Origin of the sequence: Eubacterium sp. 3_1_31, assembly GCF_964249515.1 — a bacterium.
In the GTDB taxonomy this organism is placed as follows: domain Bacteria; phylum Bacillota_I; class Bacilli_A; order Erysipelotrichales; family Erysipelotrichaceae; genus Longicatena; species Longicatena caecimuris.
Genome location: NZ_CAXUBY010000025.1, coordinates 1 through 43,019, shown reverse-complemented (window position 1 = coordinate 43,019; position 43,019 = coordinate 1). Strand labels below are relative to the sequence as shown.

General features: G+C 40.8%; 50 protein-coding genes and 2 pseudogenes. 39 read left to right on the top strand and 13 right to left on the bottom strand.

Annotated features, from left to right (window positions below):
* The 10 genes from ACESSZ_RS10665 to ACESSZ_RS10620 form a co-directional block, all read left to right on the top strand.
* Window positions 1-747: DNA-methyltransferase (locus ACESSZ_RS10665; protein ID WP_499842798.1), on the top strand; the 747-nt coding region annotated here is incomplete at its 5' end.
* Window positions 748-773: 26 nt separating this feature from the next.
* A complete protein-coding gene (locus tag ACESSZ_RS10660; RefSeq protein ID WP_069432102.1) occupies window positions 774-2,678 on the top strand; it encodes a CHAP domain-containing protein in 1,905 nt (634 codons plus the stop codon).
* A 31-nt stretch (window positions 2,679-2,709) separates the two neighbouring features.
* Window positions 2,710-2,979 carry a DUF4315 family protein gene (locus ACESSZ_RS10655; protein WP_069432103.1) on the top strand — a complete coding sequence of 90 codons (270 nt, stop codon included), beginning with the start codon at window positions 2,710-2,712 and terminating at the stop codon, window positions 2,977-2,979.
* Window positions 2,969-3,697 (top strand): DUF4366 domain-containing protein, encoded by a 729-nt coding sequence (locus ACESSZ_RS10650; RefSeq protein ID WP_035394374.1) that lies wholly within the window; start codon window positions 2,969-2,971, stop codon window positions 3,695-3,697. Before ACESSZ_RS10655 ends, ACESSZ_RS10650 begins: the two co-directional genes overlap by 11 nt.
* Window positions 3,694-3,876, top strand: coding sequence for a hypothetical protein (locus ACESSZ_RS10645; protein WP_005933783.1), 183 nt, complete (start codon window positions 3,694-3,696; stop codon window positions 3,874-3,876). The genes ACESSZ_RS10650 and ACESSZ_RS10645 overlap by 4 nt, the downstream gene beginning before the upstream one ends.
* A gap of 17 nt (window positions 3,877-3,893) precedes the next feature.
* Window positions 3,894-4,598, top strand: a complete 705-nt coding sequence (locus ACESSZ_RS10640; protein WP_022621592.1) for a VanZ family protein — start codon at window positions 3,894-3,896, stop codon at window positions 4,596-4,598.
* A gap of 117 nt (window positions 4,599-4,715) precedes the next feature.
* Entirely contained in the window at window positions 4,716-6,806 is a 2,091-nt protein-coding gene (locus tag ACESSZ_RS10635; protein ID WP_069432104.1) for a DNA topoisomerase 3, read from the top strand.
* Window positions 6,807-6,936: 130 nt separating this feature from the next.
* Window positions 6,937-10,950 carry an antirestriction protein ArdA gene (locus tag ACESSZ_RS10630; RefSeq protein WP_069432105.1) on the top strand — a complete coding sequence of 1,338 codons (4,014 nt, stop codon included), beginning with the start codon at window positions 6,937-6,939 and terminating at the stop codon, window positions 10,948-10,950.
* 2 nt (window positions 10,951-10,952) lie between these two features.
* Complete coding sequence (locus ACESSZ_RS10625) at window positions 10,953-11,159, top strand: transposon-transfer assisting family protein (RefSeq protein WP_069432106.1); 207 nt, start codon at window positions 10,953-10,955, stop codon at window positions 11,157-11,159.
* Window positions 11,156-11,521 carry a cysteine-rich VLP domain-containing protein gene (locus ACESSZ_RS10620; RefSeq protein WP_069432107.1) on the top strand — a complete coding sequence of 122 codons (366 nt, stop codon included), beginning with the start codon at window positions 11,156-11,158 and terminating at the stop codon, window positions 11,519-11,521. Before ACESSZ_RS10625 ends, ACESSZ_RS10620 begins: the two co-directional genes overlap by 4 nt.
* Before the next feature lie 177 nt (window positions 11,522-11,698).
* Here ACESSZ_RS10620 and ACESSZ_RS10615 read toward each other — a convergent pair whose 3' ends face one another.
* The 6 genes and pseudogenes from ACESSZ_RS10615 to ACESSZ_RS10590 form a co-directional block, all read right to left on the bottom strand.
* Entirely contained in the window at window positions 11,699-12,118 is a 420-nt protein-coding gene (locus ACESSZ_RS10615) for a nuclear transport factor 2 family protein (protein ID WP_011861104.1), read from the bottom strand.
* Window positions 12,111-12,497: pseudogene (locus ACESSZ_RS10610) on the bottom strand (DUF6050 family protein). The gene ACESSZ_RS10615 and the pseudogene ACESSZ_RS10610 overlap by 8 nt, the downstream one beginning before the upstream one ends.
* A 4-nt stretch (window positions 12,498-12,501) precedes the next feature.
* Window positions 12,502-12,732, bottom strand: coding sequence for a helix-turn-helix domain-containing protein (locus ACESSZ_RS10605; RefSeq protein WP_011861102.1), 231 nt, complete (start codon window positions 12,730-12,732; stop codon window positions 12,502-12,504).
* Window positions 12,733-12,824: 92 nt separating this feature from the next.
* A complete protein-coding gene (locus ACESSZ_RS10600) occupies window positions 12,825-14,174 on the bottom strand; it encodes a relaxase/mobilization nuclease domain-containing protein (RefSeq protein WP_069432108.1) in 1,350 nt (449 codons plus the stop codon).
* Window positions 14,135-14,464, bottom strand: a complete 330-nt coding sequence (locus ACESSZ_RS10595) for a plasmid mobilization protein (protein ID WP_009905253.1) — start codon at window positions 14,462-14,464, stop codon at window positions 14,135-14,137. The genes ACESSZ_RS10600 and ACESSZ_RS10595 overlap by 40 nt, the downstream gene beginning before the upstream one ends.
* Window positions 14,465-14,712: 248 nt before the next feature.
* The gene (locus tag ACESSZ_RS10590) at window positions 14,713-15,066 is read right to left on the bottom strand and encodes a helix-turn-helix domain-containing protein (RefSeq protein WP_016728880.1); all 354 of its coding nucleotides are present in this window, start codon (window positions 15,064-15,066) and stop codon (window positions 14,713-14,715) included.
* Between the two features lie 161 nt (window positions 15,067-15,227).
* On the opposite strand from ACESSZ_RS10590, the gene ACESSZ_RS10585 reads away from it, so the two are divergent.
* The gene (locus tag ACESSZ_RS10585) at window positions 15,228-15,431 is read left to right on the top strand and encodes a helix-turn-helix domain-containing protein (protein ID WP_499842795.1); all 204 of its coding nucleotides are present in this window, start codon (window positions 15,228-15,230) and stop codon (window positions 15,429-15,431) included.
* A gap of 101 nt (window positions 15,432-15,532) precedes the next feature.
* On the opposite strand, the gene ACESSZ_RS10580 is transcribed toward ACESSZ_RS10585, so the two are convergent.
* Window positions 15,533-16,702: an IS110 family RNA-guided transposase gene (locus tag ACESSZ_RS10580; protein WP_055196078.1), complete on the bottom strand. Its 1,170-nt coding sequence runs from the start codon at window positions 16,700-16,702 to the stop codon at window positions 15,533-15,535.
* A 278-nt stretch (window positions 16,703-16,980) separates the two neighbouring features.
* On the opposite strand from ACESSZ_RS10580, the gene ACESSZ_RS10575 reads away from it, so the two are divergent.
* The 14 genes from ACESSZ_RS10575 (at window position 16,981) to sigK (ending at window position 27,694) form a co-directional block, all read left to right on the top strand.
* On the top strand, window positions 16,981-17,673 hold the full coding sequence (locus tag ACESSZ_RS10575; RefSeq protein WP_021360404.1) for a response regulator transcription factor: 693 nt from the start codon (window positions 16,981-16,983) through the stop codon (window positions 17,671-17,673).
* Between the two features lie 6 nt (window positions 17,674-17,679).
* A complete protein-coding gene (locus ACESSZ_RS10570; RefSeq protein ID WP_069432109.1) occupies window positions 17,680-18,597 on the top strand; it encodes a sensor histidine kinase in 918 nt (305 codons plus the stop codon).
* A gap of 136 nt (window positions 18,598-18,733) precedes the next feature.
* Window positions 18,734-19,660 carry an ABC transporter ATP-binding protein gene (locus ACESSZ_RS10565; protein ID WP_016728878.1) on the top strand — a complete coding sequence of 309 codons (927 nt, stop codon included), beginning with the start codon at window positions 18,734-18,736 and terminating at the stop codon, window positions 19,658-19,660.
* On the top strand, window positions 19,653-20,462 hold the full coding sequence (locus ACESSZ_RS10560) for an ABC transporter permease (RefSeq protein WP_069432110.1): 810 nt from the start codon (window positions 19,653-19,655) through the stop codon (window positions 20,460-20,462). The genes ACESSZ_RS10565 and ACESSZ_RS10560 overlap by 8 nt, the downstream gene beginning before the upstream one ends.
* A 5-nt stretch (window positions 20,463-20,467) precedes the next feature.
* Window positions 20,468-21,241 carry an ABC transporter permease gene (locus tag ACESSZ_RS10555; RefSeq protein WP_016728876.1) on the top strand — a complete coding sequence of 258 codons (774 nt, stop codon included), beginning with the start codon at window positions 20,468-20,470 and terminating at the stop codon, window positions 21,239-21,241.
* 61 nt (window positions 21,242-21,302) lie between these two features.
* Window positions 21,303-21,479 carry a hypothetical protein gene (locus ACESSZ_RS10550; protein ID WP_166460160.1) on the top strand — a complete coding sequence of 59 codons (177 nt, stop codon included), beginning with the start codon at window positions 21,303-21,305 and terminating at the stop codon, window positions 21,477-21,479.
* 58 nt (window positions 21,480-21,537) lie between these two features.
* A complete protein-coding gene (locus ACESSZ_RS10545; protein ID WP_022621582.1) occupies window positions 21,538-21,795 on the top strand; it encodes a hypothetical protein in 258 nt (85 codons plus the stop codon).
* 542 nt (window positions 21,796-22,337) lie between these two features.
* Entirely contained in the window at window positions 22,338-22,778 is a 441-nt protein-coding gene (locus ACESSZ_RS10540) for an RNA polymerase sigma factor (RefSeq protein ID WP_018112814.1), read from the top strand.
* On the top strand, window positions 22,759-23,016 hold the full coding sequence (locus tag ACESSZ_RS10535; RefSeq protein WP_009905237.1) for a helix-turn-helix domain-containing protein: 258 nt from the start codon (window positions 22,759-22,761) through the stop codon (window positions 23,014-23,016). Before ACESSZ_RS10540 ends, ACESSZ_RS10535 begins: the two co-directional genes overlap by 20 nt.
* 420 nt (window positions 23,017-23,436) lie before the next feature.
* Complete coding sequence (locus ACESSZ_RS10530; RefSeq protein WP_009905235.1) at window positions 23,437-23,640, top strand: excisionase; 204 nt, start codon at window positions 23,437-23,439, stop codon at window positions 23,638-23,640.
* Between the two features lie 79 nt (window positions 23,641-23,719).
* Window positions 23,720-24,913, top strand: a complete 1,194-nt coding sequence (locus ACESSZ_RS10525) for a site-specific integrase (RefSeq protein ID WP_044477098.1) — start codon at window positions 23,720-23,722, stop codon at window positions 24,911-24,913.
* A 169-nt stretch (window positions 24,914-25,082) separates the two neighbouring features.
* A complete protein-coding gene (locus ACESSZ_RS10520) occupies window positions 25,083-25,316 on the top strand; it encodes a GNAT family N-acetyltransferase (protein WP_499842793.1) in 234 nt (77 codons plus the stop codon).
* A 3-nt stretch (window positions 25,317-25,319) separates the two neighbouring features.
* On the top strand, window positions 25,320-26,372 hold the full coding sequence (locus ACESSZ_RS10515; RefSeq protein ID WP_008978490.1) for a hypothetical protein: 1,053 nt from the start codon (window positions 25,320-25,322) through the stop codon (window positions 26,370-26,372).
* Between the two features lie 587 nt (window positions 26,373-26,959).
* Window positions 26,960-27,694, top strand: a complete 735-nt coding sequence (gene sigK / locus ACESSZ_RS10510; protein ID WP_008688178.1) for an RNA polymerase sporulation sigma factor SigK — start codon at window positions 26,960-26,962, stop codon at window positions 27,692-27,694.
* A 57-nt stretch (window positions 27,695-27,751) separates the two neighbouring features.
* Here the strand turns inward: sigK and ACESSZ_RS10505 are convergent, their stop codons facing one another.
* Entirely contained in the window at window positions 27,752-28,786 is a 1,035-nt protein-coding gene (locus tag ACESSZ_RS10505; RefSeq protein ID WP_117547535.1) for a M42 family metallopeptidase, read from the bottom strand.
* A gap of 513 nt (window positions 28,787-29,299) precedes the next feature.
* Between ACESSZ_RS10505 and ACESSZ_RS10500 the strand changes: the two genes are divergently transcribed.
* The 10 genes from ACESSZ_RS10500 to ACESSZ_RS10455 all read left to right on the top strand — a co-directional run bounded on the left by ACESSZ_RS10500 (window position 29,300) and on the right by ACESSZ_RS10455 (window position 37,021).
* On the top strand, window positions 29,300-29,791 hold the full coding sequence (locus tag ACESSZ_RS10500) for a PTS sugar transporter subunit IIA (protein WP_008688181.1): 492 nt from the start codon (window positions 29,300-29,302) through the stop codon (window positions 29,789-29,791).
* Between the two features lie 5 nt (window positions 29,792-29,796).
* Window positions 29,797-30,657: a PRD domain-containing protein gene (locus ACESSZ_RS10495; RefSeq protein WP_008688183.1), complete on the top strand. Its 861-nt coding sequence runs from the start codon at window positions 29,797-29,799 to the stop codon at window positions 30,655-30,657.
* A gap of 72 nt (window positions 30,658-30,729) precedes the next feature.
* Window positions 30,730-32,109, top strand: coding sequence for a PTS transporter subunit EIIC (locus tag ACESSZ_RS10490; protein ID WP_499842792.1), 1,380 nt, complete (start codon window positions 30,730-30,732; stop codon window positions 32,107-32,109).
* A 2-nt stretch (window positions 32,110-32,111) separates the two neighbouring features.
* Window positions 32,112-33,068 (top strand): eIF2B alpha/beta/delta subunit family protein, encoded by a 957-nt coding sequence (locus ACESSZ_RS10485; RefSeq protein ID WP_117547537.1) that lies wholly within the window; start codon window positions 32,112-32,114, stop codon window positions 33,066-33,068.
* A gap of 2 nt (window positions 33,069-33,070) precedes the next feature.
* Window positions 33,071-33,979, top strand: coding sequence for a pseudouridine-5'-phosphate glycosidase (locus ACESSZ_RS10480; protein WP_117547538.1), 909 nt, complete (start codon window positions 33,071-33,073; stop codon window positions 33,977-33,979).
* Window positions 33,980-34,120: 141 nt separating this feature from the next.
* Window positions 34,121-34,612 (top strand): MarR family winged helix-turn-helix transcriptional regulator, encoded by a 492-nt coding sequence (locus tag ACESSZ_RS10475; protein WP_008978483.1) that lies wholly within the window; start codon window positions 34,121-34,123, stop codon window positions 34,610-34,612.
* Complete coding sequence (locus tag ACESSZ_RS10470) at window positions 34,599-34,997, top strand: FMN-binding protein (RefSeq protein ID WP_008688193.1); 399 nt, start codon at window positions 34,599-34,601, stop codon at window positions 34,995-34,997. Before ACESSZ_RS10475 ends, ACESSZ_RS10470 begins: the two co-directional genes overlap by 14 nt.
* A 1-nt stretch (window position 34,998) precedes the next feature.
* The gene (locus tag ACESSZ_RS10465; RefSeq protein ID WP_117547540.1) at window positions 34,999-35,535 is read left to right on the top strand and encodes a flavodoxin family protein; all 537 of its coding nucleotides are present in this window, start codon (window positions 34,999-35,001) and stop codon (window positions 35,533-35,535) included.
* Window positions 35,536-35,813: 278 nt separating this feature from the next.
* On the top strand, window positions 35,814-36,449 hold the full coding sequence (locus tag ACESSZ_RS10460) for a TetR/AcrR family transcriptional regulator (protein WP_117547541.1): 636 nt from the start codon (window positions 35,814-35,816) through the stop codon (window positions 36,447-36,449).
* 2 nt (window positions 36,450-36,451) lie between these two features.
* Complete coding sequence (locus tag ACESSZ_RS10455; protein WP_008688200.1) at window positions 36,452-37,021, top strand: flavodoxin family protein; 570 nt, start codon at window positions 36,452-36,454, stop codon at window positions 37,019-37,021.
* A 351-nt stretch (window positions 37,022-37,372) separates the two neighbouring features.
* Here ACESSZ_RS10455 and ACESSZ_RS10450 read toward each other — a convergent pair whose 3' ends face one another.
* Window positions 37,373-38,008 (bottom strand): type 1 glutamine amidotransferase family protein, encoded by a 636-nt coding sequence (locus tag ACESSZ_RS10450; protein WP_117547542.1) that lies wholly within the window; start codon window positions 38,006-38,008, stop codon window positions 37,373-37,375.
* Window positions 38,009-38,385: 377 nt separating this feature from the next.
* Here ACESSZ_RS10450 and ACESSZ_RS10445 point away from each other — a divergent pair.
* Window positions 38,386-38,748, top strand: a pseudogene (locus ACESSZ_RS10445) (helix-turn-helix transcriptional regulator); the annotation flags it as partial.
* Between the two features lie 248 nt (window positions 38,749-38,996).
* Here the strand turns inward: ACESSZ_RS10445 and ACESSZ_RS10440 are convergent.
* From ACESSZ_RS10440 to ACESSZ_RS10425, 4 genes are all read right to left on the bottom strand, one after another.
* A complete protein-coding gene (locus ACESSZ_RS10440; RefSeq protein WP_055157184.1) occupies window positions 38,997-39,254 on the bottom strand; it encodes a hypothetical protein in 258 nt (85 codons plus the stop codon).
* A gap of 99 nt (window positions 39,255-39,353) precedes the next feature.
* Complete coding sequence (locus ACESSZ_RS10435; protein WP_015527881.1) at window positions 39,354-39,557, bottom strand: helix-turn-helix transcriptional regulator; 204 nt, start codon at window positions 39,555-39,557, stop codon at window positions 39,354-39,356.
* Window positions 39,558-39,560: 3 nt separating this feature from the next.
* Entirely contained in the window at window positions 39,561-40,202 is a 642-nt protein-coding gene (locus ACESSZ_RS10430) for a DUF2178 domain-containing protein (protein WP_015527882.1), read from the bottom strand.
* A 269-nt stretch (window positions 40,203-40,471) separates the two neighbouring features.
* Entirely contained in the window at window positions 40,472-41,107 is a 636-nt protein-coding gene (locus ACESSZ_RS10425) for a helix-turn-helix domain-containing protein (RefSeq protein ID WP_015527883.1), read from the bottom strand.
* Between the two features lie 495 nt (window positions 41,108-41,602).
* Here ACESSZ_RS10425 and ACESSZ_RS10420 point away from each other — a divergent pair, with 495 nt between their 5' ends.
* From ACESSZ_RS10420 to ACESSZ_RS10410, 3 genes are all read left to right on the top strand, one after another.
* Window positions 41,603-42,664 (top strand): replication initiation factor domain-containing protein, encoded by a 1,062-nt coding sequence (locus ACESSZ_RS10420; protein ID WP_173816749.1) that lies wholly within the window; start codon window positions 41,603-41,605, stop codon window positions 42,662-42,664.
* Entirely contained in the window at window positions 42,664-42,867 is a 204-nt protein-coding gene (locus ACESSZ_RS10415; protein ID WP_002610247.1) for an excisionase, read from the top strand. Before ACESSZ_RS10420 ends, ACESSZ_RS10415 begins: the two co-directional genes overlap by 1 nt.
* 78 nt (window positions 42,868-42,945) lie before the next feature.
* On the top strand, window positions 42,946-43,019 hold a 74-nt coding region (locus ACESSZ_RS10410; RefSeq protein WP_499842799.1), incomplete at its 3' end, for an integrase DNA-binding domain-containing protein.

Here is a 43,019-nt window from a genome sequence, read left to right as displayed (position 1 = left end):
ATGAAGCGAAAGTTTCATGTACGGTGTGAAGCGGGGGAAAACTTGGAGATAACATCAAAGAGTTACCTATCGCTATCAAAGGGACGCACCGGACAGCGGATTGCAAGGAACAGCCGCGTTACCGGCTGCAAACAAAAGGACTTAATCGGTATTCCCTGGCTCTTGGCGTTTTCCCTACGGGAACAGGGGTGGTATCTACGGAGCGATATTATATGGCAAAAACAAAATCCTATGCCGGAAAGCTGCAAAGACCGCCCGACCCGCTGCTATGAACATATCTTCCTGCTTTCAAAGGAAAAGAAATATTACTATGACGCTGCCGCCATTGCAGAACCCTTAGCACCTACTACCGCAGAACGGTATCGCAGAGCGCGCAGCACCAACAGCAAATACACACAGGAAATACCCGGACAAGGAAAGGTGCAGGGACTAAACCGACCGCGGGACGGTGGCTACTATGACGACGCGCTCATGCCGACCACGCGGAACAAGCGGGACGTGTGGCTGATTAACACTGTCCCATATAAAGGGGCGCATTTTGCAGCTTTTCCCCCGAAATTAGCGGAAACCTGTATCTTGGCGGGCTGTCCCAAAGGTGGGATTGTCATAGACCCGTTTTTCGGAAGCGGAACCACAGGATTTGCAGCAAAAAGCCTTGACCGCCATTATATCGGGATTGAATTAAATGCAGAATATTGCGCCCTTGCGAGGGCGCGGATTGGAGGTGCAGGACTATCAAGCAATTAAAACCACGCGATAAAATCACACAGAAAATGACCCGCGACGGGCTTATCGAGGTAAACGAAACACAGCAGACCGCCGAGCGTATCAGCAGCCGGGAAGCAGACAGCGACTTTTCACAGCCGGACAGTGCCGCAGCGGAACGCGTCATAGAACATCTTGACGCAGCACATACCCGAAAAGCAAACAAAAAGGAAGTCAAAAAAGAGCAGGAAGCTACTGCTTTGCGTACTTCCACTTCCCGCTTACAGTTTACCGAGGAAGAACGGGCAACGCCGGAACTGGAAACTTACATCAAAAAATCGGAAAAAGCCGCTGACCGACTGGACGCAGCAAAGGCAGCTATCCCAAAGCAAAAGAAACTGGTTAAGGAGCGCACCTTTGACGAAGCCGCAGGAAAGGCAAAGACCCGCCTGCACTTTGAGGAACAGGAAAAGCCGATACCCGGCGGCAAAGCCCACAGCAACCCGTTATCCCGCCCCGCGCAGGAAGCGGGTATTTTTGTTCACAACAAAATCCACAGCGTCGAGAAAGACAATTCCGGCGCGGAGGGCGCGCACAAATCGGAGGAACTTGCCGAGCGCGGCGCAAGGTACGGGACAAGGAAATTCAAACAGGGCTACCGCAGCCATAAGCTGAAACCCTACCGGGAAGCAGCAAAGGCAGAAAAGGCAGCGTTCAAGGCAAATGTGAACTTCCAGTATCACAAAGTCTTGCAGGAAAATCCTCAGCTTACAAGCAATCCCTTTTCCCGGTTTATGCAGAAACAAAAAATCAAACGCCAGTATGCAAAAACTGTAAAGAAAGGCGGTGCAGCCACCGCCAAAGCAACCGCCGGAGCGTCACAGACAGCAGCAAAGAAAGCGGCTGCCTTTGTAGGGCGACACCCGGCGGGCGTGATAATCGCTATCGCCGCGCTGCTTCTGTTCATCATGGTATCAGTAGGGCTTTCCTCTTGTGGGGCAATGTTTTCCGGCAGCATGAACAGCGTGTTAGGGACTTCCTACACGTCCGAGGACAGCGACCTTGTGGCAACGGAACAGAGCTATGCTGCAATGGAAAACGAACTGCAAAGTGAGATTGACAATATCGAAACCACCCACAGCGGCTATGATGAATACCGCTATGACCTTGACACTATCGGGCATAACCCACACGAACTTGCGTCTTATCTGACCGCCCTTTTACAGAGCTACACCCCACAGAGCGCACAGGCAGAGCTAAAACGGCTGTTCGGCTTACAGTACACCTTGACGCTGACGGAAGAAATCGAGATACGCACCACCACCGACGAGGAGGGCAACGAGGAAGAATACGAATACCGTATCTTGAACGTGAAGCTGACAAACAAGCCGATTGCTTCCCTTGCGGAAGAACTGCTGAACCCACAGCAGTTTGAAATGTTCAAAGTGTACTTACAGACACAGGGCAACAAACCGTTGATTTTTGGCGGCGGCTCTCCCGACGGCAGCCCCTCCGAGGATTTAAGCGGCGTGGAGTTTGTAAACGGCACACGTCCCGGAAACCCGGAGTTTATGGAGCTTGCAAAACAGCAAGTCGGAAACGTGGGCGGTTATCCCTATTGGAGTTGGTATGGCTTTAACAGCCGCGTGGAATGGTGCGCCTGCTTTGTGTCATGGTGCTACAATCAAGCCGGAAAAAGCGAACCCCGCTTTGCAGGCTGCGAATGGCAGGGCGTTCCTTGGTTCCAGTCAAGGGGACAATGGGGCGCGCGGGGCTATGAGAATATCGCACCGGGCGACGCTATCTTTTTCGATTGGGATTTAGACGGTGTTGCAGACCATGTGGGGCTTGTGCTTGGCAGGGACGGAAGCCGCGTCTATACCGTTGAGGGCAATTCCGGCGACGCCTGCAAGATAAAGAGCTATGACCTTAACTATCAATGTATCAAAGGCTATGGGCTGATGAACTGGTAAAGCAGCCCCAAAAAGAAAGGAGAAATGACCTATGGCAAACAATAAAATCGACCGTATCAATAAGGAAATCGCAAAGACCCGCGAGAAAATCACAGAGTATCAGAACAAGTTAAAAGGACTGGAAGCGCAGAAAACCGAAGCGGAAAACCTTGAAATCGTGCAGCTTGTACGAGCTATGCGTCTGACCCCGCAGGAACTGAACGCTATGCTGTCCGGCAGCGGTATTCCCGGCATGAACGCCGCACACGCTACCGAAGCGGCAGACTACGAAGAACAGGAGGAAAATGCAGATGAAGAATAAACTGAAAAAGACCATGACTGCCCTTTGTGCCGCCCTTATCCTTATGGGCGGTTTTTCTGTCCCTGCCTATGCACAGGGCGCAGCCACAGAGCCGCCCGCAGGGGACGCGACCAACGACAGCAACGTAGTTGTGGAGGAAAAAGAGGAAACGCCGCCCCTTACCCCAAAGGGAAACGCAACACTGGTTGACGATTACGGCGGCAATAAGCAGCTTATCACTGTTACCACCAAAGGCGGCAACTATTTCTATATCCTCATTGACCGCGCCGCCGAGGGCGAACAGACCGTACATTTCCTAAATCAAGTGGACGAAGCCGACCTTATGGCACTGACCGAAAACGGCGAAGCTGCCAAAAAGCCGGAAATCTGTAACTGTACGGAGAAATGCGAAGCCGGAAAGGTAAACACGTCCTGCCCGGTATGTGTTACCAGTATGACAGGCTGCACAGGCAAAGAACCTACCCCAACACCAACCGAGCAGCCGGAAGAACCGAAAGGAAAAGGCGGCAATCCCGGTGTGGTGCTTGCCTTAGTCCTCTTTGCCCTGCTTGGTGGCGGCGCAGCGTTCTACTACTTTAAGTTTCTAAAGCCGAAGCAGAATGTAAAGGGCGATACCGACCTTGAAGATTTTGAATTTGAGGACTACGACGAGGACGAGCCGGAAGCAGATACCGGGGAAACTCCCGAAGATGAAGAAACGGAGGAAGAAACCCTATGACCCTGTTTACCGACAATCCCTTTGAAAAGATGATGATACAGAAACCGAACGGGCGGCGTGATAATGCTCCGCCTGTTCCTTATCCCCCGGCTTGCGCTTCCTGCCCTTACAAGGGACAGTCCCCTTGTGTTGGGTATTGCATTAGAAAGATTGAAGCAAAACGACAGCCGGAACGATAAAAAGATGTACTTTCGAAATGGAATATGATATAATTGTTCCAACCATAGGAAATGATAGAGTTAAACAAATTTTTAGAGTAAGCAAAGGAGATAAAAATATGTTACCCATTTCTGATATTCTTATTCGCTCAATAAGTGGATATGTGTTTATAGTTCCAGTTTTTATATTGTATTTCTTATACCTTAAAAAATCAGGAAGAAAGCAAAGCCTTCTCCATATTACTGCTGTATTTTTATTCTATTATTATCTTTTCGGGATTTTGACCGTAACAGGTATTGGTTATACAAGCACAATATCATTTCGTCCGAGGATTTCTCTGATTCCGTTTCTCGGTATGATAAGTGGACCAATAGATACCATACTGAATGTTGTTTTATTTGTTCCTTTTGGATTTTTTCTGCCGTTGCTGTATAAGAAATATCATCACATAAAGACTGTTGTATTAACTGGTTTTCTGTTCTCTTTATCTGTTGAAATTGTTCAGATGTTTGGTTGGGGTTCAACAGATATAAATGACCTTATTACAAATACAGTTGGAGTCTGTTTAGGATATTTGGTTTATTATTTGCTATCAAAAGTCTTGCCTAATAATTTAAGAAAACAATTTCAATCTGAGAATGTCAATGATATGGTCGAAGTGCCTTTGTTTGCAATTTACACATTTATAATCATGGTTACAGTTCAACCTTGGGTAATCCATAGTTTACTCAATATTGGATAAATTTTAGTTTTGTCAAATCATTTTACTATTTCATATCGCACAATTTTATACAATCACTTGTAGGAGCAATCGAAAAATCGGTTGCTCTTTTCTTTTACCCGAAAGGAGGATTTTTATTTGATTTTAGTTATCGCAGAAAAGCCCAGTGTGGCGCAGACAATCGCTGCCGTACTTGGGGCAAAGGAAAAGAAAGACGGATTTCTCACAGGAAGCGGCTATATCGTTTCTTGGTGTGTGGGACATTTGGTAGGGCTTGCGGAAGCTGCCGCTTACGGGGAGCAGTATAAAAAGTGGAGCTATGACAGCTTACCGATTTTGCCGCAGGAATGGAAATACACCGTTTCCGCTGACAAGGAAAAGCAATTCAAAACCTTAAAGGAGCTTATGCACCGGGCAGACGTTTCCGAAGTCGTCAATGCCTGCGACGCAGGGCGCGAGGGAGAACTCATTTTCCGTTTTGTCTATGAAATGGCAGGCTGCAAGAAACCTATGCGCCGCCTTTGGATTTCTTCTATGGAGGACAGCGCAATCAAAGAGGGCTTTTCCTGTCTGAAGAACGGCAGGGATTATGACCCTCTCTTTGCTTCCGCATTATGCAGGGCAAAAGCAGACTGGCTAATCGGTATCAATGCCACCCGCCTTTTTTCTGTCCTTTACAATCATACCTTGAACGTGGGGCGCGTACAGACCCCGACCTTAAAAATGCTTGTTGACCGGGACGCAGCGATTACCACTTTCAAGAAAGAAAAATACTACCATGTACGCCTTGCATTATCCGGCGCGGAAGCTGCAAGTGAACGAATTTCAAATAAGGCAGAAGCCGACGCATTAAAAACGACTTGCGAAGCGTCGCGGGCAGTATGTACTTCCCTTGTGAAAGAGAAAAAGACCGCAGCTCCGCCGAAGCTCTTTGACCTTACTTCTTTACAGAGGGAAGCAAACCGCCTGTTCGGATATACGGCAAAACAGACCCTTGACCTTGCACAAGCCTTGTATGAAAAGCGTTTGCTTACTTATCCGAGAACAGACAGCGCATTTCTGACCGACGACATGGGCGACACAGCGGCGGGCATTATCAAGCTGCTTTGTGGGAAGTTTTCCTTTATGGCGGGAAAAGACTTCACGCCGGAACTTGGAAAGGTGCTGAACAGTAAAAAGGTATCAGACCACCATGCCATTATCCCAACTATGGAGCTTGCAAAGACCGACCTTGCCGCGCTGCCGGAAAGCGAAAGGAATATCCTTACCCTTTCCGGGGCGCGTCTACTTATGGCGACCGCTGCACCGCATACCTTTGAAGCGGTTACGGCAGTCTTTGAATGTGCCGGACAGTCCTTTACCGCAAGGGGAAAAACGGTGCTGTCCGACGGGTGGAAAGAGATTGACCGAAGATACAGGGCAGCCTTAAAGAACAAGCCCGAAACGGACGACGCAGACAGCGACACAGAAAAGACCCTGCCGCCGTTTACCGAGGGACAAACCTTTGACAATCCGGCTGCAACGGTAACGGAGCATGACACAACACCGCCAAAGCCCCACAACGAAGCGTCGCTCCTTTCTGCTATGGAACGCGCCGGAAGTGAGGACACCGACCCGGACGCAGAACGCAAAGGGCTTGGAACTCCCGCCACCCGCGCCGCTGTCATTGAAAAACTGGTAAAGGGCGGCTTTGTGGAACGAAAAGGCAAGCAGCTACTTCCCACAAAAGACGGTATCAACCTTGTGTGCGTCCTGCCGGACACCTTGACAAGCCCGCAGCTTACCGCAGAATGGGAAAACAATCTGACGCAGATTGCAAAAGGCAAGGCAGACCCCGCCGCATTTATGGAGGGTATCGAGAATATGGCGCGGGAACTGGTAAAGACCTATCCGTTTCTTTCTGATGATAAAGCGCAGATGTTCAAGCCGGAACGGGAAGCGTTGGGAAGCTGCCCCCGCTGCGGTTCTCCTGTCTATGAGGGAAAGAAAAACTACTATTGCAGCAACAAAGAATGTATCTTTACCATGTGGAAAAATGACCGTTTCTTTGAAGAACGAAAAGTAACCTTTACCCCGAAGATTGCCGCTGCACTCTTAAAATCCGGCAAGGTAAATGTGAAAAAGCTCTATTCCCCAAAGACAGGCAAAACCTACAACGGAACTATCGTATTGGCTGATACGGGCGGGAGATATGTCAACTACCGCATTGAACTGCCGAAGAAAAAATAACTGAATAGCAAGCATAGGAAAAGAGTACCCTTTTCCGTAAAATCCCTGCTTTCTCTACCGAGAACGGCGGGGATTTTTGCTTGTTGGGAAGTTTCCCAAACCCTCTGAAACCGAAGAAAGGAGGTTACACATGGCAAGTTTACGGGACACCGTAAAGGACTATCAAGAAGAATTAAGGGACGGTATCGCTTGGGTGGCGTTTTGGAAAACGGGACGCTCTTGGAACGCAGAATATTTCCACCTTGAAATGAGCGATATTCTCTACCCGGAGGACAGAAGCCGCATGGAAGAAATCAAACAGGCTGACCCTGCCGCCGTTGTGGTAAACGGCTATTACTCCGGCTATCTTGGCGAGGATAGGAACCTTGACGAGCTGACCGCCGGGGTGCGCCGCCACTACGAAAACGGATATAGCAATATCGGGGAATTTATCGAAGCCCACGACGACAGGCTGCCGCCGGAGCTTATCGAGGAAGCAAGAGCCGCCGCCCACGCTGCGGGGCTGCCTTTCTCTGAAAAAGCCTACCGGGACGGCGAAGAACCCGACCCCTATCTATTTGACGGGAGCATGAGCATGGAGGACTACGAGCTTATGCACCGCATGATTGAGAAAGAAAGGAGCGAACACATGGAACAACCGATTTTAAGCGGGTATCTTTCTAATCTTGGAAAGTACACCGAGGGCAGACCTGCGGGCGAATGGGTATCATTCCCCACGACTGCCGAGCATTTGAAAGAAGTCTTTGACCGTATCGGCATAGACGGCAAAAACTACGGGGAGCTGCATATCACAGAATACCAGTCCTCTATTGCGGGACTGGCAGGAAAATTGACCGAGCTTGAAAGCCTTGACGAGCTGAACTATTTGAGCGAACTTTTGAAAATGCAGTTTGACGACGACAGGGAAAAATTTGTTGCAGCTATGGCATACGGCGACCATACAAGGGACTTGCAGGACATTATCAACCTTGCACAAAACCTTGATTGTTACTGGCTTTATCCGTCCGTACAGAGTGAGGAAGATTACGGGCATTATCTGATTGAAGAACTGGACGAGTTGGAGCTGCCCGAAGAAGCAAAAAAATATTTCATGTATGAGGAATACGGGCGGGACGCTGCTATCAATGACGGGGGCAGATTTACCGAGCAGGGCTATATCTACAATAACCGTAATACCTTTACAGAATGGTATGACGGGCGCGACGTGCCGGAGGAATACCGGGTAACGCCGCAGCCGCCAGTACAGGAAAAGGAACAGGCAGACCTTGACGCTTCCGCAGCTATACCGACCACCGCCACAGAGCAGCCCCCGGTTCTCCCGATTATCCTATCTTCTGAAAAGCCCGCTGACAAGATGAAAGAGATTACCGACCGACTGGAACAGGGGATTTTAGGACTGTATGAAAGCGACCGTTACGCCGACTATCTGCGTACTATGTCAAAATTCCATGATTACAGCCTTAACAATACAATCCTTATCGCCATGCAGGGCGGCAATCTTGTGAAAGGCTATAAACAATGGGAAAAGGAATTTGACCGCCATGTAAAGCCGGGAGAAAAAGCTATCAAGATACTTGCGCCGTCCCCGTTTACCGTTAAGAAACAGGTGGAAAAAATCGACCCGGACACCCAAAAGCCTGTTTTCGATAAGGACGGGAAACCTGTTACCGAGGAAAAGGAAATCAAGATACCCGCCTTTCGTGTGGTATCTGTCTTTGATATTTCACAGACCGAGGGAAAGGAGCTTCCTGCCCTTACCTATGAGCTGACGGGCAACGTGGAACAATACAAGGATTTTTTCGCTGCCCTTGAAAAGACTTCTCCCTTTGCTATGGGATTTGAAGCACTAAGCGGCGGCGTAAAAGGACGCTGCAATTATGAGGAAAAGCGTATCATCATCAACGAGGGCATGGACGAATTGCAGAATATCAAGACCGCAATCCATGAAATCGCCCACGCCACGCTGCATGATACTGCCCTTGCTATGCCGGAACGCCCCGACCGCCGTACCCGCGAGGTACAGGCGGAAAGCGTCGCCTATGCTGTCTGCCAACATTACGGGCTTGATACGTCGGACTATTCTTTTGGATATATCGCCGGGTGGAGCAGCGGAAAAGAACTTGCAGAACTGAAAGGCTCTCTTGAAACAATCCGCAGCACCGCCGCAAATCTGATTGATACCATAGACGGACATTTTGCAGCAATCCAAAAGGCACAGGATAAGGAACAGACCACCGAACAGGCGCAGCCCGCACAGGAAGCTACCAAACAGCCCGAAGCAGAAGCCGCCACGCCGGAGCTTCCCGAAGAAACAGCCCCGGTACAGGAAAAAGAAACACAGCCGGAACAGGCTGCACCCGCCGCCCCTTATTATCCTATCAATGAAGCTGCCGCCAAACGTGCAAAGGATATGAACAGCTTTTCCGATTATAAGCAAGGCAGCGCGACGGCTGAATACAGGCATTATGTAGATGAAGCCGTACAAATCGCAGAAAGGCAAAAACAGCGGGTAGACCCGATGTACCATGAGAAAATCGACAGCCTGCTTGACACCTATGCCCGGAAACTGGCGGCGAACATGAATAAAGGCTATGAGATTGACGCGCGTGTTCCCTCTATCCTGATTGCGGGCGGCTCTAACTTCCCCACAAGGAAGAAAGAAAAGCAGAACGCAGCCCGCGACAGCAATTACCGGGAATGGCAGGACATACAAGGGCTTCTTGATAAAATCCGCAGTACCGGCATGGGCGGTATCAGCGCAGACGACCCGCAGGCAGTACAGAAGTTAGAAAAGAAACTGGAAAGCCTTGAAAAATCACAGGAAACCATGAAAGCCGTAAACGCCTATTACCGTAAGCATAAGACCCTTGACGGCTGCCCGCATTTACCGCCGGAGGAACTGGAAAAACTGAAAGCAGACATGGCGAGCAGTTGGCATTTGGAGGACAAGCCATTTGCGACTTGGGCGTTATCCAACAACAGTGCAGAAATCCGGCGCGTGAAAGACCGTATCAAATCTCTTTCACAGCAAAAAGAAATCGGTTTTGTGGGTTGGAAATTTGACGGCGGCAAGGTGGAAGCAAACACCGAAGCGAACCGACTGCAAATCTTCTTTGAGGATAAGCCGGACGAAGCCACGCGGGAAGCCCTAAAAAGTAATGGCTTCCGTTGGTCGCCCAAAGCAGGGGCATGGCAGCGGCAGCTTACCAGTAACGCCTATTATGCGGCTGATTATGTCAAGGCGATTGTACCCCTTACGGGGGAAAAGCCTACCGAGTTACAACGGGCGCATATCCGGGCGCAAAAGGTAGATGCACAGGAGCAGCCGGAACAGGAAGCCCCACAGGACAAAGACACCTTTTCCATTTATCAGATAAAAGGCGGGGACGAAACAAGAGATTTGCGCTTTGAACCTTACGACCGTCTGACTGCCACAGGACACCGGGTAGACGCGAAAAACTATACACTTGTCTATTCCGCAGAGCTTACGCCGGGGACTTCCCTTGAAGATATTTACACCCGCTTTAATATCGACCACCCGAAAGATTTTAAGGGACACAGCCTTTCCGTTTCCGACGTGGTGGTGCTTCATCAGAACGGGCAGGACACCGCCCACTATGTAGACAGCTTCGGTTATAAGGAAGTGCCGGAGTTTTTCAAGGAGCAGGAAAATGCCCTCATTCCCGCCGACTTGGAAACGGGCGAAACAATCAAAACACCGAGAGGGACTTTCTATGTAACCGCCATGAGCCGCGAGCAAATGGAAGCTGCCGGATATGGATTGCACCACCAGTCCGACGACGGAAAATATCTGATTATGGGGAACGGCACTAGGGCTTTTGCTGTTCCCGTTCAGCCAGAGAACTATCTGAAAGCTGCCGAGCAGACCACAGAGCAAAACTACAACATGATTGACGGGCAGATAAACAACACCCCGACTACCGCAGAACTGGAAGCAAAGGTAAAGGCAGGAGAAACCATTTCCCTTGTTGACCTTGCGGAAGCTGTCAAGGCTGACAAGGAACGCGGCAAGGCAGCAAAAACGGAAAAGAAGCCCTCTATCCGGGCGCAGCTTAGAGCAGACAAAGAAAAAACCGCACAGAAAAAAGCGGCAAAATCAAAAAATCACGAATTGGAGGTATGAGCATGATTAGACTGACCGTTGAAGAAACAAACCTGTTGAGCATTTACAATGAGGGCGGTAAGCGCGGGCTTATGGAGAACATCAACGCTGCGCTGCCGTTTATGGACGAGGATATGCGGGAACTGGCGAAGCGCACCCTTGCGAAAATTGCACCTCTGACAGAAAATGAGTATACGGAGCTTGCCATTTTCGCCGCTGATGAGGTATGACCGGGCTAAAGCGGCTTACGCCGCCCCAAAGCCGGAAAGTCAACAGCCTTGTAAAAAAGGAGTGCTGCAACTGCGATAACGGACACTGTATTTTACTGGACGACGGGGAGGAATGTGTCTGCCCGCAGCTTATTTCCTATTCTCTTCTATGCAAATGGTTTCAGACCGCCGTACTTCCCTTTGATAAGCTGCTGTATGCAGAGCTTTTCAAGACCGAGGATAAAAAGCGTTGTACCGAGTGCGGAGCTTCTTTTGCGTCCACCTCTAACAGCGTCAAATACTGCCCGGACTGCCGGAAGCGTATTACCCGCAGACAGGCAGCGGAGCGCATGAGGAAACGACGCGCCCTTGTTACGCAGTAGGGGCAAAAAAAGCCTTGATTTACAGGGCTTTCCGGGTGTGAAAATGACGCGGCAAGGGTTTTATACCTTTTCCCTCAAAAATGGCGTTCTACTGCGTAACATTTTATCGCTGTACCCATAAGAAAGCCGGGGCGCGGATAGTCTTTACCGACTGTCTGCGTCCCGGCTTTTAAAACTTCAAAACCACTTTGTTTTTTCATCTCTGAATTGTGGCATATCATTTTGGGCGTATGGATTATAGGTATTGAGATTACAACCAAATTCTTTCAACTCCATTATTTTGTTATTTTCCGTCCATACTATTAAAGAAATTCCGTCAAATTCTTCAATATTACCATTATTCATTTTGTTTTTGAAATACCATTCTACAATAGTTTGATTTTCCTTATGAAAAAATTGTTTAATATCCCACACTAAGACTTTTCCACGAGTATTCCATTCATCAAACCAATGTTTTACTGTTTTTCGACTTTCATACTTAGGACTCCAACTTTCAGTGTAAATCACATCTTCTGTAAAAATACTATCAATCCCTAAATCTTGTTGTTTTAGCCACATATCAAACCATAAATGAATAATTCTTTCTCTTTCATTCATAACTTTTAAATCCTTTCTCTATATTGATTTGAGGGGTTGCACTCTTATCTGCGGTAAGTAAACGGTATATCGTAAGGGGGATATACCACGTAGCAACGACAAGCCGCCATATTAAAATGCCCCCGCCGATAATGCCGTCCAAAATGAAGTTAATGGCAACGATACCCACCGTTCCAGCTATGTCATATCCATGCGGTACAAGCCATACGAACATACGGCGAATGCCAAAGGGGATACCGCAGCACAGCCATACATAAAAGTAATTGGTCTACCCGTCCTCTGTAAAGATGTTCTTGAACATGAAGAATAAAAACAATGCAATAACGGCGGGCAAAACGTTTCTCTTGAAAAAGTCTTTCCAAATTTCTCCGCGTGTCATGGTATCACTCCTTTTCCATTGGAAATTGTGGGATAGCTTCTAACAGTTTCATTATGAGTGTTTGCCGTAAATCTTCGTCGATTTCCTCTTTGATAGTCCCGTCCGGCTGACACTTTTTTACCATTGCAAGGCGGTTGATTTCGTCGCCGTAACAATCAAGCACCTTTTCCAACGCCCATTTTTCGCCCACAACGGCAGCGCATATCGTTTCATAGTCCGGCATTTCCTGTTCCATTTTCTGACACTTCCTTTGCTGAAAATGTATCACTTTAGTATGTGGCTACTGTCTTTGATAGGAACTATTATATCACACAAGTATGAACAAAACTACTCCCCGCGTTCTTTCCCTTTTTCCCGTTCCGGCTCTCTTGGCTGCCGTAAAATGCTGTCTATGTTCTGTTTGATAACGTCGTACTCTTTGACCTGTTTTTTCAGTTTGCCATAGTCCGCGTAAAGGGCTTCTTTCTGTTCCCGGAGCTTTTCATAGTCTACTTGTAGCGCGGCGACATTCGGGAGCTTGGAAACGCCCGCCGTTTTTAGTGCCTTTGCCGCTGCTTCATGGAGTATCAGACTGCTTTCCTGCTTTGCCCGGTATGCGTCCTTATCCTTTGCCCTGCGGTATGCTTCATAGACAGGTTTTGTCTTTTGGTAGGTGGTAACGTGCTTCATCAGCACCGCCATGTTTGCAAGACGTTTCTCCACGCTCTTTAATGCGTCTGCTGTCTTTTCATTTTCCGCATTTACTTCCTCAATCCGGCTGACTAAATCTGCGTACTGCTCAATCTTATGTTCTGTCAAGAAATTCATAGTCTTTGCAGCCAGTTTCAGATTATGGATTTTCGCCCACTGTTCATAGCCCCGGCTCTGCGCTGCCTTGATACTGTTTTCAATGTCAATAAGCAGCGATACGCCGCGCTGCTCTTTGGGAGCTTTCGCCGCCTTTGTGCGCTTGCCCTCTATCCGTTCTTTGATTGCTTCCTCTGTATAATCTGCACCGAGGGTTTTTAAGCGGGTAAACCGTTCCTGTCCCGGAGCGCGGCAGGAGATATATTTTCCCGGCTTTATCTCATAGCCCGCTGCCTGTAACCGCTGCAACAATTCTTCAAAACTTGCCACTTGGGGGATAAGCGTATCAACGGTAATTTTCAGCTTGCCTTTCCAACTTGCACCGACCTTTTCCGCTTGATATTCTGCATAGCTTTTTCCCTTGCTGCCCTTACCCGGAACGACAACGGACAGCCCGTTTTCCCGGCACAGCTTATCGCTCATGTTCCGTATGCCATAGTAGCTGCGTTTATTGGAATTGTATTTGTGGTAGTCAACAAAATTGACCGCACAAAAAATGATATGGTTATGGATATGCCCTTTGTCTATGTGGGTAGTTAAGACGTATTCATGCTGTCCCTTTGTTACCGCGTCGGCAAGCTGTTTCCCGATTTCGTGGGCTTTCTCATAATCCACTTCCCCCGGCTCAAAGGACTGTATCAAATGGTGGGCGAGATTGTTCCCTTTCTCTATGGCTTGTGCAAGCGTAAATCCAAACTCAATATCTGCCGTTTCATAGCTGCACCCAAAGGAGGACACAAGCGTTTTCCCGTCTGTTTTATCCGGGTTTTGGATATAGTCAAGGGCTTTGCTCAACGTGCTTTTAATAGGCTTAATCTTTGTAACCGCCATATCTCCGCAAGCACCCCCTTTATTTCCTCTATGTCCTCTTGGTAGACGCTGCCTGTCGCGTTGACACGCTTTGCAATCTGATTGATATTGACCCCGATTTTCTGTATCTCCGCTGTCATGGCTTTTATGTCGCTATGGTCTGTCTGAATGATATACCCGTCAATGGCAATCTTGCGAAGATACGCCGCCATGTTCCGGGTGGGGACGAGCTTCATTTTCTGCTCAATCAATGCCCGTTCTTCCTCTGTTACATAGAATTTGATTTGTACTTTTCTTTTGCGTCCATTCATGCAATCACTCCTTTCCGTTCCGAGGGTTTGGGACACTTCCCAACAAGCAATTTTCAACCGACGCACCGCAGGACGGGAGGGAGAAAATACGGAAAAGGGTACTCTTTTCCTATGCTTGCTACGAAAGTTTTTTCCTCACTGGTTACTACAACGCAATGCTCTATATGCCAAAAAAGAGCAAAAGAAAAACGCTGCAATCTGTAAAGATTACAACGCTTCCTAAATCATATTCAATTTGCCGGACACATTTATTTGTCCTCTTTTTCGACTTCTGAAATTTCTTTTGCAGTTGCCGTTACAATCCGTATGCCATTATCGCTCATATCATCAAGGAGAGCGTCGAGCTGCCGCCGCTTTGTATCTTTTTGGGTGGGCGTATCTAAAAGAAACTGGTCTACGGATATATTGTAACGAAGCATAAGCTCAAAAAAGATTTGCAGACTGGGGTGCTGTCCTTTGTTTTCGATATTTGCAAGATAGCGAGGAGAAATATACATTTCATCACTTACCTGTTTGCGGCTTTCTTTGCGCCCCGTCCGCGCAGCTTTTATAGCTTCTCCAAATGCCTTGAAGTCATATTTTTCTACCGGTCTTTTTGCCATATTTATTCACCCAGTTACATTTTACTGTTCCCCTTTCTCTTTGGATATGTCTATACAGTTCCACTAAATAGCCATAATAATTCATATTTATATACTTGCTATTGTTCGTGTGTCCGACTATAATTATTATGATAAGATTTTCAGAAAGGACGGGTGTTGTTATGGAATATATGTCTTGCCCCGAAGCAGCAAAGAAGTGGGGAATTTCTGAAAGGCGGGTACAGATACTTTGCAGGGAGAAACGCATACAGGGTGTTTCAAAACTTGGGTATATGTGGTTGATACCAAAAGACGCGGAAAAACCGATTGACGGTAGAACCAAACAAGGAAAGGAGACCAGCTATGAAAAGTCAACCATAGATTAGTAAAAAATTTCTTTTTCATATCGGTGGTAAAAAAGGGTAACTTTAATAGAGCTCCCTTAGGGTGCTTTTTCAAAATCTATCGATATTGGTATACAGACCTCTTATTTGAGGTTAAATTCGACATTGTCGGTGAGCATCTTCCAGATGACTCTGACAAGTTTGCCGGAGCAATGCCCAAGTGCATTGTAATGAGACCGGCCTTCAGCCCTCTTGGCATCATAATAAGCCTTGAAGGTTGCGTTGTTTCTGACAACGTTCCAAGCTGCATTTACAAGGGCATATCGTAATACACGAGAGCCACGTTTGGACATCCTTGTTGTCTTAGCCTGAAAGTTACCAGACTGATAAACAGAAGGATCCAGACCAGCAAAAGCAAGCAGCTTGTTTGGATTGGAGAAACGGTGAATATCACCTATTTCACCAAGAATCATTCCACCATTGATATAACCGATACCAGGAATGGTCATGATGACAGAATCGTTGAATTTCATGATATCCGTCATCTCAGCTTCAATCTTTTCTAATTGGCTATCCAGTAACTCGATTTGTTGAATGGTTTGAGTTATCTGAATAGATATAGCGCTGTCGTTAGCACCGACAGACTTCTGTGCGAGAACTCTTAATTCTTTGGCCTGTTCTTTGGTAAAGTGTCCGTGTGAGTTCACTTTGAGCAGATTTGCCAGATGAGTCATATGCATGGAAGCAATCTCTTTTGGAGAAGGTGCTTCTTTTAATAAAGCATAGACAGCGTGTTGATGCAGACCGGATTTGAAAAAGTATTGAATCTCCGGAAAGACCTGATCAACATAGGTTGTCAGTTGAATTTTCAATCGGGTACGTTGCTTTATGGTTTTCTGACGGAAACGTCCCAATGCCTTAAGATCCATCATATCGAGATCGAAGAAGCTGACGAATCTGAGGTTGTCCTGCATCATAAGAGTTTTAGCAATCACGTAAGTGTCGACCTTATCTGTCTTAGTTTTGCGAACGTTATTTTTTCGCATTTGACAGGTTTTGATGGGGTTCAACACACACACTTGGTAAAGCTCAGTAACAAGGAATCGAACAAGGTTGTCACCGTAGTGTGCCGTTGACTCAAGACCGATGATGAGGCTGTTCTTATCGAATGATTCGAGTTTAGAGACCAGCAGTTGGAAGCCATCAGCGTCATTTGTGAATTTGAACGGCTCAATGATTATTTCACCGTCGGAAGAAATCGCAGCGGCGAAATGATTAAGTTTGGCAATATCAATGCCTACGTAAATTTTCATGAGGTTGTACCTCCCTTTCCTAAAGTCTGATACCATGATGTCCACCAACGATTATCATCGTAGACTTGATAGAAATAAGTACTCTGAGTGAAAAACACTCCGGCAACATCCAGCTAATAAACAATTCAGATAAAGGTAGTGGCAATACACTCCAGTTGAGTAGTCAAGCTACAGAAAACAAATCAAAAGTCCATAGTATCTGAATTGTATTGAACCACGATATTAAAAGAAAGGAAATATGTGATAATTAACTTCCTAATTATCATACAAGCTATACCATGAATAAAGTTTTGATTATAGATGATGATAAGGAACTTTGTGCGCTGATTAAACGCAGCGTGCTATCAGAAGATATAGAAGCTGATTTTTGTAATACGGGAAAAGAGGGATTACAAAAATTAAAAGAGAGAGAATATCAACTTGTGATACTGGACGTTATGATGCCTGGTATGGACGGATTTGAAACATTGGAAGAAATTAGAAAAGAAAGCAGCCTGCCGATTTTGATGTTTACATCAAAAAATGACAGTGCTTCTAAAGTACGCGGTTTAAGGGCAGGAGCTGATGATTATTTGACAAAACCTTTTGACATGGACGAACTGATAGCCCGTATCGTTTCCCTTATACGCCGTTATACCCGTTTCAATCAACAGGACGGAATATCACAGCAACTTGAATTTGACGGGTTGAAAATTGATATTGAAAATCGTTCTGTTACTACGGAAAATGGAACTTTTGAATTGCCTCCAAAAGAATTTGACTTACTCTTATACTGCGCGAAAAATCAAGGGAAAATTCTGACAAAGCAACAGATTTATGAAGAAGTGTGGAGAGAGGAATATTTCTATGATGACAGCAACATTATGGCGATTATCAGCCGACTTCGCAAGAAATTAGAGGTAAATCCCGGAAGTCCAAAATATATTCAAACGATTAAAGGTATCGGTTATCGTTTTAACAAGGAGGTTTGATTTTCTATGGAAGCAGTCATTTTTCTATCCATAATAATTGCACTTTTCTCTATTCTTGTTTCCTGCTTTGCTATTCGACGTGTTAAAAAACAGATAGCCGAGATAACAGACGCATTGATTGATGTAAAAAACGGAAATGGAAACAGACGTATTTTATCTGCAACAAATGAACTGGTAGCCCCTCTTGCCTATGAAATAAATGAGATTGTTGTGTCTTATGAGAGCAGGCTTTCTACTGTCCGGCAGACAGAAGAAACAAACCGACAGCTTATGACAAGTCTTTCCCATGATGTTCGGACACCGCTTACAACGCTTATTGGGTATCTTGACGCTGCACATAAAGGAATTGTTACAGGAAAAGACAGGGACGACTATATCGAAACAGCCCGCCGCAAAGCTCACGATTTGAAAGAATATATTGATGTTCTTTTTGACTGGTTCAAATTAAATTCTAATGAGTTTGCTATGGATATAAATATTGTTGAAGCTGCGGAGCTGACACGAAATATCTTGATTGACTGGATACCCATATTTGAAGATAAGCAGATAGATTACAATATTGATATTCCCGAACAGCCTTTCCGGGTAAAACTTGATACGGACGGCTATATGCGGATATTGAACAATCTTATTCAGAATGTAATTTCTCACAGTCATGCGGATAAAATAGAAATAATCCTATCAAAGCAGGAAAAAAATATGCAAATCCGATTAGCAGATAATGGAATAGGGATTGAAAAAGAAGATTTGAAGCATATTTTTGAACGGCTCTATAAATGCGATAAGGGACGGTCTGAAAAAGGCAGCGGTCTTGGGCTTTCTATCGCACACCAACTTGTAGAAAAAATGAACGGCACAATAACAGCAAATAGCACACAGGGAACAGGAACGGAATTTACTTTGCTTTTTCCCTTAGCAAATTAAGGTTCTCCCGTTCTTTTGACGGGAGCCTTAATTATTTTTGGGACAATATTTCAAATTGCAAGGTTAATGCAAGGTTGCGGCAAGGTTAATGCAAGGTTGGTATGATAGAATAGTTTACAGAACAGGAGGTTTGAATATGGACAAAAATTATATCATTGAAACAAAAAATCTTACCAAACAGTACGGCTCACAAAAGAGTGTCGCTGACTTAAATATTCATGTGCAGAAAGGGAGAATTTACGGACTGCTTGGAAGAAACGGAGCCGGAAAAACGACCACTATGAAAATGCTACTTGGATTGACAAAGCCAACTTCCGGCGAAGTTAAAATATGGGGAAAGTCTTTGCAGGGGAATGAAAAGAAATTGTTGCCCCGTATCGGTAGTCTGATTGAGTCACCCGGTTTTTACCCTAATTTGACTGCTACGGAAAACTTACAAATTTTTGCTACCTTACGGGGCATACCCAACCGTCATTCAATTAAAAACACATTGGATTTGGTAGGATTGCCTTATAAAGACAAAAAACTGTTTTCCCAGTATTCTCTTGGTATGAAACAACGGCTTGCGATTGCACTTGCAGTTATGCACGACCCTGAACTTCTGATTTTAGATGAACCTATCAATGGGCTTGACCCGATTGGAATTGCAGAAGTACGTTCTTTTATTCGCGAGCTTTGCGATACAAAGGGAAAAACAATTTTAATTTCCAGTCATATCCTTTCGGAGATTTCTTTGCTAGCAGATGATATTGGAATTATCGACCATGGCGCACTATTGGAAGAAGAAAGTCTTGCGGAACTGGAACAAAAAAGCAGCAAACATATCCGATTTACTCTTTCTGATACCGCACAGGCAGCAAGAATTTTAGAGCGTACTTTCCATGAGAGTCATTTCTCTATACAGGACGACCACAATTTACGCTTGCATAATCTTGATTTGTCCGTAGGAAAAATCGTGACTGCTTTTGTAGAAAATGGATTGGAGGTATCAGAAGCCCATACTTGTGAAGAAAGTCTTGAAGATTACTTCAAGCGTGTGACAGGAGGCGAAGGAATTGCTTAAACTGATTAAGTGCGAATTTTGGAAATTAAAGCGAAAAAGACTGTTGTATGCACTGATGTCATTGTCGTTATTTTTTCCGTTGATTTTGGCATATATGGCAAAGGCGGGAACTGGTGCAGATACAACAGAACACTATCTTCAAACCCGATTTGATTATGTCTATACAATGATGTTGGGATATGGTTTAGTTTTTTTGCTTCCATGTCTAATTGGTATCATTGCCGCTATTTTGTTTTTTATAGAAAGAGATTGTGATACTTCCAAAAACCTTAGAACAATTCCAGTTACAAATACACAACTCATTATGGCAAAAATTTCTATGCTCTTTATTTTCAGCGTTGCATTTTGTCTGATAAGCACATTGTCTGTTGCGTTGTTTTGTAAATTGTTTCATGTAGGAATGGTTTACGGTATGACTTATAAGATATTTATGAGCCTTATTTTTGGAGTTCTTATCGTAGCAGCTTCTTTACCGATTGTATTTTTAATTATTTACTTTAACAAAAGTTTTTTACTTTCTATCCTGCTTGCTTTTTTTTATTCCATTTTTAACTGGGGCATACTGGGAACGATTGGGACATCTATAAGTGCTGCCAAAATTGCTTTCTTAAATTCTTTTCCGGTTATATGTGTTATGAACTGGACAAGCGGCTTAATGATGGATAATTTGCAAAAAGATAATCTTTTGCCGGAAGCCTATGCGATTGTACCAACTACTTTCCATACAATTTTTATTATGGCAATTACAGTTGTACTTTCTTTGTGGCTGATAATTCGCTTTTATAAAAAATGGACGAGGTAAAAGATATGAGAAATATAATAAAAACTGAATTTTTAAAATTAAAACGATATTCTGTAATAAAAGCCGGAATTATTATGACAACACTTTCTCCGTTGCTGTCACTGTTTTATTCCACAGCCAACGGTGGACCGACATGGACGTTTGACTATTTTATGCAACAGGTTATGATTAGTAATTGTACCTTATTTTTTCCGATTATTATTGCACTGATTGCAGGTTATATCATAACAAGGGAATATACAGACGATACTATGAAGAATATATTAACAATTCCTATTCCATATAAACAGTTACTTTCTGGAAAATTACTTATTCTATTGCTGTTGACAATCAGCTTTAGTCTTATAGGTTGTGTGATAGCATTAGTAATCAATATTATTGTCGGATTTCCGGGAGTTCATTTTGGCAATCTACTCAATATGTTTATTCGTGTTACTGGGGCGAATATAGGAATTTATATTTCAGTCTTGCCGATTATTCTGATATTCTGTTGTTCGGCAAATAATTTTTTGGGTGGAGTTGCACTAGCTTTTGTGTATGGATATTTTGGAACTTTTGAAGGAACACTGTTAAATTATTATCCGATTAAAGCAAGCATGATTTTAGTAGACCCTACTTGTGGTGCGGAATATGGTTATACTTATCACATTTTCCCCGCTTTCATTACAATAGTTTTGACTTTCTTGATTTCTATGATTATTCTTGCAAATAAAAAGAAAGAACCCGGTACATTGACTGTTGGTAAGAAGAAAAAAGCAGTTAGAAAAAAAGGTTGGTAAATACCAAAAAGATTGAACCGAAAATATGTATCATCTATTTAATAATTATGGAGGTAAAGATATGATGTATAGGACAGAATTATTAGAAGAAATTACTATTGAAAATGCGACAGTGAAAATCAATGCCAAAATAGAGGAAATGGAAAAGGAAAGCTATCGCCTTGTCACAATGTCATTTTGGGGAACCGAAAGGGCTGTATTGGTTTTCAAAAAAGGATTAAAGGGCAGTTTGCTTTAATATGTAGCTATCTAAATAGAAAATTACTCATTCTAAATTAACATCGGAGGTATAACTTATGGAAAAGGAAACAACAGGAACTGTAATTTCAGTTACAAAACAATGGTGGTTAAAAGTAAATCGTAAACCTGTCCGTACCCATGCTATGGATGGTGCAGCTTTTCCACATATTATCAAGGTCAAATACACGATAGGCGTCAAAGATTACACCTGCCAAAAATGGATTGGCGCAGGAAACAAAATTCCTGACAAGGGAACAACGATTAAAGTTATCTATTGTGAAGATAAACCATCAAAAGCAAGAATTGAACTCTGATTCAAATAGCTTGATATGGTAGGTTTTATTCGGTGTGGAGTAACAAGTTTTGGTAATTTGGATTCCTCACTACTGAAAAAATAGTGTCTTTTATGCACACTTCCTAATTCTACGCTACGACAGCAAAAGAAAAAAAGCCGTCGTAGCGCAGACATATTTTCACGCGCATTTGAAGCGGTGGCTTTAATTTTTAGAGCCGCCGCTTCTTTTTGTCTACTGCTAACATAAATTAGCGGCATTTAGGAGGGCTGCCGCTATGGGGATTTCTTTGTTGCTATACAGCATACATAGGTTACATTCATTAAAAAAAGTATAGCTCCCCCACCGGACAAGTCCGACTATACAGATGAACTATCAAATCAATTAAATACTGCTGTTATTTCCTATGCGTCGGTCTGCGCCTTGCAGATGGGCGCATTTTGCATTTTACAGAAGATTTTTCAAAGAAATTTTCGCTTTCGTCCGGCGTTTAAAAAAGTCGTCTGTATTATCCCGCGAAAAGGGGAGGTACTACCGCCTTTCGGCAGAAAGGAGGTGATTACATGGAACCTAATCGCAGAGAATTTCAGAAGCAATGTGTCTTTCAAAGTTTCTGTAAACGGGTGCTACACAACGAAGCCTGTAACGCCCATGATGAAATCCGGCGACGCAGGAAACGGGAAGTTTCTTTTTGTGACCTTGCCTTGCATGAGGAACGGCAGCTTTACACTACGGATAAATATTTTCAAGCTGAAACAGCCGAGCCGACTTATCAAATGGCAGGAAAAGAAATAACCCCGAAGTTATTGCTTGAAGCAATACGCACCCTGCCGGAAGAAAAGAGAACTGCTATACTTCTGTACTATTTCGAGGGCATGACTGACGTGGAAATCGGAAAAATGTTCAATACGTCGCGCAGCACGATACAGTACAGACGGACAAGCTCTTTTGAACTGTTAAAGAAATATTTGGAGGAACACGCTGATGAATGGAACGAATGGTAATCAAAACGACTACCCGGAAAATGCCCTTGTTCCCTATCCCGTTATTTTGGCGGCGAGCAAAGGCGACCCGGACGCTATGAAAATGGTCTTGCAGCATTTCAGCGGCTACATAGCAAGTCTTTCCATGCGGAAGCTCTACGACGAGCGCGGCAATGTCTATTATGGCGTTGACGAGGATATTCGGGAACGGCTGCAAGCAAGACTGATGAGGGCTATCCTCACTTTTCGGGCTGAATAACCTACGCGATATTGGAACGCTTCTTTCCCCTTTTCCGTTCCATACCGCAAGACAGCCCCCTGCTCTTTGATAAAGAAAGCGGCGCAATAGAACGGCGACGCAGCATAAGGCAAATCGGATACGTTCCTTTTGTGCCGAGCCATGCGGCGGGTACGCCATGACCTTTCTCTTAACAGAAAAGCGAGCGAGAAATACCACACCGTAAAGCAGGGATAGCAGCCTGCGGGCGATAACGCACAGAATACATAATGATACTTCCTTACAGCCATAGTCCGAGCGTTAGAAGCGTCGCAGGCAATGGGTAGGGCTTCGGCAGACCGCCGGAGGGGTGCAAGTCCCATGAGGTTACGCTAATAGCCGTCCGATTAAAGCCTATGTTACAGATTGATTTTTGACCCATTAAGAAAGGGGGACGACAAATTGAACAATAACGACGTGCCGATTTGGGAAAAGTACACTCTTACCATAGAAGAAGCAGCAAAATATTTCCGTATCGGAGAAAGCAAGCTGCGGAAACTGGCAGAAGAAAATCCCGTCCCGGACTGGGTAATGATGAACGGAAACCGTATTCAGATTAAGCGTAAGCAGTTTGAAAAAATGATTGATACGGTGGACGCAATCTAATAGTGAAATCGAGCCTTGAATGTGGTACAATGTAGTCAAGCATATCAAGGCTCTTTCCATTATGGAAAGGAGCATAACGATGTCGGAAAAAAGACGGGATAATAAAAATCGTATTCTCCGCACCGGAGAGAGCCAGAGAAAAGACGGGAGATATGCCTACAAATATATAGATACCTTTGGGAAACCGCAGTTTGTTTATTCTTGGAAGTTAGTGCCTACGGACAAAACCCCGGCAGGAAAGCGCGACGATATAGCGTTGAGGGAAAAAGAGAAAGAAATCCAAAAAGACCTTGACGACGGTATCGACCATATCGGAAAGAAAATGACGGTCTGCCAACTCTACGCAAAGCAGATACGCCACCGGGCAAATGTGCGGCATGGTACAAAGCAGGGGCGAAAACAGCTCATGCGGATTTTGCAGGAGGATAAACTTGGAGCCTGCCGGATTGAAAATGTGAAGCTCTCCGACGCAAAGGAATGGGCGTTACGCATGAAAGAAAAAGGTTACGGCTTCAAGACTATCAACAACCACAAGCGTTCCTTAAAGGCTGCCTTTTACACAGCCATACAGGACGATTGTATTCGTAAAAATCCATTTGACTTCCAGTTGAACACAGTCCTTGAAGATGATACGGAACCAAAGGAACCTCTATCCCCTACGCAGGAAGCGGCTTTTCTGTCCTTTGTACAGCATGATAAAGTCTATCAGAAATACTACGACGAGATTATCATACTGTTAGGGACAGGGCTTCGCATTTCGGAACTCTGCGGACTGACGGAAGCTGACATTGACTTAGACAAACAGCTTATCAATGTAGACCACCAACTTTTGAAGATTGCAGATGTGGGCTACTATGTGGAAACGCCTAAGACGAAAAGCGGCAACCGGGTTATTCCTATGAGTGAAAAAGTGTTGGAAGCATTTCAACGGGTGCTAAATAAACGGAAATATGTACAGCCTGTTATTTTAGAGGGCTACACAAAGTTTCTGTTCCTTAACCGGAACGGCTTGCCAAAAGTGGCAGTCAACTATGAAAGTATGTTCCGGGGGCTTGTAAGGAAATACAACAAAACGCAAAAGGTCGCATTGCCAAAGGTAATGACACCGCACACCTTACGCCACACATTCTGCACCACGTTAGCAAATGCGGGAATGAACCCTAAAGCATTGCAATACATCATGGGACATTCCAACATCAATATGACGCTGAACTATTACGCACACACAACTTCCGAAACGTCAATAACCGAAATGAAGCGGCTGATTGCATAGTAGTAAATGGAGAATTTACTACTCCACATACTACTTTTGAACACAAAAACATACGGGGATATAAGAAGATTTGAGAGTATCTTCCACAATGAAAAATGCCGGAAAAGCCTGTAACAATAGGCTATACCGGCATATAAGAACTTTTGAAAAGATAGTCAAAAATTACTTTGTGATTTACGATAACACTGATAAAGCAATGCGTCATCATGGTTTGGCGGGACATCTCTTACAGGAAGTAAAACAGGAAGCAATCAAAGAACATCGCGATATCACGTTAGAGACACATCATAAAGATAATTTACCATTATATGAACAAATTGGTTTTCATCTGATGAGTACCATTACTCATGAGGAATATGATTTAACGCAGTATTGTATGCTGCTTAGGACAAGTGAGGAATAACTTATGTATATCAAACATCGTGTACAAAACTTTTGGAAATATTTTATATTAAACCGTGAAGAACTAGAGCATGCGTTACGAGAAAATGATCACCATGAGATTACACATCTCTTACAAGATTTAAATGAACATTTAAAAACGATTTGCGCGTGTGGCATGGAAGTTGAGATGAGTGATACAGGTTTTTATGAAATGACCTTTACACCACAAGGAAATAAGAATGCGCAGTTTGCCACAGCATTATTAAAAAAGGATGCTCCGCAAGCATTAAGTGAAGATTGGATCATTAATGCCGTACGACCACCATTAAGTGAGCGTGCTATACATACGATATTACGTATAAAAGATAAAGAAGTTACTGGTGCTGATTTTCATGTTTATTATACGATAAATGAAATAAGCAAAACGCTCGATATCAAAGTATATTGCGAGGCTTTAAAAGATGTGGAGGAAAAGCGTCGTGAGTCGATGGTTGCTTTTATGTTGGAGTTATTCATTGGTGAGTTAGAATTTGAAGCACGCATATCAAGCATCGAAATCATAGATACACCAGATGAAGAGGCAGAAAATTTCTGTTTATTGCCAAACCTGTATGAAGATATTTGTGATATTATCATTGATCAAGATTGGATGGAATATCATGATCCATTATCTATTTACATGGCTTATAAACTTGATGAAAAGCCAGTTAGCGAAACATTGCGAAAAGATATGAAATTAATCGTAACGACGAATCCACAGCTACAAGAAGAACTCTTAAGCGATAGCTATGAAATGTGTAAGGAGTTCAAAGACTGTGGTGGAGAATATGGATACTTCTATTATGAAAAGCTATATGAGGATGAAAAAGAAGCATTGGTTCGTCAACAACTGGAAAAGGAAATAAATGAACTTTTATATGAGATGTCGATTGCCAGAACGATGGGTGGCGCTGTTGGTATTTATTATTCTTATATTGATGTAGCTGTTTTTGATAAAGATGCTTTTGCTATCGCATTAGCAAAAATCAATGAAAAGATGAATTTTAAAGTTTATTATCAACCTTTTTTGAAATAAGCTACATGTAATGGGTATTGATCATGAAACTTTCATTTAATAAGTAAGTATTAAGAAAATGACAGACCATTAAGTTATTTGATGCGTAACATATATGGTAAATACGACACTTAATTGTGATTTTTTGTGGTTTATCAAAGCATATAAGTCTTAAGGATGGATCGTTTATCGAGTTTGTTATCTATCCATAAGACTTTTTATTATCTTTTATTGTATGGGATAAATGAAAAGGCTAGCTTTGACATAGGGGATGAAAGCAAACTTATTAACAAAACAGTACAAAAGATCATGTAAAAGAACATCAGTTTTGATATTCTTGAAATGGAAATGAAGTAATGATTTTTTGGAAAAAGCTGCAGTGAATTTTTATGAAATTACAAAAAGCAGCTATGAGATAGGATAGCAGCTTGGTAAGTATTACTTAAAACCAAGCGTTTAAGCGATATCAGCGTTTCTATTTTATATTTTGCAATAGTATAAAAAGCTTGTTTCAAATAGCTTACTTACATACTTACGACACATTATCACGAATCTTGATTAGACATATCTTGATAAGATTTTTCATATACTGACAATAGGTGATGGAAATGCTGTTTCCGATATTTGAGATTTTAAGCAGTGCTCTTGGATATGTCGGCTATATACGTTCAAATTCTTTTTTACAACCTTTAGATAAAGAAGAAGAAGCACATTGTATTGCCGGCTTAAGCTTGCAGGATGAGGAATGTCGTAATAAATTAATTGAACATAATTTGCGACTAGTAGCTCATATCGTAAAAAAGTATGATATCAAAAAAGAACAAACAGAAGATTTAATAAGCATTGGAACTATAGGTTTAATCAAAGCAATTGACTCTTTTAAACCAGAAAAAGGGCATAAATTAACTACGTATGCTTCGCGTTGTATAGAAAACGAAATATTGATGTATTTACGTAGTTCTAAAAATTATTTTCAGAATGTATCGCTTAATGATCCTATTGCAACGGATAAGGATGGAAGTGAGATTACGCTGATTGATGCAATCAGTTCTCCGCAAGAAACAAGTATCATTGAAGATATGGTCGTTGAAGATAATATTAGTAAACTAAAACAATTTCTACATGTTTTAGATTCCAGGGAATTGGAAATCATTACGAAACGATTTGGTTTATACGGTGTAGAAGAAGAAACGCAGCGAGAAATTGCCAAGCAATTGCATATTTCCAGATCATATGTTTCACGTATTGAAAAAAGAGCATTTATGAAATTGTATCGTGAGTTTCAAAAAGAAGAAGCAAAGCATGGCGAAAAAGAACCACGGATTAATATATTTAAAGAATAAAAAACCTGAGAACAGTATAACATTTGAAATGTCTCTGTTCTCAGGTTTTTATATAGTTTATTTGCTTAACAGATAGGCATATAATAATTTTGCCGTTTCAACAACACTATCAATATGGCAGCGCTCCATTCCATGACTTGAAAAACATCCCATGCCAAAGGCGGCAGCATATACATTATTACCAGCACGTATTGCGGCACTGGCATCTGTTCCATAATGATAAAAAACATCCACACAATAATGAATATTGTTTGTTTTTGCTAATTGGATAAGCTTACTGGTCAAGCCGCGATCATAGGGTGTATAATTATCCTTTGCGCAAATGGATACGCTATATTCATCTCCTAAATGATCTGGGCCAATCAAGCCGATATCCAAAGCTACATATTCTTCAACTTCAGGAGGCAGCCAAGCACCACCATGTCCGATTTCTTCATAAAAGGGGAAAGCAAAGAGCACATTGTAATATGGCTTTTTCTGCGCTTTTTGTAAATTCTCCAGTACGGCAAAGACAGCACCTACTGCCGCTTTGTCATCTATATGGCGTGACTTGATAAACCCTTTTTCGGTATAATGATAATTTGGATCAATGGAGATGATATCACCATGTTCAATACCTAAGGCACGAACATCTTGTGCACACTTGACATGCTCATCTAATACGACCATCATATTACGTTCTTCGCGAACAGCACTTCGTGCATCATCAAATACGTGTGTGGAATGCGAAGTACAAGCAACCAATCCGCTATAGCATTTGCCATCGCGAGTATGAACATGCACACATTCTCCATCAATGTTATTATAGTTAATGCCACCTAAATTACGCAGTGCCAATGTACCATCCTCATTGATATGACGTATCATCAAACCAATGGTATCTAAATGTGCACCCACACATATAGTTTTTTCTGGATGTTCACCTTCTACTTTAATATAGATGGTGCGCTTGCGATCATAACTGACCGCATAGCCAAATTCTGTAGCTAAGGCTTCCATGACGGGTGTGATTTCTTCATAATAGCTGACAGGGCTTGGCGTTTCTATCAGTTTTTTGGTTACACGCTCAATTGTTTTCTTATTAATTTCCATACAGATTACCTCTTTTCTGAAGATTATTTTAACAGTTTTTCAGGGGAGATACAAGTAAAGCTGAAAGCTGTGATGGTGATTATTAACAATTGTTAAAATTACGCGATATCCTATTTTTCCAATGTGAAACTACGTAGTTTGATAAGAGAGCCTTAGGAAATAAAAGGGAAGTTTTTGTTAAAACCACAGGGGAGCTTTGATCCTGAAAACAGTAGTCTAATGTATGTATATTGCAATAGAATAAGCTTTTGCCATATGCTTAAAAGCAACACCGTGAAAAAGCCATGTATTAACTATATCAATATCTGTGATATAGAAGTGATCATAGGATTATTTTTGTTGTATTCTTGGATATTTCATAAAATAAAAAATAGGTGTTGCAAACGCTTCCATACCTTGCTATACTATACATGTATAAAGGTTAGCGAATTAAGGAATCAATCCATTTACTTAATGCTAGACCACATCATATATTTGATGCGGCCTTTTTTTTGTTCTCTGGAGGTATGAAGTATGCGAATTTCGATATTTAAAAATCAAAAAGTAAATGAAACAGAAATCGTTTCACCGTGTGAAGGTAAGTTAAAGCGTTTAGAAACATCTAATGATGAAGTTTTTGCATTAAAAACACTTGGCGAAGGATTCTTTGTAAGAGCCAGTGATTCACAGATTTATGCTCCTGTTTCAGGTGTTGTTACATCAATCTTTCCGACTAAACATGCCATTGGAATACAAACAAAGAATGGAATGGATGTAATGTTACATATTGGTGTAGATACAGTAAAACTACAGAAAAATACGATTGAAAGCAGGTTACAGGTACATGACGTAGTAAAAAAAATGCAGCCTATATGTGAGATAGATCTTATCACATTTAAAAAATTGGGGATACTACCGGATGTTTATGTATTTGTCACAAACAGTGCTGAATATGATATCAAAGCAATTAGAGAAGAACAGGATATTTATGAGGGGGATGTTGTATTGAAATGTATTAGGAGGTAATTACAATGAAATACTTCTATCTAAAATCGATTAACAATAATGCTATTAGTGCAATGGATGAACATCATCACGAAGTGATTATCTTAGGGAAAGCAATAGGTATTAAATGTAATCGAACAATCCATTCACTTGTGGATAAACAACTTATCGAGCGTATCTTTGTTAGTGATACTAGTAATAAAAAATATATCGAAACCATTTTGAATAAAATGCCTTATGCATTATTTATGATCGTTGAGAAAGTCATTAAAACAGCGGAAGAAGATTTACAAACGAAATTTAAAGACGTGTTGTATCTATCGCTTTTAGATCACATATACTTCGCCTATACGACATGGCAAGATAAACAGAAAATAGAGAATCCATTGCTAAATGAAATTAAGATGTTTCATACGAATGAGTTTCATGCCGCATTACATTCCATTGCTATCATCAATCAAGCGTTACATACAGATTTTGATGAACATGAAGCAGCTTTTCTTGCTTTTCACTATATCAATGCGTTATCTAATTTAAGCAGTTTGCAAAACAAAACAATTATGAAGGATTTGGAAAGGACGGTAAATTATATAGATACATTAACAGATTATACACTTGATAAAAATTCATATTTATATGGAAGATTATTGATTCATTTAAAATGCTTATTCAATCGTCTTATTACGGATGAGAAGAAAACATTCGACAGGACGTTTATGGATGAGGTTTCACGTTCTTTAAAGATAGCACATGGGGAAGAATGGGAATATGCTGCTAAGATATCTGATTTTATGAAATCTGAACTGCACTTAAATGTAAGTGATGAAGAAGCGGCATATTTGACAATGCACATCGTCCCCATTTTAAAACAGAAGGGAGGAAAATAAAAAAATTATACAGTACGTTTATATGTTGATGTCATAAAAAGGTTAGCAGTAGAAAGAGAGAGGTGTAAAAACATGGCAGACTTTAAAAACATGGCAAAGGAAATTTTGAATTGTATTGGTGGAGTAGATAATATCAAAGAAATGTCACATTGTATGACACGACTACGTCTTAATTTGAAGGATGATGCGAAAGTTAAAAAGAATGAATTGGAAAAAATTGAGGGTGTGATGCGGGTTGTCGTCATAGGTGGACAATATCAAGTCGTATTGGGTGGAATTGTAGATGAGGTGTTTGCAGAAGCAAGTACACTAGTTGGTGATACTGTAGATGTAAATAAAGAAATGATTCAGGAAAATTTAGATGCGGATGTTCCTAAAAAAGGTAAATTCATTGAAAATCTGATAGCATTATTATCCGGAATTGTCAGTCCTATTATACCGGCAATGTTGGCAGCCGGTTTCATTACGGCTTTGGCGAAACTTGCTGTACTCGCTGGGGTATCAGAAACAAATACGACGATCCAAATATTGAGTGTTGCAGGTGATGTCTTATATGGTTTTTTCCCTATTTTTATTGGCTGGTCAGCAGCTAAATATTTTAAGGCGAATATATCCATTACATTAATGGTAGTTGGATTATTGGTATATCCTAATTTTTCGGCAATATTTGCCAATGCGACAAGCGTCAATTTTTTAGGGATACCAGTAACCAATGTTTATTATGGTAGTTCCATTTTACCAGCAATCTGTTCGGCCTATTTGATATCTAAATGTGAATTTATTTTACGTAAAATACTTCCGAATGCCTTACGCAGTATCTTTGTTCCGTTTCTGAGTGCATTAATTGTAATTCCTTTACTTATTGTTGTGATTGGCCCTATAGGGGTATGGGGTGGAGAATTGTTTGCGAATTTGTTTAGATCGACATATGAGTTGAGCCCTGTATTAGCAGGTGCTATCATAGGCGGAATCTGGCAAATATTGATTATCTTTGGTATGCACATCGCTATTCTAGGGCTTGTATCTGCGCCTAATATTGCAATGTATGGAAGAGATATGATTATTATGACGCATGCGCCATCTTTGATTTGTCAAATTACAGCCGGATTAGCTGTTGCTTTAAAAGCAAAAGATAAGAAAATTAAGAAAAATGCACTAACCTTAAGTTTAACATCATTTTTTTCAGGTAACGTCATTGAGCCTGTAATGTATGGTATAAACCTTAAATATAAAAAACCATTTATCGCAGTATGTATAGGTGGTGCTATTGGTGGCGCAATTACTGGAGCAGCAGGAGCTGGAACAGTGTCAGCGGTAGCACTAAGTATTTATACATTCCCAGTCTATTTGGGAGCAGGTTTTGGCGGTTTGATGTTAGGCTGTGTTGTTGGTGGCCTCATAACTTTTGTTTTAACTTATTTGATGGGAATTGATGAAAAGGAGAATGCATAGTAATGAAAAATCGAGTAAAAGATATTGCATTTCAATCAGCTGATCATGTAATAGAAGAAATACGCAATATGAATGTCAAGGGAGGAAGTCCTTTTGGTAGAGCAGCTGCTTGGGCATTTAAGCTTGCTTTGCAACAAGAGGATTTAAAAACTTTTAGCGAAATCAAAACACGGTTCACCTATTTAAAAAAACAGATGTATGAATTAAAGCCAACAATGGCAACAATTTATAATAGCTGTGAAGCCATTATGCAAGAATTAGATGAAACGATGGAAGTAAACATACTAAAAGAAAAGGTGATTCACTTATGTGATAATATTATTGAACAATCGTTTGTAGCTGTAGAAAAAGTCGGGGAAATTGGATCTCATCTTATTCATGATCATGATGTTGTTTTGATGCACAGCTATAGTAGTACACTGATGGGAATCTTTCGATCAGCAGCAAATGACAAGAAACGCTTTAAGGTTATTTGTACGGAATCAAGGCCTTTACGTGAATCACGAAATGCTGTGAATGTATTAACTCGATTAGGTATTGAAACGATGTTTATCTCAGATGCATCGGTATACGAGTTTATGAATGAGGCAGATATGATCATTATGGGAGCAGACACACTTTGTACCAATGGCGATGTCGCGAACAAGATGGGGAGTGCGCAAATTGCGCGTCTTGCACAAAGTTGCAAGATACCAGTTTATTTTGCAAGTGAATTATATAAACTTGATATAAGAACCTTAAATGGTGAAAAAGTGGTTTTAGAAAGAAGAGATAAATGCGAGCTCGTAGATGAAGATGATTTTAAGGATTTTGATCAAGTAGAAGTCATAAACCAATTTTTCGATCTGACACCAGCAAGTGATATAACAGGAATCGTTACGGAATTCGGTGTTCTGCATCCATCCCAGATGTTGCATTACTGGTCAAAATTATGGGATAACATTAAGGAGGGTGAATAAATATGAATGCATTTTTAGATATAAAGGATGAGGTGCTAAAGGCAATTGAAGGTAATAAAGCAGTCGTGGCTTTAGAGTCGACAATTATTTCACATGGAATGCCGTATCCCCAAAATGTGGAAATGGCGAAAAATTGTGAAGCTATTATCCGTGAGCAAGGGGCAGTACCAGCAACCATAGCAATTATGGATGGAAAAATTAAAATTGGTTTAAATGATGAAGATTTACAAACATTGGCAACCGCAAAGGATGTTGCGAAAGTTTCACGTAGAGATTTGGCTCAGGTTTTATCTGAAAAGAAAATGGGCGCTACTACGGTTGCAACTACGATGATATGTGCGAAACTTGCTGGTATTAAATTTTTTGTGACAGGCGGAATAGGTGGAATTCATCGTGGATATGAACAGACACTAGATGTTTCAGCTGATTTAGAAGAGCTTGCACAAACGGATGTTAACGTTATTTGCGCAGGGGCGAAGTCAATCTTAGACTTGCCGAGAACATTAGAATATCTTGAAACGAAGGGGGTTTGCGTCGTAGGATATAAAACAGAATATTTACCACAATTTTTTACTGCTGAAAGTGAGTATAAATTAAACACGAGAATGGATTGTGTTGAAGATATCAGTGCCTTAATACATACAAAAGAGAAATTAGGTTTACAAGGTGGCATTTTAATTACCAATCCTATACCTAAGGAAGATTCTATGGATAAGGCATATATTGATTCTTTGATTTTGCAAGCAGTAAAAGAAGCTGATGAAAAAGGAATTAAAGGAAAAGCCGTTACACCTTTTCTGTTAGCTGAAATCGTTAAAAACAGTCATGGTGAAAGTCTTAAAGCAAATATTGCATTAGTATACAATAATGCAAAGCTAGGTGCAAAGCTGGCGGTTGAATATTTTAAATAGATAATATGAATGTAGAGGAGATTGTACTTATCTCCTCTTTTTGATGCCACAAACATTTCTTATTTTTTAATTATTTATCTTGCTAAATACGTAACAAGTTGCTATAATATGAGTAACTTGTTACTAATAAAGGAGATAAACATGGAACTACAGGAACTGATACAACGTTTTTCAAAGACGCGTGAGCAACAGGAAAAAGCTATTTTTAGTACTTTATTCATATTAGGGAATCGTTTGCAGACTATTTTTGATGAACGGATCCCAGATATCACATTAAAGCAGTTTATGTTGCTGTCATTAATTCGCCAAGCAGATACACAGATGACCTTTACTCAATTAGGTAGTATGATGGGGTGTTCGAGACAAAATGTTAAAAAGTTAGCAGCTGTTTTAGAACGAAACGGTTATGTAACCATCAAAAAAAACAAAGCAGATGTGCGGGCAGCTACAATTGTTCCTACACCAAAGATGCATGATTTCTTTGATACGGTATTTGTGAATTATCAAACAGAGCTTACGTATGTATTTGAACACTACAGCAATGAAGAATTACAACAATTGTTTCAATTGTTTATGCGTTTATATGAGGGAGTAGAGTGTTTGGAAAAGAGGACAAAAAGTGAAAAAGCATAAAAAAATGAAACGCATTGCTATCTGTGTACTTGTGGGTTTGGTGGGAATCGGCATTTCCATCGTTGTATTATTACAGGATATTACACAAAAAACAAACCGGATAAAGCTTCATACACCGAAACTTGCAGCAATAAAGGATGGTGTGTATGAAGGAAGTTATAGCATATTTCCTGTATCCGCAAAGGTCAAAGTGTATATTGAAAACAAACGCATAGCCGATGTGAAAATCATTACCCATGAACATGGTTTAGGAAAGGCTGCTGAAAATATCGTAAGCGATGTATTGCAGAAACAATCCTTAGAGGTAGATACTGTATCACAAGCAACCATTAGCAGTGTATGCATTTTAAAGGCTGCCGAACAGGCGATGGAAAAAGGAGAATAACATGAAGAATTTAATTATCTATACATCAAAATATGGCGCATCCCAACGCTATGCAGAAATGATATCACATGCGTTAGGGGATCCTGCGACGGAATTAAAGCAATGTAAGAAGCAAATGTTAGAAACAGCCGATCGTATTATCCTTGTAGGAGGTATTTATGCCGGAAAAATTGCTGGGATGAAGTATGTAAAGAAAATGGAACGTCATATTAAGATGAAAAAAATTCATGTATTTGCGGTAGGGGCAAGTGCGTATTGTGATGATTATCTTGAAGAAATTAAAATGAATAACATGAAGAATTGTAATCTTACGATTTCGTTTTCCTATGGGCAAGGGACATATGATGAAGAGAAGATGAATTTCAAAGACAGAGCATTATGTCGCTCATTACGCAAAGCTTTACAGGGGAAAGAGGTTTCGGAAATGGATGCATCTATGCGTGCGTTGGTAAATACGCAAGGAAAAGCCCATGATTGGATAGATAAAAAATATGTGGATATGTTCTTAAAAAAGGTAAATGGATGCAGTAACGCATAGATATATGCGTAACCTATATGAGCTGGCCTCATTTCAACCTTGATAATTTGAAAATGGAAGGAAAGTGCCTTAATATGGTATGATTGTATGTTTTATGAAACGGTGGCTTCTAATAGAAATGGAAGCTGCCTTTTTTTCATGTGAAAGGGAGATGATCGTCAATTAATAAAAATAAACCAAAAAAGTCAATTGTACACGAAAGAAACCATTTAAATTGACATGAGCACTGGAAATTGTTTATAATTAAACTGTGAGTTTAATTATAAGAGGAGGAGACAATGGGACGAAGGAAAAAAGAGCCGAAAAGTACTCATCGGGAAAAGATTGCTGCAGCAGCATCTACCTTATTTATGCAAAAGGGTATTACGGCGACTTCTATGGATGATATAGCAAAAGCAGCCGGATACAGCAAAGCGACCCTTTATGTTTATTTTAAGAACAAGGAGGAAATTATCGGTATTTTGGTTTTAGATAGTATGCGAAAACTTTACGATTCTATATCTTCTGCGTTAGTACAAAAGGAAACAACGAAAACAAAATATGATTTTATTTGTCGTGGATTGGTGCAGTATCAAGAAGCATTTCCTTTTTATTTTAAAATGGTATTAGATAACATCAATATTGACTTTGAAAATAATGATTGTTTGCCCGAGGAGAAGGAAACGTATCAAATAGGAGAAAAAATAAACGATAAGTTAAAAGATTTTCTGATATCTGGTATGGAAAACGGTGATTTGCGTGAAGATCTGAAAATTATCCCAACTATATTTACTTTTTGGGGGATGCTATCAGGACTTATTCAACTAGCTACAAATAAGGAGAACTATATTCAAAGTACGATGAATTTATCGAAAAAGCAATTTTTGGATTGTGGTTTTCAAATGTTGTATCAATCTATTGCAAAGGAGAAATGACTATGAATGAAAAGAATGTACTTGCCATTTTTGGTAGTCCCCATACAAATGGGATGACAGCAGCTATGTTTGATTGTGCAGTTCATAAAGCAGAAGAAAGGGGATATACAGTAAGGAAAGTAAATTTATATGAAAAAAATATTTCTTTCTGCAAAGGTTGTCGGGCTTGTATGGATACCAAAGTTTGTGTTCAAAAAGATGATATACAAGAAATTGTTGCCTTATTACATGAATCCTTGATTGTATTTCTGGCAGCACCTGTTTATTGGGCAAATGTGCCAGCACCGGTCAAAAATTTGTTTGATAGATTATTAGGAACAGCAATGGAAGAAACGACAACTTTCCCCAAACCACGTTTAAAAGGCAAGAAATATTTGCTATTAACTTCCTGTAATACTCCTGCACCGTTTTCATGGATTTTTGGTCAAAGCAGAGGGGCAATCCGTAATATGGATGAATTTTTCAAAACAGCAGGTATGAAACCTATAGGAAAAATTGTGTGTGCAAATGCGGCTAATAGAAAGAAACTATCCCCGGCATTAATTAAAAAGATAGAGCGGTGTGTGAAATAAATGGATTGTATTGTTTACTTATATGCTTAATATTGGAAAGATAGCAAGATGATTAGAGAATACAAGATAAAATGAAAATGACGTAGCATTTACGTCATTTTTTAATGGGATAGGATACTTAAAACTTCATATAAGACATTGCGTAAAAGCGGAAGACGTTCACTAATAATTCTTTTGCATTCTGTATATGTTCTTATATAGTTTATTAAAAATCGGCATTTTCTGTTTGATATTGAAAATTGGAAGATAACCATTCTCCAGTTTGTCAAAATAATTGTTCCTCATGACGCTAATTTGAAACGATTAGCAGTTTCACAAGATATCATTCTCTTTAAGCAAAGCGTATAACATTTATTCATCGTTAGATGACAAACTTTGCATAAGAGCAAAGAAATGCTTTGGTTCTCCTGTACTGAAATATTCATACCAATACTCCAGGGTGCTTGATTGAAAGACATTTAAATGCTTAATAATTTGTTTTGACCATAGCAAGGCTCCGGCTGAACTTGCTGTAATAAGGTTATTATCTGCCACAGAGGGCTTATCAATATAATGATTTTTCCCTTCATAGCAAGGAGAAAACATGTCTAGATAACCTATCCCATTACTTGTATGGGGACGATTATCCAATAACCCATAGTTAGCAAGTGCTACAGTGGCTCCACAAATTGCACAAACAGTAGCACCTAAAGAAAGAAATTCGCTCGCTTTTTCAATAATTGTACCATGTTTTGGATCGCTCCAAGTGTCAGCGCCCGGTAAGAGTAAGACACTTGTTTCATTCACAACAATATCATCGATTAAGCAGTCGGGTACTATTGTCATACCACCCATTGTGTGGATAGGCTCATTAGAGCAGCTAACTGTTTTGAGTGCTATACGTTGTGCATCTTTCTTAAAGAAACGACCAGATTTAAGCTCTGAAATAACATGACCTAATTCCCAATCTGCTAAAGTATCAAGAATATAAACATAAACGGTAACCATAAAATTCCTCCATTTTCGTTTGCTTATTATCCACTTTTAAAAGTTCCTAAGCTTTAAATTTCATACAAATTAATTACATTCTTTGCATCATAATAGTGAAACTTTTCTAGTAGTTGCTGTTTATTATGACAACTATTAAATTATCTGATCTAATGTATGGCACATGAATATCATTATTTATCGTCTATTACATAGGATGTTTACATATCCGATAATTTCCTTATAATTCTTTATTGTCATTTTGAACAGTAATGATTACTAAGAATTTTTTCTTTTTATTATAGACTCCTTTCGTTACTTAGTGTATCACACTATCGTTGACACCATTATGACAACAATCTATAATAAAATAAGTAAATTTGAAAGGTGGTAACCAAATGAAAGTTGATAGACTAATAAGTATAGTTTTGGTTCTCCTTGATAAAAATCGTATTAGCGCACAAGAGTTAGCGGACATGTTTGAAGTTTCATTACGCACAATCTACCGTGACATAGATGCTATTGAATTGGCAGGCATTCCTATTCGTTCTACATCGGGAGTTGGCGGTGGATTTGAGATCATGCCAAATTATAAGATTGATAAAAAGGTATTTTCAACTGCTGATCTTTCCGCTATTCTAATAGGACTTTCCAGTATTTCAAACATGATACAGAGTGATGAATTAAGAAATGCACTTGCGAAAGTCAAAAGTTTTATACCCACAGAAAGGGCTAAAGAAATTGAACTAAAGGTTAATCAAAATTTTATATCTAATTTGCGATTATCCGCATAAACACTATACTTTCAAGCACTTTGAAGTATAGAAAATTATTTAATTTACCACGAATTTACCACAATTGAATGAGCCTTGATATGACAATAAAATAGCACTAAAAAGACACCCTTTACACCTGAGTGGTGTCTTTTGTTAAAAAGCAGTCAATCCTAAGACTAACTGCTTTGTGTGTATGGATATAAAGTTGTCAAACTGGGATTGTATGTTGGAAATTATTCTACATCAATCACATCATCTTCACCTATTTCTATGAAAGTGGTGCTACTATCTGTTGAAACGTTTTTAGATACTGACATATTAAATATTATCAAGAGGATATTCAATAGCACAATTACTAGGAATATAACCCCAGCAATTTTCCAAATTTTTTTGCTACGCCTATTCTTAATTGCCATCTGTTCACTGATTTTTGCAAGTTGTTCTGCGATGACATCATTATCATCTTCATCAGGTATTGTTCCTCCAAGCAATACAAATTAACATTATAGTTGCATTACTCTTATATTGATGTAAAACTTAATATTCTATTGTTCCCAATATCACATAGAACCGAATTTACTACCACTATCTTATTTAAAAATGAAAATATCTTCTATCGGTGCATTGAGAACCCGTGAAATATCAATCGCCAGTTTTAGAGATGGATTGTATTGTGCTTTTTCCAACCTCATAATTGTTTCTCTACGAACCCCGACTTTTTCTGCCAGTTGTTCTTGTGTTAAACCTTGTGCTACACGATATACCTTTAAGTTGCACATGAAATCTTCTACCATGACTTATTCTCCTTTTTCGTAGCGGTATAATAAATAGTTGCTAAGAAAAATGACTAAAGCATAGATAAGTGAAACAGAAATGAGCATAAAAATTGCACACCATTCCACATTACGAGAAAACATTCCTATTGCCATAAGCCAAATGACTATAAAGAGAAGTTTAAATCCTACTTTATAGGCGTTTATTTCTGCTTTTCTTTTATTTTCTAAAAAAAGTTCATCTTCTAAAGTGTGAGAAAGTTTTCCTTCAAAGAAAAAGCCGAAAAAGCCAAAAAATATAAAGAATACAAAAGGATATATTTTCCCATATTCAAAATAAGTCCAAAAACCGCTAAAACCTAGAAATCCAAATATTCCACACAGTCCCCAATATGAAGATACTGTTCTTGAATAGTTTTTGTCTTTAAAATTTTTAGAAAAGGCGTTTTTAAAGAAGATAACTGTTACATATAAGACATAAATAGCTATCAAAGCACCGACTATCAACATTGGTATATCCTTTATGGAAAATACATAATTAGACATATCCATGTTTTTAACCCAGCGTGCGTCGTTAAATAATAAAGAGTAAATTATCCCTGCAATCAGTAATATTACACACCCTACTCCCATAAAGATAACTTGTTTCATTTGTTTTTTTGTCATAATCATCCCTCTTTTCAATGTGATGTTTTTGTATCTTTATAAGACAAATATATCACTTAATATAAATGGTGTCAACAAGAAAATGATACAAATACATCTCATATCGTTTTTATATAATTTACTACAAATCAGATTTTGTCCCTTTCTTCCTCTTGTCTGCCACAAACAGTAAAGGAAAAGCCCTGTCAAGAGCCTTGCCACCATTGATGGTGCTTTGCACTCTTTACTGGGCTTTTTGTTTGCTGTATCTTCTACAAAGAGGAAAAGGGTTACTCGTCCTCATCATCAAAATCGTTATTTTTCAATACTTCCCGTAATAATTCCATATCTTCTTTTGAATTGGGGTTTATCATTTTTACGACTTGATAAGGTGTCCTATATTTATGTCCCTCTATGCTTTCACCGAACATATCCATGCTGTATAAATCATCATAGTGGTCTAACAGTTTTTGAAACTTCAAATGCTGGATAAATTCTTTGATTGGATAAAGGTCGGACGCTACAATGCTTTTTCCGTTGATGTAGTCGGTAATATATTCCCGTAACTTTTTCAACTCATATTCCAGCCATTCTTCTTCGCTGTCAAAGAAGTTGTCATAATGCCCATGTTTTAATTCTGCATTTAGTCGTTCTTCAATTCTTAAAAACTGGCAGACTTCCTTTTCGGCTTGATTAACATACTTCCATTCTCCCGACAGTAATTCATTTGGGGTTACACCCAGCACGTCCATTATCTTTTCTAACGTATCAAAGGTAGGATAATTCACACCACGTTCAATCTTGGAAAGGCTCTGCATATTGATACCGATTTTGTCCGCAAGTTCCTGTTGTTTCATTCCTCTGTGTTTTCTTATGGTCTGTATGTTTTCTCCTAAGAAACTGATTTTCTTTTCATAATGCTCCATAACTTAGTATAACCGCTCCTTTCGTTGCTTTTTTTGACGTTTATAAGCATATCATACTTAATCTATATCCAAAAGTCAACAAAAACTTCTTGACAAGTAATTCTAATGGCGTTATTATCGTGTTAGATAGAGCGATTAAGCACGCTAGGGTCAATCACACGCTTGAGTAAGCATATAGAATAGATATTTTCACTTTGATAGCATGAATAGACATGGACTATCAGACTGAAAATCGGGTTTCTGACTGGGCTGTTCCGTTTAGCCACGAGCCTTACAAGGCTCGTGAGCGTTAAGAACGGGGCAGACACAGGAAGAAAGGGAACGCCTTTAGGCGTTCGTAAAGGGCGTATATGTAACACCGCCCTGCGCATACATGTCATAGTACCTAGAAACTGTGATAAATAAAGGACAAAACACGATTTTTACCCCGCAAAAAAACGGGAAGTACGAAAGGAGTAATGCACTATAACTACACACAAAAATTTATCCGTTAAGATTGATTACATCAGCATTGTATTTGATACTGCAACCGCTGAAGATGTAATCATGCACATTTTAGGTTTACCGACTGACATTTTCAATGTTTATCCAGCAACGATAAAATTCAAGACTTATCAAGCACGCTGGCAGATTGGAGATATTTATGTATCGGGGGACGCAAGAAAGACAGAGGACAACCCACAGGGGCTAGGCTGTTATCTTGTTATGACTGGCAGAGGTTGTGATGATATTTTCCGTATTCTCGATAGTAGGAATTGTACCTTTGGAGATATGTTCCGACGTTGTGAGCGAAGATACGGACTGGATAACTTCCATTTTACAAGACTTGATATTGCCATTGATGATAAGAACGAAAAGCCATTCTTTACCATAGAGCAGATAAAGAAGAAATGCGAAAAAGAGGAATTTATTTCTAATAGTGAGGGCTACCACTTTGACGAAAGCAAGTTTGATGATTTCGACACCGCAAAGACTGTTTATATCGGTGCTGGTAAATCGGGATTGTCCTACCGCTTTTATGATAAGGATAAGGAAGTCTGTTCAAAACATAATAAGACACTTGATGAAGTCGGCAGTTGGAAACGGACAGAAATGCAACTGCGTGATGATAAGGCTCATGCTTTTGCCATGACATTCAAAGACAGACCGCTGGAACTTGGGGAACTGGCTTTCGGGCTATTGGCAAACAACCTACGCTTTGTCGTGCCAAACAGAAATGAAAGTAATAAGAGCAGATGGAAAACGTGTCGGTTTTGGGAACGCTTTTTAGGGGCTGTGGAAGTCTTGAAAGTGCAAGTACCGAAACTACATAATTCTCTTGAAGAAACACAGCAATGGCTCACAGAGGGTGGCGTGATTTCCGCTGTCAAAAGTTTTTACTTCTTAGAAGAACATGACGCATTAGGTGGACTGGAAAAAGTGGGAACTATGCTTGATAAGGCAAGATACAGTAATTCCCTTTCCAGCAAACTAACCGCCCACTTACAGAGGATAAACCGCACCGACCTTATCCCCTATATCCAGTATGACACAAAACAAGGGAAAGGGGGTATCTAATGAATAACAACGATATTCCTGTATGGGAAAAGTACACCCTTACCATTGAAGAAGCGTCAAAATATTTCCGTATCGGAGAAAACAAGTTAAGACGATTGGCAGAGGAAAACAAGGACGCTGGCTGGCTCATTATGAATGGCAACCGCATACAGATTAAACGCCGACAATTTGAAAAGGTCATTGACAAATTGGACGCAATCTAATGCAAATGAGCCTTGTATGTGTTATGATGAACACAAGTCATATCAAGGCTCTTTCCAACAAGGAAAGGAGCAGACACCATGAAAGAAAAAAGACGGGATAGCAAAGAACGTATCCTGCATACTGGAGAGAGCCAACGAACAGACGGAAAATA

What these genes read in the sequence shown, in the direction of transcription:
- ACESSZ_RS10480 (WP_117547538.1), top strand. Translation starts at nt 33,071, where the DNA reads ATGAATGCATTTTTAGATATAAAGGATGAGGTGCTAAAGGCAATTGAA.
- ACESSZ_RS10600 (WP_069432108.1), bottom strand. Translation starts at nt 14,174, where the DNA reads ATGGCGGTTACAAAGATTAAGCCTATTAAAAGCACGTTGAGCAAAGCC.
- ACESSZ_RS10575 (WP_021360404.1), top strand. Translation starts at nt 16,981, where the DNA reads ATGAATAAAGTTTTGATTATAGATGATGATAAGGAACTTTGTGCGCTG.
- ACESSZ_RS10435 (WP_015527881.1), bottom strand. Translation starts at nt 39,557, where the DNA reads ATGGTAGAAGATTTCATGTGCAACTTAAAGGTATATCGTGTAGCACAA.
- ACESSZ_RS10460 (WP_117547541.1), top strand. Translation starts at nt 35,814, where the DNA reads ATGGGACGAAGGAAAAAAGAGCCGAAAAGTACTCATCGGGAAAAGATT.
- ACESSZ_RS10495 (WP_008688183.1), top strand. Translation starts at nt 29,797, where the DNA reads ATGAAATACTTCTATCTAAAATCGATTAACAATAATGCTATTAGTGCA.
- ACESSZ_RS10605 (WP_011861102.1), bottom strand. Translation starts at nt 12,732, where the DNA reads ATGGAACAGGAAATGCCGGACTATGAAACGATATGCGCTGCCGTTGTG.
- ACESSZ_RS10620 (WP_069432107.1), top strand. Translation starts at nt 11,156, where the DNA reads ATGACCGGGCTAAAGCGGCTTACGCCGCCCCAAAGCCGGAAAGTCAAC.
- ACESSZ_RS10465 (WP_117547540.1), top strand. Translation starts at nt 34,999, where the DNA reads ATGAAGAATTTAATTATCTATACATCAAAATATGGCGCATCCCAACGC.
- ACESSZ_RS10630 (WP_069432105.1), top strand. Translation starts at nt 6,937, where the DNA reads ATGGCAAGTTTACGGGACACCGTAAAGGACTATCAAGAAGAATTAAGG.
- ACESSZ_RS10500 (WP_008688181.1), top strand. Translation starts at nt 29,300, where the DNA reads ATGCGAATTTCGATATTTAAAAATCAAAAAGTAAATGAAACAGAAATC.
- ACESSZ_RS10650 (WP_035394374.1), top strand. Translation starts at nt 2,969, where the DNA reads ATGAAGAATAAACTGAAAAAGACCATGACTGCCCTTTGTGCCGCCCTT.
- ACESSZ_RS10625 (WP_069432106.1), top strand. Translation starts at nt 10,953, where the DNA reads ATGATTAGACTGACCGTTGAAGAAACAAACCTGTTGAGCATTTACAAT.
- ACESSZ_RS10545 (WP_022621582.1), top strand. Translation starts at nt 21,538, where the DNA reads ATGGAAAAGGAAACAACAGGAACTGTAATTTCAGTTACAAAACAATGG.
- ACESSZ_RS10570 (WP_069432109.1), top strand. Translation starts at nt 17,680, where the DNA reads ATGGAAGCAGTCATTTTTCTATCCATAATAATTGCACTTTTCTCTATT.
- ACESSZ_RS10595 (WP_009905253.1), bottom strand. Translation starts at nt 14,464, where the DNA reads ATGAATGGACGCAAAAGAAAAGTACAAATCAAATTCTATGTAACAGAG.
- ACESSZ_RS10450 (WP_117547542.1), bottom strand. Translation starts at nt 38,008, where the DNA reads ATGGTTACCGTTTATGTTTATATTCTTGATACTTTAGCAGATTGGGAA.
- ACESSZ_RS10490 (WP_499842792.1), top strand. Translation starts at nt 30,730, where the DNA reads ATGGCAGACTTTAAAAACATGGCAAAGGAAATTTTGAATTGTATTGGT.
- ACESSZ_RS10640 (WP_022621592.1), top strand. Translation starts at nt 3,894, where the DNA reads ATGGAATATGATATAATTGTTCCAACCATAGGAAATGATAGAGTTAAA.
- ACESSZ_RS10590 (WP_016728880.1), bottom strand. Translation starts at nt 15,066, where the DNA reads ATGGCAAAAAGACCGGTAGAAAAATATGACTTCAAGGCATTTGGAGAA.
- ACESSZ_RS10515 (WP_008978490.1), top strand. Translation starts at nt 25,320, where the DNA reads ATGTATATCAAACATCGTGTACAAAACTTTTGGAAATATTTTATATTA.
- ACESSZ_RS10415 (WP_002610247.1), top strand. Translation starts at nt 42,664, where the DNA reads ATGAATAACAACGATATTCCTGTATGGGAAAAGTACACCCTTACCATT.
- ACESSZ_RS10565 (WP_016728878.1), top strand. Translation starts at nt 18,734, where the DNA reads ATGGACAAAAATTATATCATTGAAACAAAAAATCTTACCAAACAGTAC.
- ACESSZ_RS10455 (WP_008688200.1), top strand. Translation starts at nt 36,452, where the DNA reads ATGAATGAAAAGAATGTACTTGCCATTTTTGGTAGTCCCCATACAAAT.
- ACESSZ_RS10555 (WP_016728876.1), top strand. Translation starts at nt 20,468, where the DNA reads ATGAGAAATATAATAAAAACTGAATTTTTAAAATTAAAACGATATTCT.
- ACESSZ_RS10585 (WP_499842795.1), top strand. Translation starts at nt 15,228, where the DNA reads ATGGAATATATGTCTTGCCCCGAAGCAGCAAAGAAGTGGGGAATTTCT.
- ACESSZ_RS10615 (WP_011861104.1), bottom strand. Translation starts at nt 12,118, where the DNA reads ATGAATGAAAGAGAAAGAATTATTCATTTATGGTTTGATATGTGGCTA.
- ACESSZ_RS10485 (WP_117547537.1), top strand. Translation starts at nt 32,112, where the DNA reads ATGAAAAATCGAGTAAAAGATATTGCATTTCAATCAGCTGATCATGTA.
- sigK (WP_008688178.1), top strand. Translation starts at nt 26,960, where the DNA reads ATGCTGTTTCCGATATTTGAGATTTTAAGCAGTGCTCTTGGATATGTC.
- ACESSZ_RS10580 (WP_055196078.1), bottom strand. Translation starts at nt 16,702, where the DNA reads ATGAAAATTTACGTAGGCATTGATATTGCCAAACTTAATCATTTCGCC.
- ACESSZ_RS10550 (WP_166460160.1), top strand. Translation starts at nt 21,303, where the DNA reads ATGATGTATAGGACAGAATTATTAGAAGAAATTACTATTGAAAATGCG.
- ACESSZ_RS10660 (WP_069432102.1), top strand. Translation starts at nt 774, where the DNA reads ATGACCCGCGACGGGCTTATCGAGGTAAACGAAACACAGCAGACCGCC.
- ACESSZ_RS10540 (WP_018112814.1), top strand. Translation starts at nt 22,338, where the DNA reads ATGGAACCTAATCGCAGAGAATTTCAGAAGCAATGTGTCTTTCAAAGT.
- ACESSZ_RS10505 (WP_117547535.1), bottom strand. Translation starts at nt 28,786, where the DNA reads ATGGAAATTAATAAGAAAACAATTGAGCGTGTAACCAAAAAACTGATA.
- ACESSZ_RS10430 (WP_015527882.1), bottom strand. Translation starts at nt 40,202, where the DNA reads ATGACAAAAAAACAAATGAAACAAGTTATCTTTATGGGAGTAGGGTGT.
- ACESSZ_RS10425 (WP_015527883.1), bottom strand. Translation starts at nt 41,107, where the DNA reads ATGGAGCATTATGAAAAGAAAATCAGTTTCTTAGGAGAAAACATACAG.
- ACESSZ_RS10525 (WP_044477098.1), top strand. Translation starts at nt 23,720, where the DNA reads ATGTCGGAAAAAAGACGGGATAATAAAAATCGTATTCTCCGCACCGGA.
- ACESSZ_RS10645 (WP_005933783.1), top strand. Translation starts at nt 3,694, where the DNA reads ATGACCCTGTTTACCGACAATCCCTTTGAAAAGATGATGATACAGAAA.
- ACESSZ_RS10475 (WP_008978483.1), top strand. Translation starts at nt 34,121, where the DNA reads ATGGAACTACAGGAACTGATACAACGTTTTTCAAAGACGCGTGAGCAA.
- ACESSZ_RS10535 (WP_009905237.1), top strand. Translation starts at nt 22,759, where the DNA reads ATGAATGGAACGAATGGTAATCAAAACGACTACCCGGAAAATGCCCTT.
- ACESSZ_RS10655 (WP_069432103.1), top strand. Translation starts at nt 2,710, where the DNA reads ATGGCAAACAATAAAATCGACCGTATCAATAAGGAAATCGCAAAGACC.